At 50.2% G+C, this 55925-nt stretch carries 59 protein-coding genes, 1 tRNA gene and 1 pseudogene (2 of these 61 only partly in view); 25 read left to right on the plus strand and 36 right to left on the minus strand.

The features are described from left to right. A protein-coding gene (locus AAC599_RS03330; protein ID WP_340148979.1) for a pyrimidine 5'-nucleotidase crosses the window boundary here: on the minus strand, nucleotides 1-629 show its 5' portion. It extends 67 nt beyond the left edge of the window; 629 of the gene's 696 nt are visible here — the first part of the coding sequence; the start codon lies at nucleotides 627-629; the stop codon falls past the left edge of the window. 133 nt (nucleotides 630-762) lie between these two features. Here AAC599_RS03330 and AAC599_RS03335 point away from each other — a divergent pair, with 133 nt between their 5' ends. Beyond that, the gene (locus tag AAC599_RS03335) at nucleotides 763-2040 is read left to right on the plus strand and encodes a DUF2336 domain-containing protein (RefSeq protein WP_340148980.1); all 1278 of its coding nucleotides are present in this window, start codon (nucleotides 763-765) and stop codon (nucleotides 2038-2040) included. 3 nt (nucleotides 2041-2043) lie between these two features. Here the strand turns inward: AAC599_RS03335 and argB are convergent, their stop codons facing one another. From argB to rpmH, 6 genes are read right to left on the minus strand one after another with little or no spacing between them, the layout of a single operon-like run. After that, entirely contained in the window at nucleotides 2044-2955 is a 912-nt protein-coding gene (gene argB, locus AAC599_RS03340; RefSeq protein WP_340148981.1) for an acetylglutamate kinase, read from the minus strand. Nucleotides 2956-2961: 6 nt separating this feature from the next. Next, nucleotides 2962-3627 carry a ribosome biogenesis GTP-binding protein YihA/YsxC gene (gene yihA, locus AAC599_RS03345; protein ID WP_340148982.1) on the minus strand — a complete coding sequence of 222 codons (666 nt, stop codon included), beginning with the start codon at nucleotides 3625-3627 and terminating at the stop codon, nucleotides 2962-2964. A gap of 13 nt (nucleotides 3628-3640) precedes the next feature. Continuing rightward, nucleotides 3641-5380 (minus strand): membrane protein insertase YidC, encoded by a 1740-nt coding sequence (gene yidC / locus AAC599_RS03350; protein WP_340148983.1) that lies wholly within the window; start codon nucleotides 5378-5380, stop codon nucleotides 3641-3643. Nucleotides 5381-5398: 18 nt separating this feature from the next. Continuing rightward, the gene (gene yidD / locus AAC599_RS03355) at nucleotides 5399-5689 is read right to left on the minus strand and encodes a membrane protein insertion efficiency factor YidD (protein WP_340148984.1); all 291 of its coding nucleotides are present in this window, start codon (nucleotides 5687-5689) and stop codon (nucleotides 5399-5401) included. Then, complete coding sequence (rnpA, locus tag AAC599_RS03360; protein ID WP_340148985.1) at nucleotides 5686-6060, minus strand: ribonuclease P protein component; 375 nt, start codon at nucleotides 6058-6060, stop codon at nucleotides 5686-5688. The genes yidD and rnpA overlap by 4 nt, the downstream gene beginning before the upstream one ends. 3 nt (nucleotides 6061-6063) lie before the next feature. After that, the gene (rpmH, locus tag AAC599_RS03365) at nucleotides 6064-6198 is read right to left on the minus strand and encodes a 50S ribosomal protein L34 (protein ID WP_161313830.1); all 135 of its coding nucleotides are present in this window, start codon (nucleotides 6196-6198) and stop codon (nucleotides 6064-6066) included. A gap of 317 nt (nucleotides 6199-6515) precedes the next feature. On the opposite strand from rpmH, the gene AAC599_RS03370 reads away from it, so the two are divergent. Continuing rightward, a complete protein-coding gene (locus AAC599_RS03370; protein ID WP_340148986.1) occupies nucleotides 6516-7301 on the plus strand; it encodes a VTT domain-containing protein in 786 nt (261 codons plus the stop codon). 18 nt (nucleotides 7302-7319) lie between these two features. Beyond that, on the plus strand, nucleotides 7320-8750 hold the full coding sequence (locus AAC599_RS03375) for an FAD-dependent oxidoreductase (protein ID WP_340148987.1): 1431 nt from the start codon (nucleotides 7320-7322) through the stop codon (nucleotides 8748-8750). A gap of 46 nt (nucleotides 8751-8796) precedes the next feature. On the opposite strand, the gene AAC599_RS03380 is transcribed toward AAC599_RS03375, so the two are convergent. Then, complete coding sequence (locus AAC599_RS03380; RefSeq protein WP_340148988.1) at nucleotides 8797-9108, minus strand: hypothetical protein; 312 nt, start codon at nucleotides 9106-9108, stop codon at nucleotides 8797-8799. A 113-nt stretch (nucleotides 9109-9221) separates the two neighbouring features. On the opposite strand from AAC599_RS03380, the gene AAC599_RS03385 reads away from it, so the two are divergent. The 3 genes from AAC599_RS03385 (at nucleotide 9222) to AAC599_RS03395 (ending at nucleotide 11940) form a co-directional block, all read left to right on the plus strand. After that, on the plus strand, nucleotides 9222-10613 hold the full coding sequence (locus tag AAC599_RS03385) for a HAMP domain-containing sensor histidine kinase (RefSeq protein ID WP_340148989.1): 1392 nt from the start codon (nucleotides 9222-9224) through the stop codon (nucleotides 10611-10613). 104 nt (nucleotides 10614-10717) lie between these two features. Continuing rightward, nucleotides 10718-11071 carry a hypothetical protein gene (locus AAC599_RS03390; RefSeq protein WP_340148990.1) on the plus strand — a complete coding sequence of 118 codons (354 nt, stop codon included), beginning with the start codon at nucleotides 10718-10720 and terminating at the stop codon, nucleotides 11069-11071. Nucleotides 11072-11166: 95 nt separating this feature from the next. Further along, a complete protein-coding gene (locus tag AAC599_RS03395) occupies nucleotides 11167-11940 on the plus strand; it encodes a methyltransferase domain-containing protein (RefSeq protein ID WP_340148991.1) in 774 nt (257 codons plus the stop codon). Nucleotides 11941-11957: 17 nt separating this feature from the next. On the opposite strand, the gene ggt is transcribed toward AAC599_RS03395, so the two are convergent. Further along, complete coding sequence (gene ggt, locus AAC599_RS03400; RefSeq protein WP_340148992.1) at nucleotides 11958-13673, minus strand: gamma-glutamyltransferase; 1716 nt, start codon at nucleotides 13671-13673, stop codon at nucleotides 11958-11960. A gap of 103 nt (nucleotides 13674-13776) precedes the next feature. On the opposite strand from ggt, the gene AAC599_RS03405 reads away from it, so the two are divergent. Next, complete coding sequence (locus tag AAC599_RS03405) at nucleotides 13777-14763, plus strand: P1 family peptidase (protein ID WP_340148993.1); 987 nt, start codon at nucleotides 13777-13779, stop codon at nucleotides 14761-14763. A gap of 30 nt (nucleotides 14764-14793) precedes the next feature. After that, nucleotides 14794-16272, plus strand: coding sequence for an ABC transporter substrate-binding protein (locus tag AAC599_RS03410; protein WP_340148994.1), 1479 nt, complete (start codon nucleotides 14794-14796; stop codon nucleotides 16270-16272). A 101-nt stretch (nucleotides 16273-16373) separates the two neighbouring features. On the opposite strand, the gene AAC599_RS03415 is transcribed toward AAC599_RS03410, so the two are convergent. After that, nucleotides 16374-17120: a glutathione peroxidase gene (locus AAC599_RS03415; RefSeq protein ID WP_340148995.1), complete on the minus strand. Its 747-nt coding sequence runs from the start codon at nucleotides 17118-17120 to the stop codon at nucleotides 16374-16376. Between the two features lie 315 nt (nucleotides 17121-17435). Between AAC599_RS03415 and AAC599_RS03420 the strand changes: the two genes are divergently transcribed. Further along, nucleotides 17436-18062 carry a HupE/UreJ family protein gene (locus AAC599_RS03420; RefSeq protein ID WP_340148996.1) on the plus strand — a complete coding sequence of 209 codons (627 nt, stop codon included), beginning with the start codon at nucleotides 17436-17438 and terminating at the stop codon, nucleotides 18060-18062. Between the two features lie 96 nt (nucleotides 18063-18158). Here AAC599_RS03420 and AAC599_RS03425 read toward each other — a convergent pair whose 3' ends face one another. Continuing rightward, a complete protein-coding gene (locus tag AAC599_RS03425; protein WP_340148997.1) occupies nucleotides 18159-19301 on the minus strand; it encodes a hypothetical protein in 1143 nt (380 codons plus the stop codon). 275 nt (nucleotides 19302-19576) lie between these two features. Here AAC599_RS03425 and AAC599_RS03430 point away from each other — a divergent pair. Then, nucleotides 19577-19653, plus strand: a tRNA-Arg gene (locus AAC599_RS03430). A gap of 1545 nt (nucleotides 19654-21198) precedes the next feature. Here AAC599_RS03430 and AAC599_RS03435 read toward each other — a convergent pair. The 10 genes from AAC599_RS03435 to AAC599_RS03480 form a co-directional block, all read right to left on the minus strand. Beyond that, the gene (locus tag AAC599_RS03435; protein ID WP_340148998.1) at nucleotides 21199-21438 is read right to left on the minus strand and encodes a hypothetical protein; all 240 of its coding nucleotides are present in this window, start codon (nucleotides 21436-21438) and stop codon (nucleotides 21199-21201) included. A gap of 241 nt (nucleotides 21439-21679) precedes the next feature. Then, entirely contained in the window at nucleotides 21680-21928 is a 249-nt protein-coding gene (locus AAC599_RS03440) for a hypothetical protein (RefSeq protein ID WP_340148999.1), read from the minus strand. A gap of 56 nt (nucleotides 21929-21984) precedes the next feature. Then, nucleotides 21985-22269, minus strand: coding sequence for a hypothetical protein (locus AAC599_RS03445; protein WP_340149000.1), 285 nt, complete (start codon nucleotides 22267-22269; stop codon nucleotides 21985-21987). Nucleotides 22270-22274: 5 nt separating this feature from the next. Further along, nucleotides 22275-22493, minus strand: a complete 219-nt coding sequence (locus AAC599_RS03450; RefSeq protein WP_340149001.1) for a hypothetical protein — start codon at nucleotides 22491-22493, stop codon at nucleotides 22275-22277. Nucleotides 22494-22589: 96 nt separating this feature from the next. Then, nucleotides 22590-24209 (minus strand): type IV secretory system conjugative DNA transfer family protein, encoded by a 1620-nt coding sequence (locus AAC599_RS03455; RefSeq protein WP_340149002.1) that lies wholly within the window; start codon nucleotides 24207-24209, stop codon nucleotides 22590-22592. 9 nt (nucleotides 24210-24218) lie between these two features. Next, nucleotides 24219-24488 carry a hypothetical protein gene (locus AAC599_RS03460; protein ID WP_340149003.1) on the minus strand — a complete coding sequence of 90 codons (270 nt, stop codon included), beginning with the start codon at nucleotides 24486-24488 and terminating at the stop codon, nucleotides 24219-24221. Between the two features lie 175 nt (nucleotides 24489-24663). Beyond that, entirely contained in the window at nucleotides 24664-25323 is a 660-nt protein-coding gene (locus AAC599_RS03465) for a hypothetical protein (RefSeq protein ID WP_340149004.1), read from the minus strand. A gap of 11 nt (nucleotides 25324-25334) precedes the next feature. Next, a complete protein-coding gene (locus AAC599_RS03470) occupies nucleotides 25335-26294 on the minus strand; it encodes a hypothetical protein (protein ID WP_340149005.1) in 960 nt (319 codons plus the stop codon). Beyond that, nucleotides 26295-26609 carry a hypothetical protein gene (locus AAC599_RS03475; RefSeq protein ID WP_340149006.1) on the minus strand — a complete coding sequence of 105 codons (315 nt, stop codon included), beginning with the start codon at nucleotides 26607-26609 and terminating at the stop codon, nucleotides 26295-26297. Between the two features lie 112 nt (nucleotides 26610-26721). Next, nucleotides 26722-27066: a hypothetical protein gene (locus AAC599_RS03480; RefSeq protein ID WP_340149007.1), complete on the minus strand. Its 345-nt coding sequence runs from the start codon at nucleotides 27064-27066 to the stop codon at nucleotides 26722-26724. Between the two features lie 233 nt (nucleotides 27067-27299). Here AAC599_RS03480 and AAC599_RS03485 point away from each other — a divergent pair, with 233 nt between their 5' ends. Next, nucleotides 27300-27986 (plus strand): hypothetical protein, encoded by a 687-nt coding sequence (locus AAC599_RS03485; RefSeq protein ID WP_340149008.1) that lies wholly within the window; start codon nucleotides 27300-27302, stop codon nucleotides 27984-27986. Nucleotides 27987-28069: 83 nt separating this feature from the next. Then, nucleotides 28070-30667: a hypothetical protein gene (locus AAC599_RS03490; protein ID WP_340149009.1), complete on the plus strand. Its 2598-nt coding sequence runs from the start codon at nucleotides 28070-28072 to the stop codon at nucleotides 30665-30667. A gap of 13 nt (nucleotides 30668-30680) precedes the next feature. On the opposite strand, the gene AAC599_RS03495 is transcribed toward AAC599_RS03490, so the two are convergent. Then, nucleotides 30681-31124 (minus strand): recombinase family protein, encoded by a 444-nt coding sequence (locus tag AAC599_RS03495; protein WP_340149010.1) that lies wholly within the window; start codon nucleotides 31122-31124, stop codon nucleotides 30681-30683. Between the two features lie 301 nt (nucleotides 31125-31425). Between AAC599_RS03495 and AAC599_RS03500 the strand changes: the two genes are divergently transcribed. After that, entirely contained in the window at nucleotides 31426-31923 is a 498-nt protein-coding gene (locus tag AAC599_RS03500; RefSeq protein WP_340149011.1) for a hypothetical protein, read from the plus strand. 1 nt (nucleotide 31924) lies between these two features. Here the strand turns inward: AAC599_RS03500 and AAC599_RS03505 are convergent, their stop codons facing one another. Next, entirely contained in the window at nucleotides 31925-32659 is a 735-nt protein-coding gene (locus AAC599_RS03505) for a hypothetical protein (protein ID WP_340149012.1), read from the minus strand. Nucleotides 32660-32812: 153 nt separating this feature from the next. Next, nucleotides 32813-33316: a hypothetical protein gene (locus AAC599_RS03510; protein ID WP_340149013.1), complete on the minus strand. Its 504-nt coding sequence runs from the start codon at nucleotides 33314-33316 to the stop codon at nucleotides 32813-32815. Nucleotides 33317-34242: 926 nt separating this feature from the next. Here AAC599_RS03510 and AAC599_RS03515 point away from each other — a divergent pair. The 3 genes from AAC599_RS03515 to AAC599_RS03525 are packed head-to-tail and all read left to right on the plus strand — an operon-like array spanning nucleotide 34243 to nucleotide 36756. Further along, a complete protein-coding gene (locus AAC599_RS03515) occupies nucleotides 34243-34455 on the plus strand; it encodes a ribbon-helix-helix protein, CopG family (protein ID WP_340149014.1) in 213 nt (70 codons plus the stop codon). After that, nucleotides 34445-35767 (plus strand): DNA cytosine methyltransferase, encoded by a 1323-nt coding sequence (locus AAC599_RS03520; protein WP_340149015.1) that lies wholly within the window; start codon nucleotides 34445-34447, stop codon nucleotides 35765-35767. The genes AAC599_RS03515 and AAC599_RS03520 overlap by 11 nt, the downstream gene beginning before the upstream one ends. A 2-nt stretch (nucleotides 35768-35769) precedes the next feature. Continuing rightward, nucleotides 35770-36756: a PmeII family type II restriction endonuclease gene (locus tag AAC599_RS03525; RefSeq protein ID WP_340149016.1), complete on the plus strand. Its 987-nt coding sequence runs from the start codon at nucleotides 35770-35772 to the stop codon at nucleotides 36754-36756. A 398-nt stretch (nucleotides 36757-37154) separates the two neighbouring features. Here AAC599_RS03525 and AAC599_RS03530 read toward each other — a convergent pair whose 3' ends face one another. Next, complete coding sequence (locus tag AAC599_RS03530; RefSeq protein ID WP_340149017.1) at nucleotides 37155-39506, minus strand: AAA family ATPase; 2352 nt, start codon at nucleotides 39504-39506, stop codon at nucleotides 37155-37157. A gap of 365 nt (nucleotides 39507-39871) precedes the next feature. On the opposite strand from AAC599_RS03530, the gene AAC599_RS03535 reads away from it, so the two are divergent. The 3 genes from AAC599_RS03535 (at nucleotide 39872) to AAC599_RS03545 (ending at nucleotide 42458) form a co-directional block, all read left to right on the plus strand. Beyond that, on the plus strand, nucleotides 39872-40390 hold the full coding sequence (locus AAC599_RS03535) for an antirestriction protein ArdA (RefSeq protein ID WP_340149018.1): 519 nt from the start codon (nucleotides 39872-39874) through the stop codon (nucleotides 40388-40390). 309 nt (nucleotides 40391-40699) lie between these two features. Further along, entirely contained in the window at nucleotides 40700-41554 is an 855-nt protein-coding gene (locus tag AAC599_RS03540) for a type IV toxin-antitoxin system AbiEi family antitoxin domain-containing protein (RefSeq protein ID WP_340149019.1), read from the plus strand. Continuing rightward, nucleotides 41541-42458 (plus strand): nucleotidyl transferase AbiEii/AbiGii toxin family protein, encoded by a 918-nt coding sequence (locus AAC599_RS03545; RefSeq protein WP_340149020.1) that lies wholly within the window; start codon nucleotides 41541-41543, stop codon nucleotides 42456-42458. The genes AAC599_RS03540 and AAC599_RS03545 overlap by 14 nt, the downstream gene beginning before the upstream one ends. A gap of 43 nt (nucleotides 42459-42501) precedes the next feature. On the opposite strand, the gene AAC599_RS03550 is transcribed toward AAC599_RS03545, so the two are convergent. Next, nucleotides 42502-42681, minus strand: coding sequence for a hypothetical protein (locus AAC599_RS03550; RefSeq protein WP_340149021.1), 180 nt, complete (start codon nucleotides 42679-42681; stop codon nucleotides 42502-42504). A gap of 365 nt (nucleotides 42682-43046) precedes the next feature. Here AAC599_RS03550 and AAC599_RS03555 point away from each other — a divergent pair, with 365 nt between their 5' ends. Next, entirely contained in the window at nucleotides 43047-43295 is a 249-nt protein-coding gene (locus AAC599_RS03555; protein ID WP_340149022.1) for a hypothetical protein, read from the plus strand. Then, nucleotides 43292-43582 carry a hypothetical protein gene (locus AAC599_RS03560; protein ID WP_340149023.1) on the plus strand — a complete coding sequence of 97 codons (291 nt, stop codon included), beginning with the start codon at nucleotides 43292-43294 and terminating at the stop codon, nucleotides 43580-43582. Before AAC599_RS03555 ends, AAC599_RS03560 begins: the two co-directional genes overlap by 4 nt. Nucleotides 43583-43637: 55 nt before the next feature. Here the strand turns inward: AAC599_RS03560 and AAC599_RS03565 are convergent, their stop codons facing one another. Continuing rightward, the gene (locus tag AAC599_RS03565; RefSeq protein WP_340149024.1) at nucleotides 43638-44573 is read right to left on the minus strand and encodes an AraC family transcriptional regulator; all 936 of its coding nucleotides are present in this window, start codon (nucleotides 44571-44573) and stop codon (nucleotides 43638-43640) included. A gap of 404 nt (nucleotides 44574-44977) precedes the next feature. On the opposite strand from AAC599_RS03565, the gene AAC599_RS03570 reads away from it, so the two are divergent. Next, a complete protein-coding gene (locus AAC599_RS03570) occupies nucleotides 44978-45382 on the plus strand; it encodes a cupin domain-containing protein (RefSeq protein ID WP_340149025.1) in 405 nt (134 codons plus the stop codon). A 179-nt stretch (nucleotides 45383-45561) separates the two neighbouring features. Next, complete coding sequence (locus tag AAC599_RS03575) at nucleotides 45562-46521, plus strand: alpha/beta hydrolase (RefSeq protein WP_340149026.1); 960 nt, start codon at nucleotides 45562-45564, stop codon at nucleotides 46519-46521. 108 nt (nucleotides 46522-46629) lie between these two features. Here the strand turns inward: AAC599_RS03575 and AAC599_RS03580 are convergent, their stop codons facing one another. Both AAC599_RS03580 and AAC599_RS03585 read right to left on the minus strand, forming a co-directional pair. Next, on the minus strand, nucleotides 46630-48054 hold the full coding sequence (locus AAC599_RS03580; protein ID WP_340149027.1) for a relaxase/mobilization nuclease domain-containing protein: 1425 nt from the start codon (nucleotides 48052-48054) through the stop codon (nucleotides 46630-46632). Then, the gene (locus tag AAC599_RS03585) at nucleotides 48051-48434 is read right to left on the minus strand and encodes a hypothetical protein (protein WP_340149028.1); all 384 of its coding nucleotides are present in this window, start codon (nucleotides 48432-48434) and stop codon (nucleotides 48051-48053) included. The genes AAC599_RS03580 and AAC599_RS03585 overlap by 4 nt, the downstream gene beginning before the upstream one ends. Before the next feature lie 446 nt (nucleotides 48435-48880). Here AAC599_RS03585 and AAC599_RS03590 point away from each other — a divergent pair, with 446 nt between their 5' ends. Continuing rightward, nucleotides 48881-49372: a hypothetical protein gene (locus AAC599_RS03590; protein WP_340149029.1), complete on the plus strand. Its 492-nt coding sequence runs from the start codon at nucleotides 48881-48883 to the stop codon at nucleotides 49370-49372. A 36-nt stretch (nucleotides 49373-49408) separates the two neighbouring features. On the opposite strand, the pseudogene AAC599_RS03595 reads toward AAC599_RS03590, so the two are convergent. From AAC599_RS03595 to AAC599_RS03605, 3 genes and pseudogenes are all read right to left on the minus strand, one after another. Beyond that, a pseudogene (locus AAC599_RS03595) lies at nucleotides 49409-50104 on the minus strand (IS6 family transposase). A gap of 105 nt (nucleotides 50105-50209) precedes the next feature. Then, nucleotides 50210-50974, minus strand: a complete 765-nt coding sequence (locus AAC599_RS03600) for an aldolase/citrate lyase family protein (RefSeq protein ID WP_340149030.1) — start codon at nucleotides 50972-50974, stop codon at nucleotides 50210-50212. Nucleotides 50975-50980: 6 nt separating this feature from the next. Continuing rightward, a complete protein-coding gene (locus AAC599_RS03605; RefSeq protein WP_340149031.1) occupies nucleotides 50981-51691 on the minus strand; it encodes a 2-oxopent-4-enoate hydratase in 711 nt (236 codons plus the stop codon). A gap of 260 nt (nucleotides 51692-51951) precedes the next feature. Here AAC599_RS03605 and AAC599_RS03610 point away from each other — a divergent pair, with 260 nt between their 5' ends. Beyond that, complete coding sequence (locus AAC599_RS03610) at nucleotides 51952-52656, plus strand: FCD domain-containing protein (RefSeq protein ID WP_340149032.1); 705 nt, start codon at nucleotides 51952-51954, stop codon at nucleotides 52654-52656. Between the two features lie 149 nt (nucleotides 52657-52805). On the opposite strand, the gene AAC599_RS03615 is transcribed toward AAC599_RS03610, so the two are convergent. The 4 genes from AAC599_RS03615 to AAC599_RS03630 form a co-directional block, all read right to left on the minus strand. Then, nucleotides 52806-53852 (minus strand): putative sulfate exporter family transporter, encoded by a 1047-nt coding sequence (locus AAC599_RS03615; RefSeq protein ID WP_340149033.1) that lies wholly within the window; start codon nucleotides 53850-53852, stop codon nucleotides 52806-52808. 124 nt (nucleotides 53853-53976) lie between these two features. Next, nucleotides 53977-54834, minus strand: coding sequence for an alpha/beta hydrolase (locus AAC599_RS03620; protein ID WP_340149034.1), 858 nt, complete (start codon nucleotides 54832-54834; stop codon nucleotides 53977-53979). Nucleotides 54835-54836: 2 nt separating this feature from the next. Next, nucleotides 54837-55787 carry a 3-carboxyethylcatechol 2,3-dioxygenase gene (locus AAC599_RS03625; protein ID WP_340149035.1) on the minus strand — a complete coding sequence of 317 codons (951 nt, stop codon included), beginning with the start codon at nucleotides 55785-55787 and terminating at the stop codon, nucleotides 54837-54839. A 34-nt stretch (nucleotides 55788-55821) separates the two neighbouring features. Further along, nucleotides 55822-55925: the end of a pseudouridine-5'-phosphate glycosidase gene (locus AAC599_RS03630; RefSeq protein WP_340149036.1), read on the minus strand. Its footprint extends 922 nt past the window's final position; the window shows 104 of its 1026 coding nt (coding positions 923-1026); the start codon falls outside the window, past its right edge — the gene reads right to left on this strand; its stop codon occupies nucleotides 55822-55824.

The raw sequence follows: 55925 nt of genomic DNA on the forward strand, positions 1-55925 counted from the left end.
TGGATATGGTCTCCCGCCGCGCCTGCGGTTGACCAATGGGCATCGTTCGGTATCCAGACGGTTGTCATTCCCATGTCATGAGCTGGAGCAAGATTGATGGCCATATCTTCAAACAGAACCGCTTTTTCCGGATTGATATCAAGCTCCAGTACAAGTTTCTCATAAACCGGCTTGTGTGGCTTTGGTTTGTAATCCGCCGCTACGATATCGAATATATGCTCGAAATGATGATCGATTCCGAGCTGGGAAGACACATTCGTGGCGTGATAATGTGAGCCATTGGTGAAGATGATTTTCCGCCCCGGTAATTGTTCAAGCGCGGAACCCAGTTCCGGTGAGGCCGCCAGATCGGAGACATCAATATCATGAACATAGGTCAGGAAATCCGTTGGATCGATATCATGATTTTGCATCAACCCGTTAAGTGTTGTGCCATGTTCATTGAAATATTGTTTCTGCACGTTCTTTGCTTCAACGAGATCGACATTGAGGAACTCTGAGATGAACTCTCCCATCTTCACATCGATTTTTGCGAAAAGGTTGGATTTTGAGGGATAGAGCGTGTTGTCGAGATCGAAAATCCAGCAGTCAATATGCTCGAAATTTTTCCAGAGGGGAAGTTTTGTCATGAGAAGACTTTGCCGTCCTTTGTCATTGGCGACAAGCCCTAATCTGGCATCTGGAACAAATTCATTGCCGAGAGCCCGGACAATGTCTTTAAGGCCCCGTTAAGCAAAAGTTATTATAGTCGCGAATTATGAGATGGGTAATGATACAGCAGCGGAGGCCGGGCCTGTGAACGTGCAAGCCAAGCCAAAAAAGCCCGCTTCTGCGAGCTATGAAGACAACAAGGCGCGTGCCTTGAGCACGGACGTTGCCGTGCGCGCTGATCTTGCCGCGCGGGAAGACGCAGAACCGGAAATACTCTATTACCTGACAGATGACGAATCCGGTATTGTTCGAAGGAATCTCGCCATCAACCCCTGTACTCCGGTCAAGGCCAACTTGATCCTGGCGCAGGATGACGAAGACGATGTCCGTATGGAGCTTGCGCGGAAAATTTGCCGCCTATTGCCAGACCTGTCAGGCGAGCAAACGGCCATACTTCTTGAGAAAACGATTGAGGTACTCAATATACTTGCGCGCGACCAGGAGGCGGCAGTAAGGGCTATAATCTCCGAAAGTCTCAAGGACAGCATCGATGCGCCAAAGAACATTGTGATGACGCTCGCGCAGGATATCGAGGAAATTGTCTCAAGCCCGATTTTGGAATACTCGCCGCTGCTATCGGATAACGATTTGCTGGAGATTATGGCAAGCGGGATTGCCGCCGGCGCACTGCCTGCAATTGCACGGCGTCAGGGGATAGGCGAAGATGTTTCCGGGGCGGTTGTCGCACAGCTGGAAGTGCCTGCGGTATCGGCTCTGCTGGCAAATCCGTCGGCCAAAATCCGGGAGGAAACTCTGGACGAGATAATGGATCAGGCAGAGGGGATTGAACCACTTCATGAACCGCTTGCAATGCGTCTAAATCTCTCGCTCCGGGCGATACGGCGAATTGCCGGTTTCGTCGGGGCGTCACTCGTTGAAAAGCTGGTAAGCCGCCACAACCTTCCCGCAGCAACGGAGAAAGAGCTAAAAAGTATTATCCGCAGACGGATCGATCAAACTAAGACATTCTCGGAACAGCCAGAAGAGTCCGGCAAAACCTTTGCAGAGAGGTTGTTCGCAGACGGGGCGCTGAATGAAGAGAAGGTGGCAGATGCTGTTGATCTCAAGGATCAGGACTTTGTTGCCACCGCATTGTCGCTGCTTTGCAAGTACAGCCAGAAACGGGTGAAAGCGATGTTGGCATCGCGCAATGGCAAGGTTGTTACCTCGCTTTGCTGGAAGGCGGGGTTATCGATGCGCTTGGCCTTCAAGATTCAGACCGTTATCGCCCAAGTTCCCCGCAGGGAAATCGTCAACGCCCGAAATGGCATTGAATATCCCTTTACAGAAGAGGAAATGGACTGGCAGTTGTCTTTCTACGAAAGCTAGGGTCTAGATCTGCTCATCCGTGATCATGGTGCCGACACCATGTTCGGTAAAGGTTTCAAGCAACAACACATGTGGAATGCGGCCATCCAGAATGGTGGCGGCATCGACCCCTTCTTCAAGGGCGAAAAGGCAGGTTTCCAGCTTCGGAATCATGCCGCCGGCAATAGTACCATCTTTTTGCAGTTTCTTGACTTCCGCAGGACTGAGGCGGTTGATCAGCTTCTTGTTCTTGTCCAGAACGCCTTCCACATCCGTCATCATGATCAGTTTGGAGGCCCCGATCGCAGCGGCGATATGCCCGGCCGCTGTATCCGCATTGATGTTGAACGTTTGCCCGTTTGCGCCAACGCCGATGGGGGCGATAACCGGGATCAGATTGTTCTCTTCGAAGCTTTCCAGAATCTCCGGATTGATGTGGGATGGTTCGCCGACAAATCCCAGATCAAGAATCCGCTCGATATTACTGTCCGGATCACGCTTTGTCCGGGTCAGCTTCTGTGCCTCGATCAAATTGCCGTCTTTGCCGGAAAGTCCGATTGCGAGCCCCCCGGCGGAATTAATAGAGGTGACGATTTTTTTGTTGAGAGAACCCGACAGGACCATCTCGGCGATTTCCACCGTTTCCTTGTCTGTTACTCGTAGGCCGTCGATGAAGGAGCTTTTGATTTTCAGCCGTTCCAGCATGCTGCCAATCTGGGGGCCGCCGCCATGGACAATGACCGGGTTGATTCCGACCTGCTTCATCAGGGCAACGTCTCGCGCGAAATCCTGTGACAGCTTTTCATCGCCCATGGCATGGCCGCCATATTTGATAACGAATGTCTGCCCGCTAAACCGATGCATATAGGGCAGGGCCTCGGACAGGGTCCGCGCTTTTGCAAGCTGTTCCTCGACAGTCAGGGGTTTATCACTCATATTTCTTTACCCAATCTCTTCTGCCATCGCGGCCAGCTCTGCCCGGAGTTCCTCGATCCCGATCCCTTTTATGGAACTGGTGAGCATAATTTCCGGATGGGCCGCCGGACGCTTTGCGAGTTCCAATTCTATTTTTTGTGTAAGCGATTTCACGTCACTTTGATTGCTTTTGTCAACCTTTGTCAGAATGATCTGATAGCTGACGGCGGCGACATCCAGCATGTCCATGACTTCCCGGTCTGTCACCTTAAGGCCATGTCGTGCATCAACCAGAAGCAGGACCCTACGCAAGGTCGAGCGGCCCCTCAGATAGCTGTTCACCAAGTCTGTCCAGATATCGATTTTTTCCTTGGAGGCCTTGGCATAGCCATGACCCGGAAGATCGACCAGATGCATGCGCCCGCCGAGTTCAAAGAAATTGATCTGCTGGGTGCGCCCCGGAGTGTTGGAGGTGCGCGCAAGAGTGTTTCGGTTGGTCAGCGCATTGATCAGGCTGGATTTTCCGACATTTGAACGACCGGCGAAGGCAACTTCCGTCAGATCGAGCTCCGGTAGCATTTCCTCTTTCGCGGCGCCGGCGACGAACTTGCATTCCTGTGCGAAAAGGTGCCGCCCGGCCTCGATGCGTTCTGCAGAGATGTCATCGCTGTTCGGTTCCGTCCCGCTTGTCATGGGTGCGACCGTTTCAGCTTTTCTCACCGGGATGAGTTACGGAAACACCCATACGCTTCATAATCAGCCATTGCTGGGCCATGCTGAGAATATTGTTCCATGTCCAGTATATCACCAAACCGGCCGGGAAACTGGCCAGCAGGTACGTGAAGAAAATGGGCATGAACAGGAAGATTTTCGCCTGTACCGGATCCGCGGGCTGCGGGTTGAGCTTTTGTTGTAAAAACATGCTTAGGCCCATCAAAAGTGGCAAGAAGCCAACCATCAGGACCTGTGGCGGATCCCAGGGAATAAGCCCGAATAGATTAAAGACAGTTGTCGGATCCGGTGCCGACAAATCCTTGATGTAGCCATAGAAAGGCTGATGCCGCATCAGAAGTGTAACGAACAGAACCTTGTACAGCGCAAAGAAAATGGGAATTTGCAGCAGAATAGGCAAACAACCCGCCGCCGGGTTGGCTTTCTCCCGTTTGTAAAGCGCCATCATCTCCTGATTGAGCTTTTGCTTATCGTCGCCGTACTTCTCGCGGAGCTTGACCATTTCCGGCTGCAGGCGCTTCATCTTGCTCATTGAGACGTATGACTTATGCGCAAGGGGCAACAGGATTGTCTTGATAATGACGGTCAACGCCATGATAGCGAGACCGAGATTCCCGATCCAGCTGTTGAGAAATTCCAGAGCGAAGTAGATTGGTTTCGTCAGGAAGTAGAACCATCCCCAGTCAATCGCGAGATCGAAACGGCTGATCTTGTATTCTTCTTCATAAGTATCCAGGACCTCAACGACCTTCGCGCCGGCAAAGAGATGGTTGGTAATACCGACAGTTTCCCCATTTGGGACGTTAATGCCCTCCTGGTTCAGGAAATCCGTCTGATAGCGGGCGCCTTTCTGAGCGTAGGAAAAGCGTGCCTTGATGTTCGTATTCTGATCCGGAACAAGCGCTGTCAGCCAGAACTTGTCTGTAATCCCTAGCCAGCCGCCGGTGGAGCTGAAATTCTGGCCCTTACCTTCCTGAAGATCATCGTAATCAATCTCTTCAAGCGTATCGTTCAGAACACCAATCGGTCCTTCATGAAGGATGTAGAAGTTCGTCGTTTCGGGCGTTCCATGACGGGATATAAGGCCGTAAGGATAAAGCGTAACCGGTTCACCGGTGTTGTTTTCAATCATCTGTTCGATTGAAAACATATAATGTTCATCAATCGAGATTGTCCGATGGAAAATCAGGCCGTCGCCGTTATCCCAGGTCAATTTGAGCGGCTTTTCCGGTGTAAGCTCGGTCGCGTCTGTACTCCAGATCGTTAGTGAATTCGGAAGATTGATGCTGGCTCCGGGCGCGGGGCTCCAGCCGAATTCCGCATAGTAGGGGCGCGGGCTTCCTGCCGGTGACAGTAATTTGATTTCCGGGCTGTTTGGATCAATTGTCTCGCGATAATCGATCAGTGTCAGATCGTCCATTCGCGCACCCGTCAGAGAAATCGAGCCATGAAGCGCCGGCGTGTTAATTCTGACGCGCTCCGCCTTCTCAAGGCTTTGTGCACGGGTCAGCGAATCCTGTTCGGCTGAGCCAGGCGCGGCTGGTATGCGCGCTCCCTCGGCGGCTGCTGGAACCTGGGATGATGCTTCGTCAGCGGAGGTTGCCGATTGTTGCTGCTGTTGCTCTATTTGCGGACTTTCAACGAAGTACTGAAACCCGAAGATAATCAGGAAACAAAGAACGATCGCAATGATCAGGTTTTTCTGATCTGACATTATTACAGCCCTAACGTTTTAATCAATGCTGGCGCGACGGAGATTGGCTCGCGCGCCATGGTGACAATTTTCATGTTTATGTTTATGCGGTACCGGATCAAACCCTTCGCCGCCAAGCGGATGGCATCGGCCCAAACGGCGCAATGTCAGCCAACTTCCCTTGACAGGACCGTGAACAGCAAGAGCCTCAATAGCATAGGATGAACAGCTGGGATAGTAGCGGCAGTTTGCCGGAATCAAGGGAGAGATAAAATAGCGATATACTCTGATCGGGGCACTCATCAAAGCTATCAGAAGAGCCTTTATCATTTGCTCCCTCCTTGCTCATTCGAACGCGCGCCGACCTTGCCAAGTGACTTGCGAAGATCCTGCAGCAGGTCGTCATATTTCCGGAGCCTGGTCGCGTTGCGTCCGATCAGAACCAAATCCCAACCATTATCGGCGTATTCAGGAATGACTTCCTGAGCAACGGCCCGCAGGCGCCGCTTGATACGGTTGCGAACAACTGCGTTCCCGACCTTTTTTGTCACGGTAAACCCGACGCGGACACCATCGGTGCCCAGAGGGTCAGGATGCCGTGCGGCTTGCAGCACCATTCCAGGTGCGGCCCATTTGCGACGAACAGACGCCACGCGGAGAAAATCCGCGCGTTTTTTCAGTCGTTCGACGCCGACCGGCATTGATTAAGCTGAAAGGCTCTTGCGGCCTTTGGAGCGGCGGTTGGCAAGAACCCGGCGACCGCCGACAGTTGCCCGGCGGGCACGAAAACCATGGCGGCGTGCGCGAACAAGTTTGCTCGGCTGATATGTACGTTTCAAGAGACTTCTCCGTCGATCATCCGCGCCTCGTCGCGCGAAGGGAAAACAAGCCCCGCTGTATAAGGTTTCTCCCACATGAAGTCAATGCAGGAGATGAATTTTGACGGTTTCCGGCAGACGGGGGTTCACTTCGGCTCACTTTTGGGTGAAAGGGGCTTTCGAAACTATCGATGATCCATAAGTTTCGATAAGTTTTATTGTTGAAACAGCATGTCAAAGGGATATGCCATTGTACGCTTCATTTTGTCGCAGGGACGCGGTCTGTGCTAGGTTCGGACAAATGGAAGCCAGCATCGCAGGCAAAGGTCGAATCATCAATGAATAAGTCAGCTGACCAAAAACAGGCGACTGGAAAAGGGGTTTCGGTAAGAAAACTGATCCCAATTCTATTTATTCTGTTAGCAATCGGTGCATTTTTTATCTTCGGCCTGGATGAATATCTGACGTTCCGGGCGTTGAGTGAAAACCGGGACCGGCTGATAAATTTTGTGACGGACAACTACGTTGTGGCGGGCCTACTTTATGTAGGGCTCTATATTGTCGTTGTGGCGTTGTCCCTTCCGGGAGGGCTGCTGATGACGGTGACCGGCGGCTTCTTGTTCGGGTGGCTGGCGGCCGGGTTCATGACGGTGTTTGCCGCAACTGTTGGCGGCACCCTTCTATTCGTGATCGCTGCGACGTCGCTGGGGGAGCCTTTGCGAAAGAAGGCGGGCCCTGCTCTGAAAAAGCTGGAGGCGGGATTCGCTGAGAATGCGCTCAATTATCTTCTGTTTCTTAGGTTGGTTCCCATATTCCCCTTCTGGCTGGTCAATATCGCCCCGGCCTTTCTTGGTGTAAAGCTTCGCACCTTTATTGTTGGCACGGTAATCGGTATTATTCCGGGGACATTCGTTTTCGCCTATCTCGGAGGTGGACTGGACAGTATTATCCGGGAGCAACAGGCCGTTTACCGGGCATGTGTCGATTCTGGTCGAACCGATTGCATGCTTGATTTCCAGATAACATCCCTGGTGACGCCGGAGATCATTCTCTCCTTCTGCGCATTGGGGGCCATTGCCCTTCTGCCAGTTGTTATAAAGAAGCTTCGCAGGCAAAAGACATAACGAACAGGAATTCGCCGAATGGTAAAACAGATAAAGACGGACATTTGTGTCATCGGGGGCGGGTCCGGCGGCCTTTCCGTTGCGGCGGGGGCAAGCCAGATGGGGGCGAAGACCGTCCTTGTCGAAGGTGGTAAGATGGGGGGGGATTGCCTCAACTACGGATGTGTCCCGTCAAAGGCGCTCTTAGCCGCCGCAAAAAAAGCAACGAGTTTGAAAGATGCTGCGGACTTTGGTGTCAGCGGTGCCGTGCCGGAAGCCGATTTCCCGAAAGTCATGGATCATGTGCGGGATGTAATTGCCTCAATCGCGCCGCATGATTCGGTGGAGCGGTTTGAAGGACTTGGCGTTGAGGTACTGCAAGGATTTGGACATTTTATCTCGGAATTTGAGTTGGAGGTCAATGATGTCCGTGTTAAAGCGCGGCGTTTTGTCATTGCAACCGGATCCCGCGCCACGGCACCGCCTATCCCGGGGCTGGAGGAAGCGGGCTATCTCACCAATGAAACAATATTCGAGAATCGCATAAAGCCGGATCATCTGATTATTATCGGCGGCGGACCAATCGGTCTTGAAATGGCGCAGGCACACGCCCGGCTGGGCTCCCGTGTCACCGTGCTTGAGGCATTCAAGGCATTCGGGCGGGATGATCCTGATTTAAGCAAAATTGTTCTAGCAGAACTCAGCCGCGACGGCATCGATATTCGAGAAAATGTTAAAATCGCGAATGTCATGAAGGATGAGGCGGGGACCTATCAAGTCTCTCTGGATGAAGGAGAGATAGCAGAGAAACTGACGGGATCTCATTTGCTGGTGGCGGCGGGTCGCAAGGCGAATGTGGAGAATCTCAACCTTGAGGCGGCCGGTGTTGAGTATACACCAAAAGGCATTACGGTTGATTCCAGGCTTCGCACGTCAAACAAGAAGATATCCGCCATCGGCGATGTCGCGGGGGGCTATCAATTCACCCATGTCGCCAATTATCATGCGGGAATCTTTATCCGGAATGCGTTGTTCCGATTGCCGGCAAAGGTAAATTACAGCGCTGTACCCTGGGTAACCTTTACGGATCCTGAGCTTGCCAATGTCGGCCTGAATGAGGCGGCGGCGCGGGAGCAATATGGGGACAAGATCAAGGTTCTCACATTTCCGTTCTCGGATGTTGATCGCGCCCGGGCCGAGCGCCAAACTGGCGGCATGATCAAGGCGATCACAACAGGCAAAGGGCAAATACTGGGCGCGGGGATAGTCGGCCCTCATGCCGGGGAATTGATCCATCCCTGGGGCCTCGCTATCTCGGGGAAGCTGAAAATCGGCGCCATGGCGAGCTATATCGCGCCCTATCCGACTTACGGCGAGATAAGCAAGCGGGTCGCGGGAAGCTATTACACACCGAGCCTCTTCAGTTCCAGAACCCGGGCGATTGTCAAGTTTCTCTCTGTCTTTGGCTAACACGAAACGATAACGCGTTCGTTATCGCAGTTGATTCGGATTTTGCTCAATTCAAGCGCATTCTCCCCTGAAGCAATCGATTGCTTTTGGAAGTCAACAAGTCAAAACAGGAGAGAATCATGTTCAAGGAAGTTTTAACGGCTGCGGCGATTGCCTCAATGGCGTCAACTGCCGTCATTCCGGGTGCTGTCGCGTCTTGCGCCCCGAAGAAAGCCTGTAATGCCTGCGCGGCAAAGAAGGCATGCAACCCGTGTAACCCATGTGCGGCCAAAAAGGCATGCAATCCCTGTAATCCATGTGCGGCCAAAAAGACCTGTAATCCCTGCAACCCTTGCAAGGCAAATCCCTGCGCAGCCAAGAAAAGCTGATAATCGGAGCATAAACGGATCTGGCGTCACGGGCGCCAAATTTGAAAAGCGGGTGGGTATCATTAAGTTGATACCGGCCCGTTTTTTTGATCTATTCTAACATATGGCTCTTATTGGAAAAATGGTCGCGCCCTTTCGAAGTCTATCGGCAAGATTGCTGATACTGACGCTTCTTTTTGTCATGCTGGCGGAAGTTCTTATTTTCGTTCCGTCCGTTGCCTTTTTCCGGTTGAACTATCTGGTTAAGAAGACGGAGTTTGCCCATTTGGCCACCCTCTCTCTTCTGGCATCGCCGGACAACATGGTATCCGATGAACTCCGGGAGGAATTGCTGTTTCGGGTGGGTGCGCGCAGTGTCGTCCTGCATGGGGCAAACTCCCGGCTGTTGATCCTGAATGAGCAAATGCCTCACAGCATTGATGCGGAATTCAACCTCGCGGACCAGAATCCGGCGCTGCTGATCGAACATGCCTTCATGAGCCTGATGGTGGGGCCTGACCGGATCATCCGTATCATCAGTCCGATTGAGAATGAGCCGAACTCATCGCTTGAAGTGGTCATTGATGAAGCGCCTTTGATTGACGCCATGTATGACTATGCCTGGAACATTTTCTGGCTCTCCCTGATAATTTCCACGCTGACGGCATTACTCGTCTATCTGGCGCTGCATTGGTTAATGGTGCGCCCGATGCGGCGCTTGAGTGAGAGTATGATCGCCTTCCGCCGGGCGCCGGAAGACGTCAGTACCGCGCTTGTCCCGTCGCGGCGGCGCGACGAAATCGGTGTCGCCGAGCGGGAACTTGAAATTATGCAGACGCGCCTTCGTTCAGCCCTGACACAGAAGCAGCATCTGGTCGCCCTTGGAATTGCCGTCACCAAGATCAGTCACGATTTGCGTAACATTCTCTCTACTTCACAAATCGTGAGTGACAGCCTTTCCGAGATAAAAGACCCGAAGGTGCAAAAAATTGTGCCGCGGCTGATGACCAGTATCGATCGCGCGATCGACCTGTGTACACAAACGCTCAAATATGGACGGGCGGATGAGCGGGAGCCCAAAAAGGAACGCTTTCTTCTGGAGCCGCTGGTGAATGAAGTTAAGACCTCCGTCGGGTTGAGAGAGAACAATGGCATTAGCTGGCAGAATCGTATTCCGGCGGGGCTCATGCTCAATGCGGATCGTGATCAGTTCTACCGGATATTGCTGAACCTTTCCCGCAATGCCGTACAGGCAATGGAGGGGGAGGGAACAATCGAGATTCATGCCATGCGCGCTGGCACGCGGACCCTCATCCGCATTTGCGACAGCGGACCGGGGCTCCCCGTGAAAGCCAAGGAGCATCTTTTTGAACCATTTTCAGGCTCCGCGAGGGCGGAAGGGACGGGCCTCGGCTTGTCGATCTCCCGCGAGTTGATTGTCGCTCATGGGGGGCGTATCACACTCGAACGGACGGGAGCCTCGGGAACAGTCTTCTGCATAGAAATGCCCGATTAACGCTATTTAAACTGTCTATCCGTTACTTTTCATCCCGGTAATCCATCCGTTCGGGGTGACAGTAAATCAGGATGATCTGCATGCGGGAAATGCGGTGTTTGACGATGAGCCTTCTCTTTGGAGCTGCCCTTGTGATGGGCGGCTGTTCCAGTGATGTGTTCAAGAAAGTTGACCGGAAAGTCGCGGGCTTGTTCGGCGAGTCCTGCTCCTTCACCAACCTTTCAAGCGGAAATGATTTTTGCATGACTGAACAGGAAGTTCATGTGCAGCCTGAGGTCTACTGCTACAGGACGCTTGGCTCTGTTAATTGCTATGCAGAGGAAAACCCCTACAACACGGGACGTTCCGTGCGCGTCAGGAAGGTGCCGGCCCTGGCTTCGTCAATCGGGAATCCCGACGCGACGATTGGTGAGGTTCCTGTTCAATCTGTTAATACTGACCCGATGATTAAGGAATAACCCGCCCGTATCCGGGTTTCTCAAAATGGTCTGTTTATTTACCGGATAAAGTTGCTACCTTGTCATAATAACCCGGTAAGGAGGCACGGCTGGCGATGACATGGAACCCTGAACAATATTCTCTTTTTACCGATCACCGGCTGCGTCCGGCCATCGACCTTCTGTCTCAGGTCCCATTGCATGCGCCATCTGTGATTTATGATTTGGGATGTGGGACCGGCAATGTGACCGCAATCTTGTCGCAGCATTGGAATGAGGCAGTTGTCACCGGTATTGACAATTCAGAGGATATGCTCGCCAAGGCAAAACGGGATCACCCGTCCATTGAGTGGAAGATTGGGGATATAGCTGATTTCTCTCCCACGAGCAAGGGAAACCTGATTTTCAGCAACGCGGCGCTGCATTGGCTGGATGATCATGAAAAGCTGTTTCCAAAGCTTCTTAAGCAGCTCCGTCCGGGCGGCATTATGGCGGTCCAGATGCCGAATAATTTTTCTGCCCCGTCCCATGAAACACTATACGACCTTGCGCAGTCCGCGGAATGGATTGACCGTTTGGGCTCGCTCGTCCGGCCCGCACCGGTTCATAATATCAACTGGTATTTTGATTTGCTCTCGCCATTGGTTGAAAAAATCAATATCTGGGAAACAACCTATTTTCAGGTGCTCAATGGCAAGGACGCAGTTCTTGAATGGACACGGGGCACGGCTCTTAGGCCATTTTTTGCCGCGCTTGACGGGGACGATGTTGATGCCTTCGAAAGTCAGTATGCCGAGCGTCTGCTGGAGGCATATCCGGTCCGCCGGGATGGATCGACCCTGTATCCCTTTTCCCGGCTTTTCATTGTCGTGCAATTGGCTGAGGATTAAGGCTGCTGATCAGGCCCTTATTGTGAGAGGACGACACCTTCCCGCCTGGGGTCTGCGCCTCCCTCCAAACCTTCCGGTGTCAACAGGACGCCATGCAGGCCGCTGTTAAGGTTGCGGACATTTACCTTGTATCCCATTTCCTCCAGTGTTTCTTGATGATCCGCAATGGCTGTATCCACTTCAAGATCAACGGCTCCGTTCCGGTTGACGAAATGCGGAAAATCAATGGCCTCCTGCATTCCCATTTGCCAGTCAAGCGCGGCGATCACCGTCTTTAGAACATAGCCGATGATCCGGCTGCCACCAGGCGAGCCGATCGCCATCTTTAAATTACCCTCTCCATCGAACACCATTGTTGGCGACATGGAACTGCGGGGGCGCTTGTTCGGCTGAACACGATTGGCAATCGGGCCGTCCTCTGTTTCCGGGGTAAAGGAAAAATCTGTCAGCTGGTTGTTGAGGATAAAGCCGCCGACCATCAACCGGGACCCGAATACATTTTCAACCGATGCCGTCATCGATACCGCATTTCCGGCACTGTCCAGAATGCTGAAATGGCTGGTGGACGGAAGCTCGATGGCATTATCAAGTCCGAGCGATCCCTGCTTCTGCTGCGGCGTGCCGGGCTTGAATGGCAACTGTGATTCGCGCAGTGTGATCAGATTCGACCGGCTCTTTGTATATTCAGGACTTAATAAGTCATTGATTGGAATATCAATAAAGTCCCCATCCGCGAGATATTTCTCCCGGTCTGCAAAGGCAAGCGCACTTGCCTGCGCGATGAGGTCGATCGCCTTGGCACTTCCCGGTTTAAGTGTAGGAACATCCCAGTTCTCAAGTATTCGCAGTGTCTGTAATAACGTAATACCGCCTGAGGTGGGCGGACCCATCCCGCACACTTTATGCGCCCGATATGGGGCGCATACCGGTTCCCGCTTGACCGCCTTATAATTTGCCATATCGGTCATAGACATGACGCCGGGATTGCCGTTGTCGCTGCGTACCGTTTGGACTATGTCCTCGGCAAGTGCTCCTTTATAGAAAGCGTCTGGTCCTTCATTCGCAATATGCATCAATGTTTTTGCCAAAGCCGGACTTTTAAGCCGGGTCCCGGCTGCTTTTGCCGATCCGTCGGCTTCGTAAAAGTAAGCTGCGGCGGTAGATTTGGTTTTCAAATATTTGTCGCGGTCCAGAAGATAGTGGAGGCGCGGCGAAATCAGGAATCCCTCTGTCGCATGCGTAATGGCAGGCGTAAAAAGATCCTTCCACGGCAGGATACCATGATCTTTATGGGCTTTTGCCATCATTGCAATGACGCCCGGGACACCTACCGATCCGCCGCCGACAACAGCCTCATAGAAATCTTTCTTGCTGCCATCCGTCTTCAGGAAATGAGTTTCCTCTATCGCGGCAGGGGCCGTTTCCCGGCCATCATAGGTTTCGAGTTGCTTCGTCTCGTTGTCAAAATACAGCAGGAATGCCCCGCCGCCGATGCCGGAGGATTGCGGCTCGACCAAGGTCAGCACCATCTGCGTTGCAATGGCTGCGTCAATCGCGCTGCCACCCCGGGCAAGCATGTCGCGCCCTGCTTCCGCAGCCAGCGGGTTTGCTGCGGAAATCATGAACTTTGCGTCTTGCTGCGCTTGGGCCGGTCCGCCGTGGGACAGGAATGTCAGGATCATCAGCAGAACGGGAAGGCAATATCGGTTCAGGAAGGGCAGGGCAGTGAACATGTTTCAGGCTTTCTTTATTGACGCCGCGTGGGGCACGAAGATCAGTTGACCCTCGCCATGGCCAAGGCTAACGTTGCGTAAGTAAAAACAAAAGTTGGTACCCATGAACAAACCCGGCGCCAGAAATCTTATCACAGATGTCGACGGTATAAAAATAGGCAATGCCGAAGATGTAGAGGCCATGACCGGTGTAACGGCGATTGTTCCCGATCTGGCGGCGGTTGCCGGGGTTGATGTTCGCGGTGGTGGCCCGGGTACACGGGAGACCGAAGTACTAAATCCCGACTGCCTGGTCGAAAGGGTGGATGCAGTAGTCCTGAGCGGAGGATCAGTCTTCGGGCTGGAGGCAGCCTCTGGCGCTATTATGGCGCTTGCAAAGCAGGGGCGCGGTTTTAATGTCAGGGGAACACATGTCCCTATCATTCCATCGGCTATTCTTTTTGATCTTGCGAATGCGGGTGACAAGAACTGGGGAGATATGCCGCCCTATCGCAACCTTGGAATGGCGGCGGCCGAAAATGTGCGGGAAGACTTTCCTCTTGGAAATATCGGGGCTGGTTATGGCGCAGCGGCCGGTCGTATGAAAGGCGGCCTTGGAAGTGCGTCACTGGTAAGCGACGATGGCATACAGGTGGGCGCCATCTTTGCCGTCAATCCGGTTGGCAGCGTTGTTATTCCGGGAACGCGTCATTTCTGGGCGTGGGTCCTTGAACAGCAAGGAGAATTTGGGGGGCTTGGCGCTCCTGAATTGACCGCCGACATCCCTCTCGATATGCCGATGGAGTCCCGCCTTGCGGAAAATACTACCATTGGTGTTGTCGCAACGAACGTCGCGCTTACTAAATCGGAAGCCCGGCGGGTCGCCATTATGGCGCATGATGGTCTGGCACGTGCAATTAGGCCTGTACATACCCCATTCGACGGCGATAGTATTTTTGCATTATCGACGGAGAAGAAAGAGCTGTCGGGCGCAAGGCCAATGGGTGTTGCTATGATAGGTGCGATGGCTTCGGATTGTGTCGCAAGGTCCATTGCCCGGGCCGTCTATAACGCTACAAGTTTGGGCGGGATACCGGGATATTTGTCGTAGTATTAAGCTTTTTACTAGGGAGCAAATCAAATGAAGAAATTAATTATTGCTACAGCCCTTGTTGGCGCCATCTTGGCCCCGACAATGGCTTTGGCGGCGAAAGATAGCGTAACTTTCGCCCAGCGGCTGGAACCCCCGGGGCTCGATCCGAGAACGGGCGCTGCGGCGGCCATTTCGCTCACCACACTGTATAATGTATATGAAGGCCTCACCCGCATTGATGAAACTGGCGCTGTGCAGCCAGCTCTTGCGGAGAGCTGGACAATCAGTGATGACGGTCTGACATATACGTTCAAACTGCTGGAAGGCGTTAAATTCCATGATGGCGCCGACTTTGACAGCTCGGATGTCAAATATACTTTCGAGGCCAATGCCGCGGAAAACAGCCAGAACAAGCGCAAAGACCGATTTGAGGTCATGGAAAGCATCGAAACGCCGGATGCCAGTACCGTCGTTATCAAGCTCAAGGAACGGCGCCCTGATCTGTTGGAACAACTTGGCGAATCAACGGCTGTTATCGTCGATCCGGCATCGGATGCGACAAACGCCACGCAACCTATTGGGACCGGCCCCTACAAACTCGATAGCTGGACGAAAGGTGATAGCCTGAAGCTCTCTGCTGCCGATACCTATCGGGATAAAGATAGCATCGCTATCAAAAATGTTACTATCCGTTTCATCGGAGATGGAACGGCGCGTCTTGCCGCTTTGTTGTCCGGCGATGTCGATGCAACGGATATCCCGACGGAGCTTCTTTCCAGTGACTCTCTCAAAGAGGATTTCAATGTCATTGTTGGAAATACCAATGGTGAGGTTATCCTAAGCACCAATAATGCCAATGAGGCTCTTTCAAAGCTGAAAGTGCGTCAGGCGATTGCCCATGCGATCAACCGGCAGGAAATTATCGACGGCGCCATGTTCGGTTACGGTACACCGATTGGATCGCATTTCGCGCCCCATCATCCGGATTATGTCGATCTGACGAATACCTATCCTTATGATCCGGAACTATCCAAAAAGCTGCTGGCGGAAGCGGGGTATCCGGATGGGCTTGAACTGTCACTGAAATTGCCGCCGGTCGACAACTATGCGCGGCAGGGCGGTCAGATCGTCGCCTCTCAGCTTGAGAAAGCCGGCTTCAAGATCAATATCGAGAATGTCGATTGGCCAAAATGGCTGGATGAGGTTTACAAGAAGAAAAACTATGATCTCTCGATCGTAGCTCATGTAGAGCCCATGGACATCGGTATCTACGCCCGCGAAAATTATTACTTCAACTATAACAATGAGAAGTTTAACGAGGTCGTGGCGGCGGCTGAATCTGCGGCAACACCTGCGGAGCGGACGGAGCTGTTGCAGACGGCTCAAAAGATTCTCGCAGAGGACGCGGTCAATGGATATCTTTTCCAGTTTCCGCGTATTCTGGTTGTTCGTAAGGGGCTGAATGGCGTCTGGCAGGATTTGCCGCTCTTCGCGACAGACGTTGCACGGATGTCCTGGAGCGATTAATTCCCTCGCATGGCGATAGAAAAAGCAGAACCCGCTGGCTCACACCAGCGGGTTTCTTTTTTTGAAGAAGGTAAAAACCCTTCTTTGCAGTATCAGTCTAGTTACGCGGCTACCGACTGTGCGGAACCGAGATAACTTTCCAATTCGTCTGCGCCACCGATTTTCTTGCCATCAATAAAGATCTGCGGGGTCGTTAAGGCACCGGATACTGCCCGCAGGGAGAGCATGGTTGCGTCCGTTCCTAGGACAATTTCCTCATAGCCGAGACCTGCTTTGTCAAGGGCGGATTTGGCTCTTGCGCAGTGACCGCAACCGGGTTTTGTGAAGACAGTGATCGCCTGCGGTTTCTGCGCTGACGGATCGAGATACTCAAGCATTGTATCTGCGTCGGAGACCTCGAACGGATCACCTTCGACTTCCGGCTCGATAAACATTTTCTCGACGACGCCATCATCTACAATCATGGAATAGCGCCATGACCTCTTGCCAAAGCCGAGGTTTTCCTTGTCCACGAGCATGCCCATTCCTTCTGAGAAGGTGCCGCAACCGTCCGGAATAAAGGTAATATTCTCCGCGTTTTGAACCTTTTTCCATTCATTCATGACAAATGTATCGTTCACCGACAGGCAGAGCACATCATCAATACCGCATTTCGCCAACGTCGGTGCGAGTTCGTTGTAGCGCGGCAGATGTGAAGAAGAGCATGTCGGCGTAAATGCTCCCGGTAGAGCGAATAAAGCGACCTTCTTGCCCTTGAACAGCTCATCAGTTGTAACATCCTGCCAGCTATCGCCAACACGGGTCTTAAAGGTGACGTTCGGGACTTTCTGGCCTTCCATATTTTTCATCTCTATCAACTCCAATGTTTCTGTAATTCTAAAGACAACCTTCATATAATCTCTGGCCTATTATATGCAAGTAATTTTTAGAATTATTTTAATATAATGGCGAAAGGGATTGGTTTCCCGGGTTTGGCTAATATTTTCTGCCTACTTTATTGCTGTTTATGCGGTAGGTCGTTGATAAATTTATCGCCATGATGCCAAGCCCATTTTATGAAAGACTTGTTAAATAAATAAATTGAGAAAATACGATGTAATCTATGACGGGCTTTGTAACAATAGCTATTATTAGTTCCGGGAATGCGATGGAGGAATAGGGGCATGCGAAACTTTTTAGCCGTGATGACGGGGCTTGCTGTGATGTCTGGGTCAAGTTTGGCCATGGCCCATCATCCCATGGGCGGAACGACGCCCAACAATTTCATGGACGGCCTTCTCTCCGGACTGGGCCACCCCGTAATCGGGATTGACCATCTTGCCTTTATCGTACTGGTCGGCCTTGCCGCGGTCTTCCTGAAAAGAAAATATTCAGCCCCTCTCGTCTTTATTGGCGGGACGTTGGCGGGATGCCTTTTGATCGCGAGCGGCACGGTATTGCCTTATGCCGAACTGATCATTACTGGTTCCGTCATTCTGCTGGGGGCACTGGTCATGTCGGGTCGGAAAATCCCGACTGCTGTCTATCTGGTTATTTTTGCAATCGCCGGCATTTTTCATGGTGGCGCCTACGGAGAAGCGGTCATTGGCGCCGAAGCGACGCCGCTTGTGTCCTACCTCGCAGGCTTTACCTTTATTCAATATGTCATTGCCATTGGCGTCGGTCTCATGGTCGAGAGAGTATGGCACGCTTCTGAGATGGCCGCGACAAAACCGCGTATGGCGGGGGCCGTTGCTGCGGGTATCGGGGTTGCATTTTTTCTGGAAAATATCGAAAGCATGCTTTTTTGATGAGATGAGAGCCTTAGCTGCGGTGACGCTTGGAAAACAAAAAAGCGACGGATCAAACCGTCGCTTTTCTTATATCTATGTTCGATGCGCAGTCGTTTACCTCACGTAAACATGCACCTCGTTTGATGCCACATTCGCATTTGATGTGCTTGAAAGATTAACCCGGGAGGCGGGCATCCCCATATCTGTGAGGGAGCGCAAAACCCGTTCCGCATTGCGCACGGATGTCGCCTGATTACTCGCAAGATTTCCCTGCAGTGGTGCAATGGAGACGATATCGAAATTTGCTTGCGGGCGCTCCAGCATTGCCTGGCTGACGGCGTCATATAGTGCCTGCTCATAGGCGACATCTTCGCGGTCAAAACGAATGATGACCAATGCCTGACGCTCGCTACTCGCCGTATCGGCCTTGGCTGTTTCAAGATAATTCCGTGTTCCGGCGCTGGTGCCGAGGAAGCCGCCATTCTTGATGGCGATGGAGGTATTGGTGAGGTTCATCCGCTCTGTGCCGACATAGGCTGTCTGGCGATTGATATCGTTGGTCAGCTGCGACAGCAGGCGATTTGTAAGAACTGACGTCCGGCTGGTCTCATCCTCGAGCACGGTCAGCTGGCGATGATCTTCCTCAATCGCCCCGCTCAGCTCAAATGCGGATTGCACCGATTCGAGCAAAAATCCGACTTCTCCGGCATCCCCCGCGACTGAATTGGCAAGATTGTTCATGCGGGATACATCCGCCGCAATTTCTTCCAGATCACCTTGCGCTTCATTCCATTGGCTGATCAGTATGGGATTTCCCTTTGTGGTCCCAATCTGAAGGCGTGCATTAATGGCGGCCATAGTGCCGTGGTAACGCTGCGATGTCGCCGTGGTAGAATCTTCCATTTCCTCAAACTGCGCGCTGTTCTGGTTTACGCGTGTTTGCAAGGCTCTTAAATTCTCTCTGAGTGTTTCAACCCTTTGGCCAACCACTGTCCCCGTGCTCGGCGCCGAGGTTACTTCAGGGAGTGTGAAGCGGCTCGCAGGAGCAGCGGCGGGTGCCGGAGTTGCCGCAGGTTGTGCTGCCGCCTGATCAACGCCCATTGCGGCTTTATCCTCCGCGGACAACTCCGTCTTCTCTGCCTTAGCAGGTGCCGGATCTCCGGTCAGCGGGGGCAGCAGTGTTTCATCGACGAAAGAGCAGCTTGCGACGAACAAAACGGCGCTTAGTGCAATGGGGCGGGTAAGGCTGAATACCATGATTATACAACACTCTTTATTTCTGTGCGCGCAAGAACCCGGCAGCGGGAAACAAAAAGGCTTTACCATACCGAGCGGTTTTTGTAACCGGAAAACAGTGCAAGATAGTATCTAATGAAAAGCGTGGCGACAAGAACCGATTTCGAAACAACTTTTTGCAGAAATCTGGTTTAATCGCTTGCAATGCCCCCCCCTTTTGATTAATTTCCCGATCCTCAGGCGGGCGGCAGTCGTGACATTGTCCCCGAACGTCAACAGCCAAAGTTGACCAACAAGCACCGGTAGCTCAGCTGGATAGAGCACTAGACTACGAATCTAGGGGTCGGGAGTTCGAATCTTCCCCGGTGCGCCATCTCTTCATTTCCACTGCAAATATCCTCTAAGACCTTGAAAGGTAAGGACACTTTCGGTGTTCGAAAGCCGTTATCACGGTCATAAGCTAACTGGTCTGCAAAGGCAAGTTTGAGCACTGTTTGACGGTATTCAATACTTCCATTTTCCCATATTTTCCAAGGGTTTGAGAGGAAGTTCATGGAGTGTTTGAATGTCTCTTCATAGGTATGAAGTGGCTTGCCACAATTACTGATTTTCTCTTTGAGGAGGTGTTTCTTCGTATCCAGATCGCCAAGACGTTTTTCGTATGCACGAATAGCTGAATCACTCTCAGCGTTGATCAGGCGGTCCATCGTCTTCTCTGCGTCCCGTTCAATGCGAGATACTTCTGCTTTCATGGAACTGCTACGTTCTTTTTCCTTTTCTGCTCGGTGGTCCCAAAGATCACGGAACAATGACGAGGCGAAGCTATATAAATCTTCCGAAGGCTGCAGGGATTTCAGTAAATCTTCAAATTCCTGTTCGACCTGATCCCGGCGAATTGACTTACCCTTCAGTTCACAGTCCTTATTCCGGCAGAGGTAATAGGGATGACGCTTTATCTTCCCTTTGCTCCAATTGGCAGTAAGCGGCTTGCCACAGCAACCACATAAAACAAAGCCCCTTAAAGGGAAGTCTGCGTTAATGTCTTTACGTGCAGGAACACGCGCTTTGCCATTGAGGCGCAGCTGGATCGTGTTGAAGGTCTCAAAACTAATCAAGCCTTCGTGCTTTGCTGGACGAAGCGACACATCCCATTTTGGAACCTTCAAATACCCGGCATAGAGCGGTTGTGTGAGAAAGTCTTTAACCCGCTGGTTCGTCACTTCACCGCGCGGTGTTTTTGGAAATGTCGGGTGGGTTTCGAGAAAACGCTTCACTTCCGCCTGTGTTGAAAACCGTTCACAGGCATAACCTTCTAATGCTTCTTTCAAAATCGAAGCGTTAGGTTCATCGGTATGGAGAACTTTTCCTTGTCCGGAAACACTTTTATATCGATAACCGACCGGAGCCGGAAACACCCAATAGCCGTTGAGAGTGCGCGCTCTCATGCGGTTTAGGGTTTGCTCACCATTCTTTTGCCGCTGATGTTGTGAGACGCTGGCAAGCAGGTTTTCAATGAGCTGACTGTCACTGTCCTCCCCAAATTCAATCGAAGGCGATTCCAGAATGCCACCGGACGTATTGATCGCTGCGCGGAGCTCAATATGGGCGTGAAGGCCTCTGGCAAGGCGGCTGATGTCATCTATCAGGACGATATGCGGGGTTCTGCGACGTTGGCGAAGAAAGGAAAGCATTGACTGCATGCCGGGACGATTGATCAATCCACCAGATGCATCATCCTTGAAAACCTGAACGACATCGTAACCGCGAGAAGAAGCGTATTCACGGCAACGTGTTTCCTGGGAACCTAGGCCGGTTCCCCTCAGGGTCTGCTTCGTATCTGAAACGCGGCAATAAATCACAGCTTTACTTGTCGTTTTGGGGGTCTTCATAAGCTCTCTAACCTCTTGTCAAATCAGTCTCACTCACTTTTGTGGCTTGATTGGTTCGTTGGTAGTTCAATGTTAACACACTCCTTTACAGAGGCGAGGCTTTTCTTGTCATTTGCCCGCTGACTTAACTGAGCCGGATGTGTGCCCCAGGCAGCATCGATGAAGGCTGACATCATTGCTGAAACTCTGTGGATAATTTCTTCGGCTTGTTCCTCGGAATAACCAAGTTTTTTTACTTTCTCCTTATGCGCTTCAATAATCTCTTTCAAATGAGCAAACTCCACCTGTGTCGGCAATCCACTGGACGTCGATCTTCGTTATTCACTAACTTGATGGTATTGCACCGCGCCACCCTTTTTGGGTGATTAAGGCTTAATTGTTTGTATCTGCAGTGCGATCAAACCCTTATAGCTTTAGTATACATTAGAAGGCTTTGTTATAGCAAATCTATGATTGTACTAAAATAATTTTTACACCCATAGATTATGAAAATATATTGGCTGAATTTAGCTACTGAACGCGGTTATCTATATAGACAACAACAGCTTTAAAGGAATCGGCGAATGACGTGTTTTGAGCTGCCATGTCCATATAGGTATAGCGGTAGACATCGTCTAAAGTCGTGATAAAAGCTTGAAGGAGCAGATCAAGGCGAAGCCAGAAAAGCCGATCAGCCGTGACGACCTGCCTATCGCCACCTGATGAAACAAGTTCCCGCCTTTCACTAACGAGCAGGTCTTCCATTTCCCGTTCTGTCATGAAGTTGATCATAGATGCATGATACCTAATTACTCAGGTATCATGCAAATTTGACACTACCGGCTTCTTGAAAAGTCGCGCGTCAGCTTGTTTCTCTGCCGGTCGAGGCGCTTTTGAACGTAGTTAATCCTACGCTCATTTTCACTATTAATTTCGTGGTTAACGTTCTGCTGAGTCGCGCCGTCCGGTGTTAAATTATGTGTTTTAACGGGTACTTTCCGGCGTTGTAACAAAGCCTCCAGCTCCATCTTCGATACCGGAGCTTGATGGATACGGGCATCACGCTCATAAGCTTTCTTCTGCGCATCTTTATATTGTTTTGTAAGACCAGTTTCTTTCATCAGTCTCACCGTTCGCGCCCTGTGTCTTTGCTTTTGCCCTTAAAGGGCCGCATCGACAGGTAGCCTTTCGTTTGCAGTAAATCCGGCTCGATTGTGTATCCCTCACCGTCCTTTTGCGGAAAAGCGGCAGCGACACGTGTGGAATAGGATTTCCCGTCTTTGCCTTGCGTGACATGGTTGATGATATGGCTGGGCTGGTTTGAGTTTTTTGTATCGTCACTCATGCTATTCTCCTCGTGATTAGGGCGCAGACGGTATGCCTGCGCCCTGTAAGAGGAAGAATGGTGGAGTTTAACTCATGAAGCGGGGGGATAGCCGTCTTAGTATTTGGGGCGATACCCTTGTACATATTGCCATGTACCCTCCGAGTATTGAGGAAGATGTTGCAGGGCAGATGGAACAGGTTCCGTAACAACTTTGCGCCAATGCATACCGAAAAAAGTTTTGACTTGCACTCTATCTATCGGTGGATGGTAAGGGTTTGATAGATAATATCCTGCCATATGACCTTCGTGGAAATAAGGCCTTTTGTCCAGTTCCATAGGGTTGAGGTCTTTGCCAGACATGAAGACAATCATTTTATCTTCATCCATCCTCAAAATCTCGTCAGGCGTTCTTAGCCTGCGAGATTGTTTGGAGCGGTAGGTTTCAACCTGCCTATGAAACCGGTACTCGCCCGCAGCCTCAAACGGATCTTTTCCATTCAGAATGTCATGCACAGCGCGTCTTTTGTGGCGACGAGCTTCTGATTGTTTGAGCTTATCGTCATATTCGAGCGTTTCTTCGCCAAGCATGTCAGAAACCATGCGAGCCGTTTCAATGTCCCGGATCGCGAAGAAAATACGCGTTTGGCTGCTGCCCAGAAATTGCTGGACACCTTCAATGCCATAGTGACGTTTAATCTGGCCTACGTCTTGAAACAGGGCGAACGCTCTTACGCCTGCACCGCGACCATATGTATATGAACGGATTAGAAAATCGGCTCTACCCATTTGTCCGGCCTCATCAACGATTAAATTCAGTCGGGGTGCGGCTGGGGCTTGCGTTTTGTAGGTCAAAGCATTGATCCCAAAAAGACTGACAAGCATGGAGAGTTGTTCAATATATTCAGCGGGAATAACAATGAAGATTTTGCAAGTGCGGTTTGGATTGGTGATATCGTTCATAGAGAAAGTCGGTTTTGTCAGCGACTCTCTAATCTGCGGGTTGTTAAAACAGATTGTGTAAGCATAAATCTCGCCCATGAAATAACCAAAAGACTTGGGATCTTCCTGCTGACGCATAAGCATTTCAGATCCCGTCCGTCTCACATCTTCGAACTCACTGCTGAGCATAACGTCTAGAACAAGTTGCCAGTATGCGAGATCGCCTTCAATTGCATTGATGGCTCGCATGAAATTATCGACATCCACATATCCGTCTTTCAGCGTGAGAGCGATCAGGATAGATTTAATCCAGGACTGAGCAGTGAGTTCAAAATATTTCCCGTTACTGCTGCCGCTCAAGCGAATGATATTGATGGCGAGCATTTCTGCGTTGCTATGCAGCTTCGGGCAGTCGGGTTTGAGCAGGTCGAAAAGATTGACCCTGTCTTGCGGCAGGCCGTGTAATCCAAAGGGGTTAAATATATATACAGGCTGCTTATGTCGGGCGGCATTGTGAATACTGGTGGCCGCGAGTTCACCACGCATATCTACTGCTACCGTATTCTCTTCCGCGCGATCCTTGCAAAGAATATAACTCAATAGACAGGCATGCTTGCCACCACCAGCTCCGGCAATACAGATCAGCGGAGCGTCCCCATCACTATATACCGGCTTTTTCCCAAAAAAACCTATCTGTAGTCCCTTGGGCCGAAACAGACCGGTTTTCTTTACTTCTTGCTCAGTTGCCCAGCTAGCGGAACCAAAACGAAACTCCTCATTAAAGGGATGTGCCATATCAATCTCCTATCGGCACGTCGCAATGAGAAATTGAGAAAGACGGAAAGCTAATGTCAACACAAAGTGACATAAGGTAAAAATCATCAAGACGCTTAGGATTATCCAGCCAATCCGAGCAAACTCCGCGAGGTCATAGCCGTAATGCTGGATGGTAAAATTGACGACTCGGCTCTCTGTATATTCGAAGAAAAATGGGAAAAAGAAGAAGGTTGCCACGACTGCCAACACCTTGGCGACTGGTCCTGAGAAATTTTCAGAATTGGAAGAATTTTTCATGTTCTACCCTTTCATGTTGCTCCGATAAAAGTGCCTTGCGCTGCCGTTGAGCACAGGACTACCAATTTACAGGGTATGGGCTTATGGCAATAAGGCGGGGGGATAGGAGCAATAGGTGCATAATAAAAAGCCTGCCCCGTTGACCGGAGCGGGCTATTTTCTGCAGGTGTAGTTTTTACGGGTTTGGCAGTGCAGTGAAATCGGCTTTGGCGGCGGTCATATAGTTTTTCCAGGCTTTCGTCAGGTTGCGAACTTGCGGTCCAGGCCAGGAACCGTTTTCCGCTTTTCCAATCCCAAGCATCGTCACCGTGCAGCCTTCAAGGTAGCCCGGTTCCATAGGTTCAGGTAGTACGGCAGAACCATTCAGGAGCTTTTTGGGGGAAGGTACGAACCCACTCGCCTCAATGCCATCAGTCGCAATGAGAAGTTGATCTCTGGCAGCACAGTTAAAAGAGCCCCATTCGAGCTGAGCGACGATCTCGGTAGATTGCTGAGCTTGGATATCTCCAGTTGGAATGGACAAAATCAGTTGAGCAATTTTTTTGGCAACGGCCTCTGGTTTATTTCGTTTTGTCAGGCGCACCCGAACGCGGAGCTGATCATCCAGCCTTAGATTGCCAAAGGTCGTAAACGAAACGTAGTCTCCGTAGTTCATTGCCAGGATAGCCTCACTGACCCGGTAGGCGATCAACTGAGAATACGTCTCACTGCTGACTATGGGGTTGGAGGCTGAAAGATCGGCCAACACATGCAGGGTCTTGAAACGATTTTCATCTGCTATGACGGGTTGCGCCAAAATCATGGACAGAAACAGGGCTGCGAGAAGTTTTTTCATGATGTTACTCCTTAACGGGTCTCAGAATTGAAGACAGGACATTGAGCAACGATGGCAGGAATCCGCGCGATAAAAGCTTCGGTATCGTCGATATGGGCTTTGAGCGTTTCCGCCTTTGGCAGGTTCTGAGGAAGAGGATCGCTTTCCATGTCGAACACGTCCGTTTCCTCGCGACGCATATCGGTCATCTGCAGGTAAAGCTTCTTCTGCTCATGCAGCACGGGGCGCATGATCCCTTCAAGTTGCGATGCTACGCGGAAAATGTCCTGGTCTCGCTGGGAGGTATGCGCCTGCTCCAATTGACGTTGCACGCCTGCCAGTTCACGCACATCGCTCAGAAATTTCCGGCAGGTGGCAATCATCGTCCTGGCCAGATAGCGTTTATGGAGTAGGTCCGGCCCTTTTTGACGGACCAAGCCGAGGAGCACATCTGCGACGGCGAGATTAATGAAGACAAGCCCGCCCATGGCAATGGAGGCCATTAAACCCAGATAGGGCTCGATAAACTCCCGGAATGCCGTTGCCCATGACGTTCCGTCGTTATCCAACGTGAGCTCAAAACTGCCATCGCTGAAACTAAAATCACTATTGATGAAAAGCGCGGCAATCCCAACGAAGAAGAATACTGTCATCAGGCGGGAGACCTGACGCAAAACACACATGATGGTGTTATCGCCATCGCGGAGCATTTGCACATGATAGGCGGTAATGGCGGCTATACTGGCAAATGCCATTATATAGACCTTGAAAGGCGTAGGGTCGCTCGGTAGTTCTGCGCCAAAAGTTTCATCGATGATAAAGAACAGCAGCACATATTCTAGACCTGTCGTGAAGGCGACCACTCCCAATCCAAGTGCCATGAGCATTAATAGAATTTGGCACCAGACGAGGTAAGCCTGAGCCTTTACTTTTCGTCGTTTGGCAAAGGCGATAGGCTTTACGCCTACACCCATGAAGTGTTTCCTGGTCATTTACGCCTCCTTATTTTCTAGGGTGCTGGAATCTGCAAACCGCCGGTTCATATGATCGAAATAACTGCTGTCACTTTGCAGGGAGGGGTCCGGTTTTCCGGCAAGTTTGAGGATGGCGATGAAATCCTCCACAAGCGAGAGTTTGAGGTGATCTTCAGCCTGCAAAAGCTCTTTGTGTGCTTTTTGTTGAGGGGATAGTAGAGCCATTGCGTAGGACATCAGAGATGCTTCAGACGGCCTGCGCATTATGGTCAGATCAGATTGAATATCTTCGACAATACGTTTGAGTTCTGATGATGAATTGTTGTGTGACATCGATAATTCCTTTCGATGCGTATGGTTACTGGTCGAGATTTTCTGTTTGGGGGGATTGGTTAGATCCAATCCCCCCCAGCGAAGCGCTTTACCGAGTGAAATGTTTGGCGATTTAGGGTTTTGAAATGCGGAAAGCCAAATCAATCAGCCGCAGCCTATCCAGAAGGCGTGCTTGAGGATTTCTTCTTGGTTCTCTATCTGCGGATGCAATGAAATCTGAGAGCCACCGGAAGCTACCATCGTTATTGAAAGCGTCGTCGATAGCGGTATCCGAGACTATAAACTCTTGCCCGTGAGGCCATAGAATTTTACCGTCAAACCCGTAAATGGTATCCGTGATCCAGTTTGGGATTTCGCGACGGGATATACCTAAATTAGCCGTCGCAACAGCTAGTCGGCTAAAATAACTCTTACTCAGCAACTCGTTGTGAGCCTCAGTATGTATTACGTTTTTCATCCTTGCTCTCCATTGATGAATGGCAGAGCACATGTGCTCAATTTTTATAATTAGGCCGCGCTTGAATGCGCCTCGCGATGAATTCACGGTGGCTGAAAAAAATGAATTCGTAGCGTTGGAAAAGCGTTGGAAAGCTATTTTATGAGGCAAAATACACTTATAAAGAGTGCATTAATATATTATAACTATAATAAAGAGTATTTTAGTGTTTGTTGTTTAAGTGTTGGGGAAGAATGTCATTAGATGAGAATGAGTATGAAATTGAAGGTGATTTAGATGTAGATATTGATTTATTCGAAGATATTTTATCAATCTCCTATTTGCCCCTAGATGTTTTATGCGATGGCAGCTATGCGCGCCGGGTATGGAAAAAAGAGGGTTTCATCCATCGTGACGGCGATCTACCTGCCGTGGAGTATTATCACATTGAAACAAACAAGGTTGTTGCAAGAGAATGGGTGCAATATGGATTGCGCCACAGAGAGAATGATCGCCCAGCTTTTACATGGGAAGAAGGGTGGTTTAATGAAGAAAAAGGCGAATATGTCTCGGGAGACATTATTCAGGTCTACTATCAACGGGGACATATACATAGAGATGGCGACTTCCCAGCAATAACGCAAGACACAGGACAATTTTTAATATGTGAAGTGTGGCTGCAATGGGGAAAGCAACATCGACTGAACAATCCGGCAAAGATAGGTCGGCATTATGAAACAGGAATTATAGATTCTGAAGACTGGAGATTCGCGGGCTTGCCGCATCGGGAAACGGGCAAGGCAGCCTGGATACTTAGAAATGGAGAAACCGGGCAAGTTCAAAGTGAACAATACTTTGAACATGGTAGAGAGGTTGATCGCAATGGAACTCCACTAGAATATCTTAAAACCCAAACTGATCATCTGGATTTCTCTCCTTAAGATAAACACGCTTGTAGCTTGACCTGTTTTTCTATCTACTCGTAAACTGAGAATTGCAGCGACTTACGGGATGTATTGGTGAAATGCGGAATAAGGGTTTTCTTGAAGATGCCATTTTGATGGTAAGAAAAACGAGACCCGATCATCAGCATATTCGACAGAAACTGGTCGAGAAAATCAAAGAAAAATTTCCTGGAAAAAATGGAGCCAACAATAAAGAAATTTATTGGGCGATCCTGCCATTTGGGCGGCATTTTAAAATAGATAACTTTCGCCCACATCAAGAGCAAGAAGATGTCGCGAATAAAGCGAAACGTCAATTAGCTGATGTTCAACGTGGCAAAGCAGCAGATGAATTGACGGCACCATATCTTGCCTGGCTTTCCTATCATCACCCTAAGGATGCAGAAGAAGTTTATCGGCTTGCTGGATTGGAGCCTAGAAAATTTGAGGGGCCTGAACCCGCTCTGGAAGATGAAGTTGTTGATGTCGTTTCAGGGGCACGTGTTCATCAAGTGTACTTCAATAAGGAACTGGTTCTAGACATTCTTTCCCGCGTATTTGAAACGCAAAAAGGCATTGATAAAAAACAAATCCTAGATGCTTTATCCAGTGAATTTGAAACACAAAAAGAGATTCAGAAGGGCCATTTATTAGATCTTCTAAGTGAAGAATTCGAGAAACAAGAAGGCATTCAAAAAGAGCAGATATTAAATACGCTCTCATATGAGTTTTCAAAGCAGGAGAATGTTCTAGAGGAAAAAGTTAACCTTGGCTTCTCCCGTATATTTGGAAAACGAAAATATATATATGCTTTTGCTGCTTCTGTGGTTCTTGGCTTAATTACTCTTGCTGCAGCAATGTTGTTCATTGAAAAGAATGCGGAACTAAGATCAATTGATGAAATTGAGCTGGCCACGAAAGAAAGGGAAGAAAGCACTCAAACAATTATTCGCGCAATCACTATGGATCGGCAAGGTTTCTTTGAGCTAGTGGATCAAATAGTTGAACAGAGAAAAGCAGAATTTCCAAATCTCACTTTTGAAGAAATTACTGAAAAAGTAAAAACCGAGTTTGAAAAGTATTTGGAGTATCGTGAGTCAATCGGTCTTATAGCAAACGACTCTTCACAGGATGCAAGGTTGATTGCTAGGAAGGAGTTTGACTCAGGAAATTTTAAAGCAGCACATGAAACATTGCTTGATGCAGTAGAGAACTGGAAGAAAAGTCAGAATGTCCTTGGGAATCTCCATCTAAAGCAAAAGCAAGAGGTGGCGAACAATGGACTTACACTTTATGTCGAATTGGCTTCAATGGCTCGGACACAATTAGAGTTCGAAGTAGCCGCAGACTATTTTGAGAAAGCAGCAGAACTAGCGGGGGATGGCAAAGGACCCTTGTACAGATTAGCTGCGGTGGATTCACTATATGAAAAGGGCATAGGGTTTGGAGATGTAAAGTCATTAGAAAAATCTCTTAAAAAGCTCCGCAACTTGATTGTAAATATACCAGATGAAAATGAAACGGCTTTGGTCAGTAGCCAGCAATTGTTGTATGCAATTATGAATTCTTTGGCAAATTTATCTAAGGATAACAAACCTCTAGAAGAAGCTGAGGCAATGCTTCGAGATGAACTAAATAATTGTAATAATCAAAAAGTATTGAAAGAAAGTTGTTATCGTATTGGTCTTTCTTTAAGCGCTATTTTGCGCAATAGAGGAACCCGCTCAACCATTAGTGATAAAGGATGGCAAGCTCATAGAGATAGACTAAATGATTCAGTTCATTTTGGAAAAGTAGCAGTACGCCACTCAGAAATTTTGGGAGAAAATGAAAAGCTGAAAGCGACCTTGTATTTGCAAAGATCTTTAGTCGTTTTTGGTGATTTTGTTGGTGATACTGAGCTTCGAAAAACAGCTGAATATGTAATTTACGAACATTATGAGAGCTTAGCTGCAGAAATAAATGAAGGAAAACATGGGTGGCTAACGGAGCTATATATTTTGACTTGTTTAGATAACAGGTCGTTTGCAAACGAGTTTCATATTGAGAATGCAATATCATTGTTGAGAAAAGAAATTAAGGGGCACAAGGAAACAAAGCCGTATCAATGGGCATTATATAAAACAACAATTGCTTTCAATCTACGCCGACTATGGAAGTTGAAAGACAATCTCTATTTTTTGGAACAAGGTATCTCTGAGTTTGAAGAGGCATTCACAATTATTGATGAGAAGTTTCCAAAAGAGTTGGCTATGAACCAGATTAACTTTGCCATTTTAGTGTCTGATTACGGACGAGAAAAACAAGATGAAAAAAGCTTAGTAAAAGCTGCAAGGCTTTTAAAAGCGGCTGCAGACGCATTTTTAGCAATAAAACAGTTTCCCGATAGGCGATTGGCTTTGAGTAATCTTGCCATTGTGCTCCGCCGCCTCGAACAGTTAAGTCAAGCAACATGTTTAAAAGAAACTAGGGAAATAGTTGAGTCTGAAGAGAAAAATTTACTAGATTATTTTAATACGTCAGAAACTCTTTTTGCGAAAGAGAACATCGGAGACTCTGATCTTAAAAAATTTTATAAACGACACTTTGGGCTTAGTGTAATTGCACAAATTACCTCCAAAACTTTTGATAAATGTTTTGGCGATAACTTAAGCACTTTTAAAGGGCGGCTGGATTAAAAATACTAACCACTCACCCGCATTTCCTCGGCCTGCCTGGAAAGCGCCCCCGTTTGGCCGCTTCGGCTAAGCCTGCGAGTGTTCTTTCGCGGATGATTTCCCGCTCAAGCTGCGCCACTGCCCCGAGGATATGAAATACAAACTCGCCCATCGGCGTGGAGGTATCGATTTTTTCCGTCAGGGACTCCATGAACGCACCGCGTTGGTTGAGCGTATAGTTAATCTCAATCAGATGCTTGAGCGAACGACTCATCCGGTCGAGCCGCCAGATCAGCAGCGTATCGCCGGACTTCACGGCCTGTAGTGCTCTGTTGAATTCTGGTCGCTCAGCCTGGGTGCCCGAAACGCCTTTATCGCTGTAAATACGCTCGCATCCGGCGCGGTTCAAAGCTGAAATCTGAAGTTCAAGGTTCTGTTCAGCCGTGCTGACACGAGCATATCCGATTTTGTGGGGCATGGTGGCGGTCTTTCATGTTGCAAGGGCTCTTGGGGCGCGACCACCCGGCCATTTGCGCCTGCAACACACCACACTGAATAAACGACCGTTTTTATAAATCGCTACAGCGCGATTCACAACGGCTTCCGCCATCTACGCAAGTCCTGACAAGTCAAGGACTTACCTTTTGATACGCAACGTACCACAAAATGAATAATAAAATCAATAAAAACGGTCCTTTTTTACTCTGTATACGTAAGGATGCGAAGTAAAAATACAAAGCCATCTTCTGTAATTGAACATAGAAAAAGGCAGGTGCAAAATGGCACTGAGCAGTTTGAAAAAAGGATTTGCAGGACGCGCTGCTGCTATTGGGTTCGGCGCGATGGCTGCTGTGACCCCACTGTCATACAGTTTTGCTGACGATGGACGTCCGCCAATAACATCTGCTGTTGAAAGGCAGTTGCCAGTTGCAATGGTCGAAGACTCTGGGCGCGCCGCCGGGGCGTATGCTCGCCAGAATCCCGGCATAGCCGTTTCGGTATTTCTAGGAACTGAATCGAGCGTCACACCTCAGCAAATCCAGACTATCTTGACAGGTGATTTTAGGCGCGAAGGCGTCTCAGACCCTATCACGTTCTTCTTTGATCAGAACGATACAGCCGGCACAGGCGTGGCATACTACTTTGATAATTATGTAGACGGTCCTTTTAATCTCGCGGAAGCGCGTGGTCAGGCCGCTGAGACCGCCAGAGATTATGCGTGGAGAAAAGAGCGTGGGCTTTTAGCATCCGTATCGTACCAGGAATACAATCAATAGCCTAGCCGTTGAGAAATGCGTTATCGGCGCTGGCAACGTTGACTTCATTGATCTCTGCATCGCGCTCAGCATCGTATGCTTCATCTAATTTTCTAGTTGAGGCGACATGTTCCACTTTTTGCCTCATTTCCTCTCTTGCCTGAAAATCAGCGTCCTCTGATACTTCGGCGCTGCGACGTTCTCTTTCATCGTCACTAATGCCAGCTTCATTCACGTATTCTTTCTGCTGTTCCGCCTTCCGTAACTGCCATCCGTCCTGCGCCATTCTAGCCAATCGGTAGAGTTCAGGGTCATCCATGTATTCCGGTTTGATGTTGCCTTCGTCATCGATCATTTCGTCCATGAAAGCCTGATCAAGCCGCTTATAATAGTGCTCGATACTTTCGCCCTCGCGCCGCTCCAATGTCTCTGGGGCCAGAATGCGTTCACCGAATGTAATTCTCCAATCTTCACCATAGTGCTCTGAGAAGTAGTCATTTGCTTCGTCGATTTTGTTCTGCAACCATTCGATCTGGCCATTGAGCTGGTCAAGGAGGGCTTGAAACGCCATTTCGGCGGTAGATTTGCGGTCGCGTTCTTCGGCAGACTGGCGGGCTTCATCGAAAGTCGCCGCGAGCGCTGCACCGGTTGCCCCGAAACTCTCACGGCTCCTGCTTTGCTGGCCGAGCAGGCGCTCGTTGGCCGCTTCACCGCCGACAATCGAAAAAATATTCTCTCTGAATTCCACCAAACTCATTTTGGTTTCCCCATTTACGCGCCTGAAGCCTTTAGCGGCTTTCTTATCGTTTTGAAATATAAGCAAAAATATATTCCAGCCTTAGCTGGTAGCTTTATTATTCCCTATACGGATGAAAATATTATGAAAAATAGAAGCAATTTATCTCAAATTTTATGTTTTAGGCGGGCGCGGACCGCTTCTGAGACCGCACAAAGCATCGACGACATAGCGCCATTCCACCGGATCGGCTTTAACAACCCGTCCCGTGCGCCAGTTTGATACTTTATTGACGGTTAAGGATTGAAGCTCAGGAGGGCGGCGTCGTACGAGCAGAGCCGGTGTGATCCCGGTTTTTTCGAAGAGACCGTTAAGTTCCCGGCGCATGGTCGATGTTATCGTAATATGTCCAAGTTTCGAACCCTTGCTCCCGACACGTTTCGCATCTGGCAGGCTGGTAAGAATATCCCACAGTGTATCGAACAACTCCCGATCAAGTGCACAAGCATTGCCTCGTTTCAACGCGTCACGATTGGCAGGGGAGAGCGCAACGCCGTGGTGCGATGTGACGTAATTGGCAAACTGCGTGACAGACAGCCGTCTGACCTTCAATTCTGCCACGAATGCTTCAAGCTGATCTGCCGTTGGATAGCCTGTATTGCCTTGATCGAGAGTCATACCCGTATTCTAGAAACGATAAAGAAGCTCTCCAAGCAATCCGGGGGTGGTCAGGAAGGATAACTGTGGAGAAATATCAGACCGGACACGATACGAACCTCTAACATGTTAAGAGATGACGTTAGCGCTGTCCAATATTAGGCTATCTTTCTGCAACAGGATAGGTACCGGCCTCTTGCGTTGCGTTCCGGGTGAATTTTTCTGAAGAATAAACCTTCGTTGCTCTGACTAAGTATGGAAGACGAAGAGACGCCAGACTGCATTTGACAAAAGATGTGCGTCAATATTTGCCTTTATGCAACGAAATTTTGTTTGTACATCGTGACCGAAAAACGGGCAAGTCACTGAGCGGCAAACGAATTCCATACAATTATATTGCTTGACTGGATTTACAAATATCTAAACATCGCAAGATGTGCGGTGTACTACACCGCATCTTGGCAAGGGAGCCCGCTGCGCGCTCCCGTTGCATCCCTCCGGCAGTGGCTCTTTCACAGGCATTGAACCCGTCTCAGAGCCATCAGAACGTATCGCCGTTCCACCACTCGCAGGGTTTGGAGAATGACCTCTCCACCTGCACCAAACCATGTCTAAACGTATGGCCGTTTAATCACCACCAAGGCGTATGCCGCCCATGGACCCGCACCATGATTTCGCCTATGGATACGACCAAAGGGCCTTCGTGCCCCTTGGAACCCTGACCATTTCATGGAGACCAACTCTGCGCGGTTTGGATGGCTTTGGTGTATATCGTCACATTGTTTAATTGAGGAATTATCGTCGCAAATGAAATTATTTCCGGTCAAAAATTGGTTTCATTTTTATTTACCGATAAGCATCAACTAATTGCACATTGCAACAAAGTGATGCAAAGTGATTCTAGAGTTGTGATTCTCCTGTAGACAGAACATATAGAGAACATTATCATGGGTGCAGCTAAAAAAGGACATAGAATAACCGTATCGCTACCGAACTCCGATTATGCCATTCTTTCTGCCCTTGCTGAGCGGTACGATATTTCGCTGTCATGGCTTGCAAGGAAGGCCATTACGGATTTTCTTGAACGCTACGAGAACGAAGAGGTGCAGCTTCCCCTGGGCCTCGGACATGCTTTGAGGAGCGGGCTGCATGACAAATAAAAAATTTAAAACGCTTTCATTATTTTCGGGCGCAATGGGACTCGATCTTGGAATCGAGAGTACCGGGCGCTTTGATCTGCTTGCATGCGTTGAGAAAGAAACAGCATTCTGTGAAACCATCCGTCGTAATCGTGATGCTGGCCGTCTGCCGAAAAAACTTCGCGTTTACGAAGGTGATATCACGGACGTCTCTCCTGAAAAGGTCATGGAAGAATGCGGTCTGAAACCAGGAGAGCTTGATCTCTTGATTGGAGGACCCCCATGTCAATCTTACAGCACCGCTGGCAAACGGGGGACAACCCAAGACCCACGCGGTATGTTGATTTGGCAATTCTTGAGATATGTTGAGGTGATGCAACCCAAGTTTTTTGTCATGGAGAATGTCCGTGGCCTCGTATCTGCTGCCTTAAAGCATCGTCCGATAGCTGACCGTCCTGAGAAGGGAGGCCCACCTCTCTCCGAAGCGGAAGAGCGCGGCTCGGTTATCCGCCAGTTCGCGCGCGATCTTCAAAAGCGTGGCTCTGTCGCTTACCATATGGATTGCTTTGAAGTAAACGCTGTGAACTACGGTGCGCCGCAACTCCGCGAGCGTGCTGTCTTTATTGGGAATCGCTACAACAAGCGTGTTGATTTCCCTGACCCTACGCATGGACACCGCGAACCAGGGCTTTTGCCATGGCGGACGCTTCGTGACGCTATCGGCGGACTAAATGATCCAGGCCAAGTCATCATGGATTTTAGCCCACGCAAAAAGAGCTACTTGAGTCTTGTGCCAGAGGGCTCAAATTGGCGCAGCCTCCCTGAAAATGTTCAAAAAGAGTCAATGGGCCGCGCCTGGCTTGCAAAGGGGGGGCGGTCTGGCTGGTGGCGTCGGCTGAGTTTCGATTTGCCGTGTCCGACACTGGTAACGATGCCTAACCATGCCAGCACGGCCCTTTGCCATCCCAACGAAGTACGGGCGCTATCGCTCAAAGAGTACGCTCTAATCCAGGAATTCCCATCTGATTGGGAGTTCTTTGGGACACCGATGCAACAATACGCGCAGGCTGGTAACGCTGTGCCGGTGCGTCTTGGGCGGGTGACCGGTGAGGTGGTTGCACAAGCATTGGACGAACTCAGAGCTAATCGCTGGCGAAATGAAAATGGCAAGATCGAGGATTACCGCATCGTATATGTCCAGTCCCATGTCCGTACACGGCAGTGGTACAAAAACGGCAAGACGAAAGTCTGGGAAGATGGAAAAACAAATAAAACCGTTCGTTATGCTTCGCCCGTGACGCGACGAAGTGAGCGTAACATGGCGGAGGTGTAATATTGGCCGGTCATCCTGATTTACCCAAAAATGTTCCCGCCCTTCTTCTTAGCAAGAAGGAGATTTTTGATAGTTTAAAAAGGATAGACGGGGACTCCAAGGCACGCGAGAGAATTCTTGCTATGGAAAATGAATTCCATTCTAAGATAGGAACTCACATAAAAGGACTTCCGAAAGCGAGTTCAAAATTCGCAAAATTCTACACGAGCCCTTTTGTTTTGATGTTTTATTCTAAGCAGAGATCATATTCTCATGTAGCTGAAATCGAGGAAGACCTAGTTCCGGCCAAAGTGTTTTCTTCTATGGAAACATCAGCTGGAAACATGGTCGAGAAGGTGGTGCTGCCGATTTATGGTTGGGAAGTCGTCCACAGTGCTATGCACTCGCACGAATCACTACTTGATGGGCGTAAGATCGATCAAACGGGCGGTAAATTCGTTGGCGTAACGCTCAAGAGCGGGCCACGAACCCTCAATGACGATATGGCCAAGAACATAGGAAATGAACTGGTCGAACGTGCGCCATCATGGGCGGTTAACCATAGCGTCAAAGAGGTCGATTTTACCTACGGCGTGCTGTATGGAACTAAAAAACAGTCCAATAAAAAGGACTGGCATATTCTTCGGAATATTGATGAGCACAGACCTCGTCAATCTTCACTCTCTGTTTCACATAAGGGGGCTTGGTCTATTGCTTATTCGGATGGCCCGCTCATCGTTTCTGCGACCGTTCGTGTCGGTATTGAGTGGTGGGAATATCTTGGTGGAAAAGATACTTGGATTGAGTTGTGCTGCGCATTAATCCGGTCTTGTATCACACCGGCCAGTGATTCTCAGCCGCCACCTAACTATACTATTTCTGATCTGCCAGATATCCTTGATACGTCATTTTTAGATAATGGCTACAACGTGTCTGTATTGCAACGGAGTCAACTCGAATGGCTACTGTTTTTGGCGCGGCACTTTTCGGATGGTTTCAAAGAAGGATAATCGGATAGATTCACAATGCTGCTGGAAAATGAAATCGGTGCGTAACAAGGACACAAAGCTGAAAATGGCGGCCCATCGTCTCGTCTATGTCGTGGGATATCGATGCCGACTTCATCGACGCCATTAGCTTGGAATCCCGACCTTGTATTCGGGTCTCATCGGAAAGTTATATTCTTGCATCTTTGTTTCTGGTGCCACCACCAAGAGCTCGAATGACTGATTGTGCATTTACCGACGCCAAAATGTGATTACTAGCATTCCAAGCTAGAGCATAACAAGAAAGGTATGCCACAAACCAAACAGTGCTTGATGTACTTGGCTGGCATGTGTTCATGGTTTGGGAATACAATCACAGCTAAAACATCCCGATGTTCTGGTTGTGTGATTCAAAGACCTCCTCAAGCCGGCGGATGGTTTCCTTCTGCGAGACTGGTGTTAAGCCCATCATCCCCCGCAGAGATGGTCACACCATCTTGAACGTTGGCCGCCGTTGCGGCGAGAGCAATGGCAGCTTCTTTCAGTGTCTCCGGTTCATTCGCCGCCAGCGGGGCATAAGCATCCCCCATCATCATTTTGTAGTGGCCGTCATGGCCTGTTTCTTCGAAAATGCGCTGAAAGACTGCTAGATACCTGTCAACCTGTCCGGGGTCGCAGGACATAAATAGATCGTCGTTCGCGAAATGCGAGCCGTCGTTGATCCAGGAAAACAGCGAGGCGCAGATCATCTTCTCTTGCCCCTCGAATTTTTCGACAATCTCATCGGGCGCGATGCCGCCGAAAAACTTGAAGTAGTGCTCAAGGATACGACGCATAACGTTCTGGATTGCAGTTTCCGAAGGCGGCTTTTGCCTGACTTCCCGCCATAGCAGCTCATAGCTGGACTTGATGGGATTCTCGGAAGACGAAACAAGTTCGGATCGCTTGGAGGTTTTCCGAACGATCCAGAAAGTTTCGTCATGCATCGCATCGGCACCGCTGCGGTTCTTATGGAATGTGATTTCCTTATGAAAGTAGATGTTATGCGTCAGCACAAACACCTGCTTGATTGCGTTGTTTCCAGCACGCATCTCGTTGATAATGCCCTTGATCAGGTTACACACGATGAACAGGATATCAGCATCCAGGCTCGATACCGGATCATCGAAGACCACGATGCGGTCTGTGTTTGCGCCGGTTGCAGAAAACGACCCTTTGATATGGTGGTAGAAATACAGGAAGGTGATGAAGGATTTCTCGCCTTCGCTCAGTGTCCCTTTGGCGTCTTCACCGCCGGGTCGCTTGACTTCGTAAAATCCCTCATCGGTGCTTTCCACGAGGTGGAAGTTTACAAAGCCAAATGATTTCAGAAGCTTGTTGATCGCTCCAATCGTCGGCTTGATGCTGGTAATCTGTTTCTCGGTGTCTTCAATTTCCTGCCGCTTTTCTTTCAGTTCTTCTTCACGCTGCGTGATATTATCTGTCAGATTAGCGATCGCCGTATCCAAGTTCCCGCTGGCCTCTTGATACGCGTCAAAAAGTGGCTTGGTATCTTCGAGCAACCGCCGCCACACTTGCGTAATCAGAGTTTTCTTGCGTGCGTCGAGATTATTCAGTGTGTCGTTATTCTCCTGAACTTTGGCGTTAGCCGTATCCACATGCGTATCCACCGCCGCGACAAGCGGTTGTGTATCCTTTAGTGTGACCGGTGTACTCGGCTCCTTCTTTTTCCCTGCGATTGAGCCACAGTTGGCTTCAAGGGCAAGCCGCAGCGCTGAAAGGCTACTCTCGAAAGCATCGTGGTCCAGAAACAGCGACTCGATCACAGCCGGAACCTGGTACGTGTCGAGCAGCGCCTTTGCCTTTTCCTCATAGGCGGCACGCAGACTTTCAATGGCGGCAAGATCGCTGACGTAGCTTTCATCGAAATAGTCTTCAAGGCTTTGCCGGAAGGCCGTGTCCGTCGTCTGTTGGCAAAACGGACATTGATCATCCAGTTGATCGAAATATTGCTGCCCTTGCTGGACCCAATCGCTGTTGCCGAGCTTTTCAATCACAGCCGCTATATCGACGTCATCCTTGCCGATGATTTTTTTGGCCAGAATTCCCGACGATTCCAGCGTCAAGAGCGGCTGGCTGTCAGGTTTCGGAAGAACGGATGCCTGCGTCAGGGAAGCCGAGAAGACAGTCGCGGCGTCATCCCGTAGCGCGCCGACTTCGCGCAGTTCCGCTTCGTTCTTTTCGGCTTCCGAAAGGTAACGCTGGCAGAACTTCTTCTTGTTGTTATTCAGGCCGGAGAAAGCGTCATCAAGATCGCTGTAGCCCCGCTTGGCGTTCCAGACATCTTCGATCAGCTTTGCGTCGAGATTGTCGCGCTCCTTCTGTTTGCCACCTGCGCCATCCTCACCGTTCAGCGTCTTTTTCAGGCTCCTGAGCTTCTTGTCGATCTCGTCTTCGCCGGTCTTAAGGTTTGCAATTTTTTTGACAGCTTCGACATTGCCTTCGCCGAGGGTATAGACCCCCCTGATGCTTCCCGGCGTATCGAAATGCTTCTCAACGAAATCGCGATTGTAGACGCGCGTATCGAGTAAGTTTCCTGCCGTCCAAGTTATAGTGCTGTCGGCATTGATATTTGTGCCCGCAATGACACGTGAAATCGTCGTTTTGCCGGAACCGTTTGGACCGAAGATAAAATTCAGCGCCTTAAGGCCATTCAGACCGGCTCCTGTCGCATCGTAAGAACCTTCATTTGCTAAATGTATTTCTTCAATCATCCGATATCCAGCCCGCCAGAACGTAAGTTTCCTGAGGTTGCCATCCAAGTGTATGTGTTGACAAGATTTTATTAGTGTGCGGTTGCTGTATAATTTCGTTCGCAACTGGATACAGGTGCACCATCTCGGATCGGGCTTTCGTAAACCAAGCCCGCTTGGGGCGGTCTTGGCCATTCGGCTTCAATCCCTCGTGCAAAAGACTTAGGGGCCAGCCCCTCTGCGCACTTCAGACAAAAATAGAGCGGTCTCCCGAGGCTCGGCTGCGCCTGCGCCCGCCGCCGATTTTTTCTTCCGTTTGCACACCCCGTTTTCGCCAAAGGGCAAGGTTGCATGAGCAACCCATACCCAATGAAAGGGATGTACAGATGAAAACACAGCAATCAGAAATTGGAATCTATGTCGCCTGTTTAGCGTCATACAATAACGGAATTCTGCACGGGCGTTGGATAGATGCGACCCAGAGCGTTGATGAAATTCACGCTGAAATCACTTCGATGCTGAAATCCTCAACAATGCGAGACGCTGAAGAATGGGCAATCCACGATCACGAAGGCTTCGAAGGCATTCAGGTCAGCGAATTTGAAAGCATCTCACGCGTTGTTGAATTGGCCACTTTCGTCTCGTTTCATGGGGCGCTAGGCGTCAAGCTTTATGAGCATTACGGCTCTTTGGGTGATGCTGAAATCGCGATGAACGATCACTACGCTGGAGAGTTCGTCTCGCTTGCCCATTTCGCGCAGGACATAACCGAGCAGTCCGTGGATACGCCTTCGCAGCTTGAATATTACATAGACTGGGAAGCCATGGGGCGAGATATGGCGATCAACGACGTCCTTGCCATAGAAATAGGTATGAACAAAGTCCATGTGTTTTGGGCGCATTGAGTGACCCGCCCGCCCCGACGGGTGTGCACCCAGCTCTGGGCTGGCGCGGTTTTTTAATCATACGCTTGGGGCTGGACAACAAATCTTCGCTTTTGAACAGCTTCAGACGGATAAAAGTGGCTAGCGATAGTGTCCCTGCTGCCTTCCCCGAAACGCCATTGAGAAAGGGACAAGCCCCAAGTTACTATTGTGAACACGATAGGGCGGGGATTGGTAGTTTAATATATAGATTATATGCTCAGCTATATTGAGTTTCTAGATATAATTACAAACTTGAAATTGGTTTGAGTATGATGTATTATACTCAATATGACTGAGCAAAGTTTATCACCTCTAAACCGACTTGAAAAAGACCTGCCAGAAGGGCTGGTCGTCGATGCCGCGTGGCTGGAAGAACGCGGCATAGCCAGCAACCTGCGCGCCTATTACGTCAAGAGCGGCTGGCTGGAGCAGCCGGTGCGCAGCGTTTACAGACGCCCGCGCGGCACGCTAAGCTGGCAGCAAGTCGTTATATCGCTTCAGACGCTGTTGCTACGAACCCCGCTTGTCGTCGGGGGGCGGACGGCGCTGGAACTACAAGGGTTTGCGCATTATCTTTCGCATGAGGTCAAGACGGTTCATCTTTACGGACCGAAGAAACCGCCCGCCTGGCTGCAAAAGCTAACCCTTCCCCAGCGCTTTGCCTATCATAACAGTGCAACGTTATTCCGAAACGACCCCATCACATTCGGACTGGACAGTCTTGCCTGGGATATATCGGATGGAAGCGGGCGCGATCCGGGTCGCTTTCAGGGCGGTAGTCTGGCAAGGATCACCTGGGGACAATGGGACTGGCCTCTGACGCTCTCACAGCCAGAGCGCGCTTACCTCGAAATGCTCAATGAATTGCCAGGCCATGAAAGCTTCCATCAAGCCGATATGATCATGCAGAGCGCCGCAAATTTCAGCCCGAGGCGGCTGCAAAAGCTGCTCGTCGATTGTGACATCGTGAAAGTAAAGCGCCTGTTTTTCTTCTTCGCGGATCGACACCAGCACGCATGGCTCAAGCGCCTGGACAAGGAGGCAATCAATCTTGGGAAGGGCAAGCGAATGCTTGTGCCCGGAGGCAGGCTTGATCCTGTTTATCTGATAACTGTGCCGGAGGATCTTGATGCCGTTTCGTGATCAATACCAAGGACAGGTTCGGCTTCTCATGCGTCTTCTTCCCATCGTGGCGCACGAAACCTGCTTTGCGCTCAAAGGCGGCACAGCCATCAATCTCTTTATCCGCAACCTGCCGCGTCTCTCGGTCGATATTGATCTCATGTATCTGCCAATGCATGACAGGCCGAAAGCACTGGCCGAGATCGATGCGGCTATGAAACGGATCGAAACGACGGCGCTGGCCGAACTTCCCGGCGCGCGAGTTTCACAGAACGTTAGCGAGGGAACGATACTGCGCCTTCTGGTGATGGCGGACGGAACGCAGGTGAAGATTGAAGTCTCGCCGGTGCTGCGCGGTGTGGTCAATGAGCCGACTGTGCTTCCGGTTACTGAGGCGGTGGAAGAGACATTCGGTTACGCGGAAACGATGGTTGTATCCTTCGAGGATCTGTACGCGGGCAAACTTGTCGCGGCACTGGATCGCCAGCATCCTCGCGACCTCTTCGATGTTCGAGAATTGCTCGCCAAGGAAGGGCTGACGGACGCGTTGCGTGAGACTTTCATTGTTTATCTGCTCAGCCACAACCGCCCCATGGGTGAAGTGCTTTCCGGTCGTGTTAAAGACCTGGCAAGTGAATACCGCAATGGCTTCGAAGGGATGACTGAAGAAGTGGTGACTATAGAAGACTTGATCGAAACCCAACATACGATGATCGGTACTTTGATCGGTGGAATGCCGGATCGTCATCGTGAGTTTCTAATCGGGTTTGAGCGCGGCGCGCCGAACTGGTCGTTGCTTGGGATTTCTCATGTCGCAGATCTTCCGGCCATACGCTGGAGGCAGCGAAATCTCGACAAACTTGCCCCGGACCGGCGTTCTGCGCTGATCGATTTGCTGCAAAACTCCCTCCAACGGCGCGCATAAAACAACCGCTTCTCGGGCTTGATGCCGAAAAGCGGTTATTGTGTTACAGGCCGGGTGAGCGTACCGCCAATTCAGCTTTGATACTGTGCAGTGATGCCAGAGCATTGTCGCGCTCTTGCGATCCGCATTGCGCGGATGCAGCGGAGTTGAAAGCCTCACGATAAAGAGCATGCAATTCGGCAGTGCTGCGCGAAGCTGCTTCGAAGCGGGTGATGAGTTTCATGGCTCACCTCCTGTTGTTTGTCAGGAGGCCCCGAACCGTTCAGGGCCTTTCGGCCCTCGCACCCATCATCCTCGGCCATAAGAAGGCGCTGATGGTTCGGGAAGACGCAAATGACAAACCGGATGGATGAGGAGGGAAATCAGGGATTGCTTTGCGATGAATGGCCTTCGTCGCCATTGCCGACTTTGCTCAGAGTGGCTCGCAGCTATTCGCCGTTCCCCTGACCGGACGCGGAGACGCGCATCAATATCCTGCCCGCACCAGTTCGCTTGGTGCTCACCCGTGTTGGAAATGACGCGGCACTCCTTTGCCTCCGGTCTTTTCGAGGGACGTTAGCAAGCCAACCCGAACAAAGGAGATTAATCATGGCCCGCAATACCACCAACCAATCGCAGGAACACACCCGCGAATTCCGCGCACCCAAGTATCTTGCGTGGCACGTCACCCAAAAAGGCGAGAAAGCCTTTTGGAACAAGGTCGGCGTAGCCTGGATGCACAAGGACGAGAAGGGCTACACGCTTCAGCTTGAAGCCCTGCCAGTCGGCGGTCGCATCGTCCTGCGGCAACCGCTCGAAGATACCTCCACACCAGCAAATGACGAGGGGCGCTCATGAGCGCCCCTCTCATCACCGCTCAGATAGAGTGGCACGGTATTGCGATCAGCATCAGCTATCGTGAAAGCCGTTGGAAATCGGATTTCGATCACATTGAAGTTTGTGTCGCTGGAGGCGAAGAAATTCCGATCACGGAAACCGGTTACCGTTCCCACTTCCTGCCACATGGCATCGTCGATGAATTTGGCGGCGCGGAAAGTTATGTCATTGCGTGGCTCGACCATGAAGCGGAAAAGCCGGAATGGAAACGCCGTGCCGAAGCAGCACGCCAGTATTCGTTGTTGTAGGCTGTGCGTATCACCGAAAAACAGGGCTGCCGGTTGGTAGCCCATTTGCCATGCGCTAGGAAGCCGTCGTTTCCATCATATTTTTGATGTCCCGCATAGGCGGGGCTCCGAACATACGACTGTATTCACGATTGAATTGCGAAGGACTTTCGTAGCCAACCTCAAACGCAGCACTCGCTGCATCGAGATGCTCGGCGAACATGAGGCGACGTGCTTCATTCAGGCGCATCTTCTTTTGAAATTGCAGCGGGCTCATGGCAGTCATGGAGCGGAAGTGGTTGTGGAACGCCGACGCGCTCAGACCGGCCTTGTCCGCTAAATCTTCGACCCGAAACGACTTGTCGAAGTTCGCTGCCAGCCAATCAATAGCCCTGGCAATCTGATAGCTGTGCGATTCACTCGACACGATTTGCCGGAGTCGGGGGCCTTGCTCGCCTTTGAGAAGGCGGTGGTAGATTTCTTGCTGAATGAGCGGGGCTAACGTCGGAATGTCTTCCGGATACTCCAGCAGATCGAGCAATCGCAAAAAGGCATCCAGGAGCTGCGGCGAAAGCGCGCAAACCGCGACCCCCAATCGCTTTTTGGGCGCTTTGGTCGAAGGCATGTCGTGGTTCAGTATCATGCGAGCAATAGCTTTCAAATCTAGCTCAAGCGTGAGCCCAAAATACGGCTCGTCCTCGCTTGCCTCCACAATTTGCGAGACAACCGGAAGATCGACAGAGGTGATCAGAAAGTTGTATGCGTCAAAAGCAAAGGACTGGTCTTCGAGATACAATCGCTTTCGCCCCTGTCCGATGAGGCAAATACTGGGCGCAAGCATATAGCTCGTTGGCTCTGTTGGTGCGGGCCAGTAGTGTAGCGAAAGCCCTTCGATGTTGGTGTCCACTCGATTTTCATCAGAGGTCCATCGGGCAATTCTTCCCGCTAGCCCCCGATAATTAATGCGCTCTGGATCTTCAGTAGATATTTGACTATTTCCATATTTATCCATTGTTTTTCCGTGCCTTAGTCATGCTCTTTTGTACCTGAGGCTTGGGGTAAGGATAGAGCGGCCATAAGGTCTTAGCAACAAGCATCTCCCTGCATGAATAGAAATAGGCAATAATCCAATAGGATTGATCTATCCCATTTAACGTACCCTGACATATTCTGAAATTGTAAGGCAGCGTCTCAAAGCGGCTCTGCATTGAAACTTTTGACCCCAGCGAAATGGGGGATGGGGCGCACAGATTGAGCTCCAGCCAAACACAACAAAAGGAGAGCGTCATGCCGAGCAGATCGACTGACCGAAAGCACACCAATTTCACGCGCGCTTCGATGCTGTTGGCACTGTCATTGATCGCAGGATCAACAATGGGCGGCGTGGCCAACGCTCAAGAGAAAGGAGTCCCAGCCATGAAAGTCATTAAGAAAGCAGATCAGGAAACCGTTGAAGGACCGGCGGATTGGTTCACCGGCAAGGCCACAATCACCGGCATGTTTTCAAGGGAAGAGCCTTCCCGCGTGACCGGCGCAATCGTGACGTTTGAGCCGGGTGCCCGCACCGCCTGGCACTCCCACCCGCTCGGTCAGACACTTATTGTCACAGACGGCATTGGCTGGACGCAGGTCGAAGGCGAGGAAAAGGTCGAGTTCCAGGAGGGCGACATCATGCTGTGCCCGAAGGACAAGAAGCACTGGCACGGTGCAACGCCAGACTCCTCCATGACGCATATCGCCATTCAGGAAGCGCTCGACGGCAAGAATGTCGAGTGGATGGAGCACGTTACCGACGAAGAATATCTGGGGGATGCGGACTAACTGTCAGGCGTGAAGGCGGACAGGCAACCCCCAAACACATGAAAGGATCAGATATGATCAGTACACATAAACCTCAAAGAAAACTGCTCAGGGGAGCTGTTCTGGCAAGCCTGGCGTTTGGTGCCTGGATTTCGTCCGCTTCAGCAACCCCTGCAAACAGCACAACAAGGACAAACGACATGCAACTCACTCAGGAATGGGACAAGACCTTCCCCAAAAGCTCAAAGGTTGATCATGAGAAGGTCACCTTCACAAACAGATACGGTATTACGCTAGCAGCCGACCTTTACCTGCCCAAGGATCGCAGCGCGCCGCTTGCCGCCATTGCCATCAGTGGCCCGTTCGGCGCGGTTAAGGAACAATCTTCGGGTCTCTACGCTCAAACTATGGCTGAACGCGGCTTTGTCACGCTGGCCTTTGATCCCTCATATACGGGTGAAAGCGGAGGGGAACCGCGCAATGTCGCTTCGCCTGATATCAATACCGAGGACTTCAGCGCGGCTGTGGATTACCTTGGCCTGCTTTCATATGTGAACCGCGAACGTATTGGCATCATCGGCATTTGTGGTTTCGGTGGCATGGCGCTGAACGCCACAGCGATCGACAAGCGCGTCAAGGCCGTCGTCGCGAGTACAATGTATGACATGACGCGAGTCATGTCCAAGGGCTACAATGATAGTGTGACCCTCGAACAGCGTACCCAGATGCTGGAGCAATTGGGTCAGCAACGCTGGCAGGATGCAGAAGATGGAAGCCCGGCCTACGGTCCGGTTTCCCTCGAACTCCAAGGAGGTGAGCCCCAGTTCGTCGTCGAATATGCAGCCTACTACAAATCAAAGGAACGTGGCTTCCATCCGCGCGCGATTAACTCGAACGCATCCTGGTCTGTAACGAACCCTCTGTCCTTCATGAACATGCCGATCCTGACCTATATCGCGGAAATATCGCCACGTCCGGTTCTGATCATTCACGGAGAAAAAGCCCACTCACGCTATTTTAGTGAAACGGCCTATGAAGCGGCTGCCGAGCCGAAGGAATTGATGATTGTTCCGGATGCTACGCACACCGATCTCTACGATCAGCTTGACAAAATTCCGTTCGACAAGATCGAATCCTTTTTCGAAAGCAATCTGAACTGAAGACGGAACCGACAACACATCCCGTCGCATCGGACTTGCGAACAGCGGCTTCAACCGCAGGTGAGTTGAACACCAGTCTCTCGAGGTAGCTTTCTCAAATTCGATAAATCATCTCTCAAGATCAGGACTGTCGTGTGACGGTCCTGATCTCTTTTGATCGCGAAGTTTCTGCAATCTCTCTTGAGCTGAAAGCGGCCGCTTTTTTGGCTGCGGCTTCACTTCTTTCAATTGATCAAAGCGGGGTCTGGCCTGCGGACGCTGGTTCTCACGGCGCATGGTATCCAAACGCTCATAGGCGCTTTTGGCTTTGGGTGCTTCACCACGCTTCATCAGGCGGTAGTTTGCCGCATCGAAATACAGTTCGCGAAGAGCTTGCGCGTGTTTTGAACGGGCGGCTTTGATGTCGGCCTGAAGGGCGCGGCGCTCGCGCATTTGCGCATTGATCGTCATCTGGCGTTGGTCCTGATCACGCCGGAACGCCCACATCGCTTCGAGCTGGTTTTGCTTTTCAAGCTGGGCGCGTTTGCCAGTCATTCTGTCCCAAAGCCCCTTCATGCCTTTGCGGAAGCGTTCGGCGCGCAACTTTGCTTCAGTTTCAAACCGCGCTTTTTGTCCAGCATCGAGCTTGGCGCGCTCTTGAGCATGAGCTTTGACCATCTCCAAGCGACGCGCCTCCAATGTCTGGAATTCTTCTTTCGCCTTATCACGAGCCTCCTTAAGGTGAGACTTCATGCGCGGCAGAATATCTTGGGCAATACGCTTGCGCGTTTCTGCGGTGCTCGGTAGGGTTTCCGGCTTACCCAGCCTTGCCTGAAGATCCTTGTATTTTCTTCCGGTCGCCCGCGCAATCGAGATCACTTCCCCCTCAAACGTCATGGCGACGTGTCCGCGCCGGTCGCCACGGGCGAGATACAGACCCCGCTCTTCCAAAGCATGAGAGAATGTTGTCTTTGAGTCTGATATAGCCCAGGCTTCCTGGATATGTTCCTTGAGTTCTCCAGCATGTTGGCCAATGCGGTTCGCTTGCTGCCATTCAGCAAGTGAGAAGTTCCGGGGATCACGCTCTTTGGCACTCACAAGGCCGCGCGGCATCTTCCAGCCATTATCCAGATACAATTGGCGGGAAACTTCCTGTAGTTTGTTTTTATAGAACGACAATGATTTTGCCGTCATGGTCTCCGCATCAATACGGCTCCACACAGCATGCGCATGGCGGCGACCTTCCTTCTCATGAAAGATAATGACGCGAGGTTGCCCGGTAAGGCCGTTCCGCTCTTCTATTGAGCGAATGGCTTGTTCAAATGTTTCAATACGGACATTTTCCGTTTGTGGCGGGTTCAGAGAAACAGAAAACAGATATTGTCTGCATTTCGTGCCCTTGGCGACAGCTTCCGCTTCTCGCAATGCCCCAATCACATCATCGGAGACAAACCCGCGAATATCGTGCAACTCAACATGTTCGTTTTCTTCTGTCTTGAGAAGATGCGCTCCAAGTTGTTTCGCTCCGCCTCGTTGTGATCCTTTCAAGATCATGACGGCTCCGTATCGGTTCGATGACCAAGAGCGCGTAAGAGCTCTCGTCGCATCAGGGCCACATCGGCGCAAGCGCGGCGGATATCCCGTTCGGTTTCCGGTAAAACCGGCAAAGTCCCGATATGGGCAGATTTGGCGAGCTGGTTAAGGTTGTTTGCAAGTCTCGATTGGCCAAGAATAGCCAATACATGAGCAAGCTTCTGTTCATCCTTGATAGGTCTGCGTTGTCGGGAACGGGCCCGGCGACCTTTGAGCCCTTTGCCATCAAATACTTTCTTCTTGATGTAAGAGCCCAGCGGCATATCTCCGGCAAGCTCTTCCAGGCGGGCGCGTTCTTCAAAAGTCAGTCTGAGAGAAAAAGGAGGAGCTTTCTTTGTCATGTAGCCACCCCGCAAATGCCCATATCGGGATCATTTGCAGGGTTGAAGAGGGCTGTAAGTACCTGATTCCATTGCATAAGAAGTTCGAACAAGGCGTTCGAATTTTCCTCGCTTAGGTGCACCATTTTTCCCTTATATATCAATGATTTATCAATTTATGCGGGAATTTAAACCTAAAATACTTGTTGCACATTTGCTGCACATATTTCTGTCGAGTCAATGTATTTTCCAGCAAAAATTTTTTGCAAAATGAAAAATATTTGTTTAAAAACAATGACTTGAAAGATAATTATTTTCGCATGAAATTTGCCTTTTGATGCTCCGATTGAGTATATCATCCTATACAATTTTGCCCAAAAATACTCGTATTTAGTGTATTTAAAAATTTATAAAATATAATAAGGAGCCAACATAGAGAAAATTTAACATCCCTTTGCAAAGGAAAGGTGAATATTTATACCCGTTCAGATACTTGTAAAAAGTCTTGGCAGGCAAGGGGCAGGTATTTTGAAGGAACTGGCTACTATGTAAAGAGCCTGAAAATAGAAGACAAACAGGAAGCTCTAGAGGCCGCTGAAGAATGGTATCGTGACTTAAAATATAAATACGACCATAACCTTGTCGTTAGAAAGCGTACGGTTACACAGCTCTGCAATATATATGTCGCCAAGCTACAATCAGACATTGGCACTGGTATCATCCCCCAACAACGGTTGGACGATTACAAACCCCTTGTAGAAACCTATATCAAGCCCTTTTTTGGTCAGCGTCATATAGACAGCCTTAAGCAACAGGATATTGAAGATTTCAAAGTATGGTGTCTGGTCTATTGGGTATCAGGACCAGGGTCAAAAATACGAGGTTGGACCTATTGCAGAAATGGCAAGCTGATCAAGAACCCTGCAGCAAGATCAACTAAACAGGCGTTGTCACATTAACTTGCGAAAGTCGCAGAGAAACCTCATAAAAAATGTTTAGGCAGTTGCGCTTGCGGTTGCCCAAATGCTAAATGCTTTAGCACGGCTTGGCTTTAGATGAGATCGGTTTATGAGGTGACGTTGAAGATGAAAGTTATTGTAAGCCACTGAATGGATATTGAGAAATCTTTGGGCTGAACCTGGTGACTTGAACCTCTGCATTTTTCGCTCTCGTCGTCTCACGGGAAGGTGCGAGTTCTCAGCTCGATTGTTAGACCGTTTGTCATCAATATGTTCCGCAGTTATGCCTAATATCCGAAATGCCTTATGATAAGATTTCAGTTTATCTGTTACGATTTGGGTTGGCGCAAACCCTCGCTTCTTCAATAATTTATGCATCAGCTTCAAGGCAGCGTTTGTATTTCGCTTTGATTGTACGAGGAAATCCAGAATCTCTCCTTCACTGTCAACGGCGCGTCATAAGTAATACTGTTTTCCTCGGATAGCGATGACCATTTCATCCAAATGCCAGATGTCATTGGGAGTAGGGCGGGAAGATCTCAGATTTTTGGCTATTGGCTCGCCAAACTTCAGAAACCATCGTCGGACAGTTTCGTAAGAGATATCCAGGCCTCGTTCGGCGAGGAGATCTTCTACGTCCCGATAACTCAATGTAAATCGAGCATAAAGCCAAACTGCATGTTGAATAATCTCAGAGGGAAAGCGATGCCGGGAATAGGAGATCTTTTGCATCGGTGGAGATTAGAACATCGTCAATTTTCTCGCCACTAAATTAATGTGACAATATCGGATCGTCCCACTTCGATTTTCTGCGGAGTTTGCACAGTTTGCTGCAGTCTAAGTTTTAAATGTGCTGTTGAGAGCGCTTGCCGCATTCGTAAGTAGCCGAACATCAACGCCACAGGCTACGAACTGATATCCCCAGTCTAGATACCGCTTCGCCTCATCTACTGACGGCGCAAGAATTCCTGGAGCCTTCCCTGCTTTCTTAATGGCTCCGACCGCGCCCTGAATAGCATTTTGGACAGGAGGTGCGGATGGGTTGCCCAAGAACCCCATCGAGGCGGCAAGATCCGAGGGGCCGACAAACACGCCATCGACCCCTGAAACAGACGCAATCGCCGGAAGAGCTTCAATTGCTTGCGTGGTTTCAATTTGTACCAAAATGCAAATATCGTTGTTTGCGGTCGAGAAGTAGGATTTGTCAAAACCGTACTTGCTCGCGCGTGTAGCACCCGCGACTCCCCTGACACCTTCGGGGGGGTACCGGCAGCTCGATACGGCTTGCTTTGCCTCGTCCGCAGTCTGAACAAAGGGCAGAAGAAGATTTTGCGCACCAATATCAATCGTACGCTTAATCAGCGTTTGATCGTTCCAGGCGGGTCGGACCGCCAGACTGGTATTGGTACCACTGGCCGCACGCAGCAACGGTGCAAGCCCAGAAACTTCAACCGGGCTATGCTCCGAATCGAACAACAGCCAGTCAAACCCAACAAGACTCAACGCTTCTGCAGCGATCTCGCTGCACAACGAGCACCAGAGCCCAATTTGCACGTCCCCGCGATGCAGTGACATCTTAAAGTTGTTCGTTGTATTAATCATGCCAACCTACGTGAACTGAACCGACACATTCCCAAGCTCACCGAAATCAGCGTGCAAGGTATCGCCCTTCGCCGCCCACACCGGTCGTGTGAATGAGCCTGACAACATCATGTGATCAGGCTTCAAAGTAACCTCGAAAGGCGCCAACTTGTTGGCAAGCCAGGCGACAGCCATCGCAGGATGCCCCAAGACACCAGACGCGAGCCCTGTTTCTTCAATTACAGAGTTGCGGTAGAACGCGGCTCCGACCCATCGCAAGTCGAACTCGTCGGGTTTCACCGGGCGCCCCCCCAGAACAATTTTCGCGGCAGCGCCGTTATCTGCAACGGTGTCGAAGATTGAGCGCGGGTTTTGTACGCGGGCGTCAATGATCTCGATCGACGGCACAACGTAATCCGTCGCCCTAAGGACGTCCACCAGCCCCACTCCGGGGCCCTTTAGCGGCGCCTTCAAAATGAAGGTTAGTTCAGGTTCCACTCGTGGAATACAGAAGTCTTCCCATTTCACCTCTGCACCATCCGCCAAAATCATATCATCAAACAAATACCCGTAGTCTGGTTCATCAATCTGGCTGGATGCTTGCATCGCTTTCGATGTTAGGCCGATCTTGTGCCCGACTACTTTCGCGCCTGTCGCTATTCTCTCGTCCGCAAGCATTGATGAAATTGCGTAGGAGTCAGCGATCTCGATCTCCGGAAAGGTTTTCGAGAGTTGCACGCACGGGACTTTGCTAGCCTGCGCATCTCTAAGCATTTTGACCGCACTAGCTCTCTGTTCGTCCGTAAGCACTGTCCAAATCCTCCTGCGTAAATCTCGAAACGAAGCAAAGCGTTTCTCTTATTTTCGATTTTTTATTATATTTTCGAAATTATAAATGTGTCAATCATTTTCACGTTTTTCGAATTTACTCGAGGCAGGCGCGAAGACTATAATCGCAGCCGCACTCAAAGGTTTGCCACAAACACGCAGGATCAAAATTGGAAGCCAAGACTCTATCGGAACACGCTTACAACCTAATTCGCGAGGAAATAGTTTCTGGCGCAATGGCACCAGGGATGCGGTTGCGCGGTCAGATCCTTCAGCAACGGTATGGATTGAGTGCAGCCCCGATAAGGGAAGCTTTAGCGCGGCTCGCGAGTGATAAGCTAGTCAAACAAGAAGGACAGAAAGGATTTCGCGTCGTTCCTCTTTCCCTCAAGGACGCCAAGGATATTGGGGATCTTCGTAGACTCTTGGAAGTAGAGGCTTTAAAGGCTTCAATTGCCAAAGGTAAGGAAGAGTGGGAAGACCGTGTTATCACGACTTTCCATCGGCTAGAACTTGCTGAAGGTGCCAAGTCTTCTGAAGGTGACTATTTCACCGCACTCGAGCACAGGAATAGGCTGTTTCACGACGCTTTGGTTAGTGCATGTGACTCGGAGTGGCTTACTGACATGAGATCTCTCGTCTTTGATCACCACGAAAGATACCGTCGTCTGTCACGCATCCAAACTCGTAAATCAAGAAAGTCTATCGAAGAACACCGAGCACTTATGAATGCCTCCCTATCGCGGGATGTCGATACGGCGGCAGCCCTGATCGAAGTTCACCTTAGGCGAACAACTGATGCAGTGGAAAAACATCTCTCTGAACAAGAGGCCAACGACGCCGCAAGTTCACGAACCATTCCTTGCGAGAGTTAGCGGTTTGAGCACATCGTCGGCCTCCTGCATTCGGCAGGCCGTCTTCGGTCTCCGACTTGCCGAAGCTTAGCTCTCCAATCTCTTGTAATTTGGGACAGGCGCCGAATTCGTATAGCGCTTCGATGAAGACACTCGGTTGATCTTGTAGCTTACACCAGTCCGGAAAACAAAACACACAACACGAGCACGGCTAAGAACACAGTTTCAACGATCACAAGCCCTATCGCTTTTGCGCCAATCCCTCGAAGAGCCTTAAGCGGTGTTTTCATTCCAATGGCGGCGATCGAAATCACAAGGCACCAACGAGCTGTGTCGAGAAGAACCTCGTTGATATCAGTGTTGTGGAATAGCGTGTTTCCCAAAGCCACTGAAATCACGAATCCAATTACAAACAGTGGAACCGATGGCAGCTTTCTCGCTCCGCCGCCTGATACCGGGAAAAACAAGAGCGGCACGAGCACAACAACGGGAATCAGCATGGAAACACGCAGTAGCTTAACGATCGTCGATGTGTCACCGGCCTCTTCGGACACGCTGTATCCTGCACCGACTACTTGCGCGACATCATGGATGGTCGCCCCGAAAAACACGCCCGCATAGAAGCCGTCGAAGTTAAACAGAGACGCGAGGATGGGATAGACAATCATGGCCACGGTGCTGAGCGTCGTAACTAGGACAACAGTAAACGCGGTATCACGCTCCGCCATTTTCGATTTGGGTAAGACAGAGGATATCGCTAAGGCCGCTGAAGCTCCGCAAATTGCAACGGCCCCCGCCGTCAACACTCCTAACCGATGATCATAGCCAAACAACCGCGAAAACAGCAGTCCTGCCAGGATGGTCATGAACACCGCACCAAGCACAAGACAGATGACCGGCCAACCGATCAGGGCGAGTTCTTCATACGAAATTCCAAATCCCAAGAAAGCGACACCAAACTTAAGCACCCATGACGAAGTAAATTGGATACCGGATCTGCATACTCCCTCTTCGTACAGAAAGTACATCGCCATGCCGAGTAACAAGGCAAACAGCATTACCGGTGCACCATAGTGATCGGCGAGAAATTGAGATGCTACAGCAACCACCGTGGCGGCGAAGAGACCGGGCAGCCGGATCTTGATGCCCACCTTCCATGCAAAAAACGCGTTGCTGATATCGGAGGTCCGAACGGCTGAAATGTACTTGCGGGCCATATCTGTTAACCTTGATGTTTGTCAACGACCATCATTACCACCAATGCATGCAAGACAGTTGTCCCCACGTGCGGCGGGTTCTGTCGGAATACTTCGATTGGCTAGGAAGCACGTGAACGAGTCGCTATAGTTCGTTCTCGGCTAGAAATTCCGTTACGGCACTTTTCAATGCGACCGGATTATCACCCGCGATATGATGGGATGCTTGGATCTCAACCAACTTTATCCCTCGCAACCTCTCTCGAACGTCTGAGGCAATTTTCGAAGAAACCATATCTGACTCGGTCCCTCGAAGCATCAGCATGGGACACTGAACCTCAGCGTAGATCTCCCACATATCAACCGGCGGCTTAGGACGAATTCCGGTTTCATGTATCTTCTTGAATTTCTCGTGGAATAGCGGATCTCTCTTTACTGCAAATCCACCCGGCACCGACTTAAGGTATGCTTCGAAGCGAGGGCGTTCCCTTAGACTTTCTGACGTATGCGGATCAATCGAATAATATTCCATCGCTTCTTCAATTGAAGTGAAGCACTGCGGGGTCATCCCAACAATTTCCGCAACGCGGGCCGAACCCTCCGGAGCTTGGGCTGGGGCAGAGTCAACCGAGATTGCAGCACTCACTCGATTTGGATTTTTCGCTGCACAATACGTCGTATACCTTCCTCCCAGGGAGTGTCCCAAAAGAATCGCATCACTCCAATTAAAATGATCTAGAACACTAACAATGTCCGCTGAATTCTCTTTAATTGAATAACTTCCATCCTTACTCCAATCAGACTCGCCAAATCCTCGCATATCTATCGCTACGACTTCTCGCTCCGAAGACAGCATTTCAGCGACCTCAATCCAATCATATGAGAAGTAAGACAACCCGTGTACAATTACGATCGGTGTCTTCCCGAGCTGACCAAAGAGTCTGCAATGGATTTTCAGATCCCCACTTTGAGCAAATGACGATGTATGGGTTAGTTTAGACATGTTCACCCCTCCGCTCGGTGCTGGGGATAAGCTGTCATGATCGCCATACCAGTCATCCATTCGGGAACGACCTCATGATACAAAAGGTCCGCGGAGTACGTACCCGCGGCGCCCTCTAGCGCAGCGAATGCGGCCAGCCAGGCCTTGATTTCTTGACCACCCCTTCCTCCATTTGCCGTTATCCAATCGTCGTCAAGGGCGTCGGCATAGGTCAGCATTTGTCGCTGCAGAATTGCCAAGACACCTTTATCCCAATCCACATTGGGAGGAAGGCACGGTTCTTCTCCATCGGCCAATGCATTGGCCGCAGAGATGATCCGCTGTTGGCGGGCGCGTTCTTGATCCCGCCCCCATGGTGCGCGTCCAAGCATTATGTCTTTAACTGAATCCGGCAGATCATTGAACGCTGGATGAGGCGGATCATGCGAGATGCCTCCCGATCCAATAAAGAGAACATCAAGATCTCTTTCTCCAAAGAACTTGCCGACGGCTTTCCCAAGCATGCGACAGCGTCTGGCTGAGGGTAATGGTGGGGCCACGCAGTTGATGAACACTGGAATCACAGGGATAGAAGCAAAACCATCCATTAATAATTCCAGCGGAATTGTGATGCCGTGGTCGACTTGCATTTCTCGCGACATTGCGACGTCAAAATCTCGCCCTCGAAGATCCTTGATCAGGTTCAGGGCCAGGTCTTCGGGCACATCCAGCTTCTCGACGTGGATGTCCCAATCAGACATAGAAGTCGCCGCTGTTCCAATGCAGAACGGCGGCATCATATTCCACCTAAACCCATTGAAATGATCGGGTCCAAAGACAATGATCACGTCCGGCGGATTTGAATGAAGCTGTTGTTTCAGGGTGTCAGTGGTCTGGAAGAACTCATGGCCCAAGTGATCTCTGGGCTCTAGCTTTCTCATCAACGGACTGTGTGACATGCAGATTAGTCTCATTATGAATGGTACTCCCTGAGTAGGAATTATTGGGCTAGGCGGTTGATCCAGAAGGCAGGCATCGCGCAACAGCAAGTTGAGCAGCCAAGGTCGCGTTGCTGAGTAACAAGGCTCGGCTCGCTTTTCTAAGAACACCGC

Source organism: uncultured Sneathiella sp. (assembly GCF_963976355.1).
Taxonomy (GTDB): Bacteria; Pseudomonadota; Alphaproteobacteria; order Sneathiellales; family Sneathiellaceae; genus Sneathiella.

What these genes read in the sequence shown, in the direction of transcription:
- AAC599_RS03335 (WP_340148980.1), top strand. Translation starts at nt 763, where the DNA reads ATGGGTAATGATACAGCAGCGGAGGCCGGGCCTGTGAACGTGCAAGCC.
- argB (WP_340148981.1), bottom strand. Translation starts at nt 2,955, where the DNA reads ATGAGTGATAAACCCCTGACTGTCGAGGAACAGCTTGCAAAAGCGCGG.
- yihA (WP_340148982.1), bottom strand. Translation starts at nt 3,627, where the DNA reads ATGACAAGCGGGACGGAACCGAACAGCGATGACATCTCTGCAGAACGC.
- yidC (WP_340148983.1), bottom strand. Translation starts at nt 5,380, where the DNA reads ATGTCAGATCAGAAAAACCTGATCATTGCGATCGTTCTTTGTTTCCTG.
- yidD (WP_340148984.1), bottom strand. Translation starts at nt 5,689, where the DNA reads ATGATAAAGGCTCTTCTGATAGCTTTGATGAGTGCCCCGATCAGAGTA.
- rnpA (WP_340148985.1), bottom strand. Translation starts at nt 6,060, where the DNA reads ATGCCGGTCGGCGTCGAACGACTGAAAAAACGCGCGGATTTTCTCCGC.
- AAC599_RS03370 (WP_340148986.1), top strand. Translation starts at nt 6,516, where the DNA reads ATGAATAAGTCAGCTGACCAAAAACAGGCGACTGGAAAAGGGGTTTCG.
- AAC599_RS03375 (WP_340148987.1), top strand. Translation starts at nt 7,320, where the DNA reads ATGGTAAAACAGATAAAGACGGACATTTGTGTCATCGGGGGCGGGTCC.
- AAC599_RS03385 (WP_340148989.1), top strand. Translation starts at nt 9,222, where the DNA reads ATGGCTCTTATTGGAAAAATGGTCGCGCCCTTTCGAAGTCTATCGGCA.
- AAC599_RS03390 (WP_340148990.1), top strand. Translation starts at nt 10,718, where the DNA reads ATGAGCCTTCTCTTTGGAGCTGCCCTTGTGATGGGCGGCTGTTCCAGT.
- AAC599_RS03395 (WP_340148991.1), top strand. Translation starts at nt 11,167, where the DNA reads ATGACATGGAACCCTGAACAATATTCTCTTTTTACCGATCACCGGCTG.
- ggt (WP_340148992.1), bottom strand. Translation starts at nt 13,673, where the DNA reads ATGTTCACTGCCCTGCCCTTCCTGAACCGATATTGCCTTCCCGTTCTG.
- AAC599_RS03405 (WP_340148993.1), top strand. Translation starts at nt 13,777, where the DNA reads ATGAACAAACCCGGCGCCAGAAATCTTATCACAGATGTCGACGGTATA.
- AAC599_RS03410 (WP_340148994.1), top strand. Translation starts at nt 14,794, where the DNA reads ATGAAGAAATTAATTATTGCTACAGCCCTTGTTGGCGCCATCTTGGCC.
- AAC599_RS03415 (WP_340148995.1), bottom strand. Translation starts at nt 17,120, where the DNA reads ATGAAAAATATGGAAGGCCAGAAAGTCCCGAACGTCACCTTTAAGACC.
- AAC599_RS03420 (WP_340148996.1), top strand. Translation starts at nt 17,436, where the DNA reads ATGCGAAACTTTTTAGCCGTGATGACGGGGCTTGCTGTGATGTCTGGG.
- AAC599_RS03425 (WP_340148997.1), bottom strand. Translation starts at nt 19,301, where the DNA reads ATGGTATTCAGCCTTACCCGCCCCATTGCACTAAGCGCCGTTTTGTTC.
- AAC599_RS03440 (WP_340148999.1), bottom strand. Translation starts at nt 21,928, where the DNA reads ATGACAGAACGGGAAATGGAAGACCTGCTCGTTAGTGAAAGGCGGGAA.
- AAC599_RS03445 (WP_340149000.1), bottom strand. Translation starts at nt 22,269, where the DNA reads ATGAAAGAAACTGGTCTTACAAAACAATATAAAGATGCGCAGAAGAAA.
- AAC599_RS03450 (WP_340149001.1), bottom strand. Translation starts at nt 22,493, where the DNA reads ATGAGTGACGATACAAAAAACTCAAACCAGCCCAGCCATATCATCAAC.
- AAC599_RS03455 (WP_340149002.1), bottom strand. Translation starts at nt 24,209, where the DNA reads ATGGCACATCCCTTTAATGAGGAGTTTCGTTTTGGTTCCGCTAGCTGG.
- AAC599_RS03460 (WP_340149003.1), bottom strand. Translation starts at nt 24,488, where the DNA reads ATGAAAAATTCTTCCAATTCTGAAAATTTCTCAGGACCAGTCGCCAAG.
- AAC599_RS03465 (WP_340149004.1), bottom strand. Translation starts at nt 25,323, where the DNA reads ATGAAAAAACTTCTCGCAGCCCTGTTTCTGTCCATGATTTTGGCGCAA.
- AAC599_RS03470 (WP_340149005.1), bottom strand. Translation starts at nt 26,294, where the DNA reads ATGACCAGGAAACACTTCATGGGTGTAGGCGTAAAGCCTATCGCCTTT.
- AAC599_RS03475 (WP_340149006.1), bottom strand. Translation starts at nt 26,609, where the DNA reads ATGTCACACAACAATTCATCATCAGAACTCAAACGTATTGTCGAAGAT.
- AAC599_RS03480 (WP_340149007.1), bottom strand. Translation starts at nt 27,066, where the DNA reads ATGAAAAACGTAATACATACTGAGGCTCACAACGAGTTGCTGAGTAAG.
- AAC599_RS03485 (WP_340149008.1), top strand. Translation starts at nt 27,300, where the DNA reads ATGTCATTAGATGAGAATGAGTATGAAATTGAAGGTGATTTAGATGTA.
- AAC599_RS03490 (WP_340149009.1), top strand. Translation starts at nt 28,070, where the DNA reads ATGCGGAATAAGGGTTTTCTTGAAGATGCCATTTTGATGGTAAGAAAA.
- AAC599_RS03495 (WP_340149010.1), bottom strand. Translation starts at nt 31,124, where the DNA reads ATGCCCCACAAAATCGGATATGCTCGTGTCAGCACGGCTGAACAGAAC.
- AAC599_RS03500 (WP_340149011.1), top strand. Translation starts at nt 31,426, where the DNA reads ATGGCACTGAGCAGTTTGAAAAAAGGATTTGCAGGACGCGCTGCTGCT.
- AAC599_RS03505 (WP_340149012.1), bottom strand. Translation starts at nt 32,659, where the DNA reads ATGAGTTTGGTGGAATTCAGAGAGAATATTTTTTCGATTGTCGGCGGT.
- AAC599_RS03510 (WP_340149013.1), bottom strand. Translation starts at nt 33,316, where the DNA reads ATGACTCTCGATCAAGGCAATACAGGCTATCCAACGGCAGATCAGCTT.
- AAC599_RS03515 (WP_340149014.1), top strand. Translation starts at nt 34,243, where the DNA reads ATGGGTGCAGCTAAAAAAGGACATAGAATAACCGTATCGCTACCGAAC.
- AAC599_RS03520 (WP_340149015.1), top strand. Translation starts at nt 34,445, where the DNA reads ATGACAAATAAAAAATTTAAAACGCTTTCATTATTTTCGGGCGCAATG.
- AAC599_RS03530 (WP_340149017.1), bottom strand. Translation starts at nt 39,506, where the DNA reads ATGATTGAAGAAATACATTTAGCAAATGAAGGTTCTTACGATGCGACA.
- AAC599_RS03535 (WP_340149018.1), top strand. Translation starts at nt 39,872, where the DNA reads ATGAAAACACAGCAATCAGAAATTGGAATCTATGTCGCCTGTTTAGCG.
- AAC599_RS03540 (WP_340149019.1), top strand. Translation starts at nt 40,700, where the DNA reads ATGACTGAGCAAAGTTTATCACCTCTAAACCGACTTGAAAAAGACCTG.
- AAC599_RS03545 (WP_340149020.1), top strand. Translation starts at nt 41,541, where the DNA reads ATGCCGTTTCGTGATCAATACCAAGGACAGGTTCGGCTTCTCATGCGT.
- AAC599_RS03550 (WP_340149021.1), bottom strand. Translation starts at nt 42,681, where the DNA reads ATGAAACTCATCACCCGCTTCGAAGCAGCTTCGCGCAGCACTGCCGAA.
- AAC599_RS03555 (WP_340149022.1), top strand. Translation starts at nt 43,047, where the DNA reads ATGGCCCGCAATACCACCAACCAATCGCAGGAACACACCCGCGAATTC.
- AAC599_RS03560 (WP_340149023.1), top strand. Translation starts at nt 43,292, where the DNA reads ATGAGCGCCCCTCTCATCACCGCTCAGATAGAGTGGCACGGTATTGCG.
- AAC599_RS03565 (WP_340149024.1), bottom strand. Translation starts at nt 44,573, where the DNA reads ATGGATAAATATGGAAATAGTCAAATATCTACTGAAGATCCAGAGCGC.
- AAC599_RS03570 (WP_340149025.1), top strand. Translation starts at nt 44,978, where the DNA reads ATGAAAGTCATTAAGAAAGCAGATCAGGAAACCGTTGAAGGACCGGCG.
- AAC599_RS03575 (WP_340149026.1), top strand. Translation starts at nt 45,562, where the DNA reads ATGCAACTCACTCAGGAATGGGACAAGACCTTCCCCAAAAGCTCAAAG.
- AAC599_RS03580 (WP_340149027.1), bottom strand. Translation starts at nt 48,054, where the DNA reads ATGATCTTGAAAGGATCACAACGAGGCGGAGCGAAACAACTTGGAGCG.
- AAC599_RS03585 (WP_340149028.1), bottom strand. Translation starts at nt 48,434, where the DNA reads ATGACAAAGAAAGCTCCTCCTTTTTCTCTCAGACTGACTTTTGAAGAA.
- AAC599_RS03600 (WP_340149030.1), bottom strand. Translation starts at nt 50,974, where the DNA reads ATGATTAATACAACGAACAACTTTAAGATGTCACTGCATCGCGGGGAC.
- AAC599_RS03615 (WP_340149033.1), bottom strand. Translation starts at nt 53,852, where the DNA reads ATGGCCCGCAAGTACATTTCAGCCGTTCGGACCTCCGATATCAGCAAC.
- AAC599_RS03620 (WP_340149034.1), bottom strand. Translation starts at nt 54,834, where the DNA reads ATGTCTAAACTAACCCATACATCGTCATTTGCTCAAAGTGGGGATCTG.
- AAC599_RS03625 (WP_340149035.1), bottom strand. Translation starts at nt 55,787, where the DNA reads ATGAGACTAATCTGCATGTCACACAGTCCGTTGATGAGAAAGCTAGAG.